Consider the following 57,671-nt stretch of genomic DNA (forward strand, 5'->3'; position numbering starts at 1 on the left):
AACCCTACATAATTTAATCGAAAGCTATGTTTTACGTGAAGGTACTGATTACGGCGAACAAGAGTTTAGTATTGAAAGCAAGGTCGCGCAGGTTCACCAACAACTTAAAAGTGGTGAAGCTATGGTGTTTTTTTCTGAGTTACATGAGTCAGTTACGATTATCTCTAAAGCTGAATTCATCGCTTTGCAAGCCGATCCAGAGTACCAAGCGTCGTTTAACGACTAAACTTGTAAGTTATACAGTAACCCTTCACAATGACTTTTTAACTTAAAGAGCCATTAAAAATGAAAAAACTAAGCTCACTGGTTGCTGCGGTTTCTTTGGCCCTGATTGGTCAAGCAAACGCAGCTCAGGTTACTGCATCAGATAAAGCCATTAAGCTGGCAAAAGAAACTATTTTAATCGATACCCATATCGATGTGCCTTACCGTATTCATAACAAATGGGCAGATGTAACAAAAGCCACAAGCGACGGAGACTTTGATTATCCACGTGCAGTGCAAGGTGGTTTGAATGCCCCTTTCATGTCAATTTACATTCCTGCAAACCTAGAGTTTGAAGGCAAAGGTAAGAGCTATCAATTAGCAAATCAGCTGATCGATTCTATGGAAGCCATTGTGCAACGCGCGCCAAATAAGTTCGCTATTGCAGACTCTACTGCCGATATTAAAGAGCAATTTAAACAAGGCAAAATGTCGATTGCTATGGGTATGGAAAACGGCTCGCCTATCGAAGGCGACATTAAAAACCTTAAGCATTTTTATGAGCGTGGCGTACGTTACATCACTCTAGCTCACTCACAAAGCAACCATATTTCTGATTCATCTTATGATATTCGTCGTAAGTGGAAAGGCCTGAGCCCATTTGGTAAAGAACTAGTAAAAGAAATGAACAACATTGGTATGCTAGTTGATGTTTCGCATATTTCTGATGATGCGTTTTACCAAGTAATGGAAATTTCAAAAGTACCAGTGATTGCTTCACACTCGTCACTTCGTAAGTATACGCCTGGTTTTGAGCGTAATATGAATGATGACATGCTATTGGCGCTGAAAAAGAATGGTGGGGTTATTCAAATTAACTTCGGCTCAAGCTTTGTTACAGCAAAAGCTGGCTCTTGGTACGATCAACTAAAATCTGCAAAAGCCGATAAGAAAAAAGACGGTACTAAACTAAGCAAAGATTTTGACGCAGCTTATCGTGCTAAAAACCCATTCCCATTTGCAAGCTTAGAGCAAGTACTTGATCACATTGACCATGTAGTTGAACTAATTGGCATCGATTATGTGGGTATTGGCTCAGATTACGATGGTGTAGGCGACTCTCTACCTACTGGCTTAAAAGATGTGTCTAGCTATCCGAACCTAGTGCAAGGTCTAATGGACCGTGGTTATAGCGATAAAGACATCAAAAAGATTTTAAGTGGCAATATGCTACGCGTATGGCAACAAGCCGAAGCATACGCAAAAGCCCATTAATCAGCTTTAACTCTATTTAAAAGCGCAGCTAACTAGCTGCGCTTTTTTATCAATATAAGTAATTGATAATACAAATAGCCTGTTTTAATCTGCTAGTATTACAAAGCAATTTGGGTGATGTGATATGTCGACTTGGCAAGGGAATATTGCGTTGGTTTTTGCAAGCATTGCACTGGGCTTATCAATTTATAGCCAAACAAAATCAACTCCTACTGACAAACCTTTTCTAATTCAACCAGCAAAATCTAGCTTAAAAGAGTTAGCTATTCCTGAGCAAGACCGAGAAAATCTCATTGCTTTACATGGCTATATTTTAGACCTAGAAACACGCATTCACGAGCTTGAGCATCAAACTCCAACCATTGCTCCTGAGCTACTTGCCTCATTGGTAAAGCAAGCAATCGAACAACAAGAAAGTGAGCGACGCGCCGAGATTGAAAAGAGAAACCCTGCTCTTGGTTGGCTAAGTAATTTACCTGACGACTACCGCGAACGCATTAAAGCAGACCCACAATATGCTGACTCTTCGATAAATGAAGCACTCGCAACATTGCTTAATTTAAGCAAATCAGAAAATGAGCGTTTAGCAGCATACGGCCAACTAAAAATGACCTTAAGCATGCTCAGGCGCGACCTAGATGAAAGCCAAGCAAATGCAGTAATCGATGCCATGATAAGCATCAGTGAATACACTAATGATGCCAAGATCCGAGTTAGTGCCCTAGAGAGTTTATCTCGGCAAACAAACGTTTCGCCAAAACTCGCTGAGCATTTTCAGAAGTTACTACAAACGGACGATAATAATTATGTTCGCAATATTTCTGCCACTGCACTGATTGGACAATTTTTCCGTGCAATGCGAGACGGAAATAATAGTTTCGCCACCGATTTAGCAGAACGAATAACTACTCTTGAAAATAGCAGTAATGCAAAAGTTGCCGAAATTATGGCTGAAAATCTAAAAAGCCCACGCTTAAGAGAAGAGCTAGACAAAGCGTTAGGGAAATGAAAAAGCGGCTTAAAGCATACAGCTGATAGCTTTTTCACCCATAAAAAAACCCGAGACTAAGCTCGGGTTTTTCTTAATGCTTGATGCATTACTATAGTTGATTACTCAACGATAGTTGCAACAACACCAGCACCAACTGTACGGCCACCTTCACGGATAGCGAAGCGTAAACCTTCGTCCATCGCGATTGGGCAGATTAGTTCTACAGTCATCTTGATGTTATCACCAGGCATTACCATTTCAACGCCGTCTGGTAACTGTACGTCACCTGTTACGTCAGTTGTACGGAAGTAGAACTGTGGACGGTAACCTTTGAAGAATGGAGTGTGACGACCACCTTCATCTTTAGAAAGTACGTATACTTCTGAAGTGAACTTCGTGTGTGGAGTGATTGAACCAGGCTTAGCTAGTACTTGACCACGTTCAACGTCTTCACGCTTAGTACCACGTAGAAGTGCACCGATGTTCTCACCCGCACGACCTTCGTCTAGAAGCTTACGGAACATCTCAACACCTGTACAAGTTGTCTTCGTAGTTTCTTTGATACCTACGATTTCAACTTCGTCATTCACGTTGATGATACCAGCTTCAACACGGCCAGTTACAACAGTACCACGACCTTGGATTGAGAATACGTCTTCGATAGGCATGATGAATGGCTTATCGATGTCACGCTCTGGCTCTGGGATGTAAGAATCTAGTGCTTCTGCAAGCTCAACGATTTTGTCTTCCCACTCTTTCTCGCCTTCTAACGCTTTAAGCGCTGAACCTTGGATTAGTGGTAAGTCATCACCTGGGAAGTCGTACTCTGAAAGAAGTTCACGAACTTCCATCTCAACTAGCTCAAGTAGCTCTTCGTCGTCAACCATGTCACATTTGTTCATGAATACGATGATGTAAGGTACACCAACCTGACGAGAAAGTAGGATGTGCTCACGAGTTTGTGGCATAGGACCGTCAGTCGCAGCAACTACTAGGATTGCGCCGTCCATTTGAGCAGCACCAGTGATCATGTTTTTAACATAATCGGCGTGTCCTGGACAGTCTACGTGTGCGTAGTGACGAGTAGGAGTATCGTACTCAACGTGTGAAGTTGAGATTGTGATACCACGCTCACGCTCTTCTGGAGCGTTATCGATTGATGCGAAGTCTTTAGCTACACCACCGTATACTTTTGCAAGTACGTTTGTGATTGCTGCTGTTAGAGTTGTTTTACCGTGGTCAACGTGGCCGATTGTACCAACGTTTACGTGCGGTTTTACGCGTTCAAACTTTTCTTTTGCCATGACGGAACCTATCAGTTTTGTGTATCTAGATTACATATGAAAATAATCCACCGAGGGTAGATTAATTTAATTTTTTCAAATTTCAAATAGTTTTTTCTGACAGATAAAGGAAGATATTAAGATGAGTTCTCGATACTGGTGCTGATAGGCAGATTTGAACTGCCGACCTCACCCTTACCAAGGGTGCGCTCTACCAACTGAGCTATATCAGCAACACCAGAAGTCTGGAGCGGGCAGCGGGAATCGAACCCGCATCATCAGCTTGGAAGGCTGAGGTAATAGCCATTATACGATGCCCGCATAGGAACCTGTTCTTAAACTACCTCTAACCGTCAAGAATAAAGTGGTGGAGGGAGCTGGATTCGAACCAGCGAAGGCTGAGCCGTCAGATTTACAGTCTGATCCCTTTGGCCGCTCGGGAACCCCTCCACGAAAATTCTTTACTAAGTCACTTCCGGTAAAAGGAAAGTGGTGCCGACTATCCGAGTTGAACGGATGACCTACTGATTACAAGTCAGTTGCTCTACCAACTGAGCTAAGTCGGCACTGCTTTAGTACGGGGCGAGATTCTAAGGTAAGGTTTATTGTGATGCAACCATAAAATTAAAAAAAATGTGATTTTATGTGTTAAACGCTCACTATTCAGACAAATACCCATACTTTTACTATTTTGTGGCTATTTCATGCCAATAATTCAGCCCTTTAAAAACCAGTAAGCTGTCAAATTTAGCATCTATAAATGAATCTGCTAACAGTTTGCCATAGCCACCAGCAAATAATAGCTGACAATCTTGTTGGTTAAGATGTTGTTTTGCTAGCTCGATTGCACCTAGGGTAGCAACCATGGCACCATTTTTTAGACCATTTGGAGTATTACGCCCTAAATCTGTAGTAAAGGGTATTTGTTTATCATCAAATACCCGCTGCGTGTTTTGGGTAAGTGAAGACGTCATTAAATCAAGACCGGGTAAAATCCAGCCCCCTAAATGCGCCCCTTCTTTGTTGAGCACATCGATTGTCGTTGCGGTACCGGCATCGATAATGATGCAGTTTTGCTGAGGATATTCTACATACGCAGCTATCACCGCGAGCCAGCGATCAATTCCTAAGTTTTGAAACTGCTGATAGGCGCAGGTTAACATAGCGAGTTTAGCTGTCACCTCTGCTTCAAAGTAAGGAACAGCATGTTGCTGCGCCTGTGCCAATAAAGGTTTAAGTAGCTCAGCGCTACCCACGCAGGCATATACCAGCTCTTTTATTTGTAACCAAGGTAAATTGCTGAGCTCACATGCTTGATAACCCTTACCATCAAATAAAACGGCTTTAATTGCGGTATTGCCAACATCCACTAATAGTTTCATAGCTCAGCCTTACGTAATGAAATTTCACCACCATAATAACTTTTTACTTCGCCATCTTGACGAATGCGCACGCCACCTTGGTTATCAATCCCTTCGCAAATGCCACGCCAGCTTCGATGACCAGTATTTAGCTCAACGCACTCGCCTGCAAATGCATTTAACTGATTCCACTGTAGATACATACCGTTTAAACCTGATTGCTGATACTGGGTTAAGCGTTTTTCTAAATAAAAGCACAAATAAGCCACCAGCTTGTTTTTATCTAACCCCTTTACATGCTGGCTTAAGTCAGTCCATGCTTGATCTATGTGTTGGCTAACACTTTCAGGCATATGTAAGTTGATACCTATACCTATTACAAGCTGGCAAGGTCCTTGTGGTTGACCATCAAGTTCAACTAATACACCTGCTAATTTTTCACGGTTTAAGTAGATATCATTTGGCCATTTAAGCTCTACATCCAATTGGTACAAGGCTTTAAGTGTATCGTAAACAGCCAGCCCAACAGCAATAGATACCCCCATAGCAGCTTGCAAACCATCATCCAAACGCCAAAAATAACTAAAGTATAAGTTTGCACCAAACGGAGATTGCCAAACGCGCCCACGGCGTCCTCTTCCAGCTTGCTGCATTTCTGCAACTAACACGCTACCAGATGGCAGTGGTACCTCTGTTTGCAAACGGCGCATAAGCTCACTGTTAGTTGAATCAATAATTGGCTGCACTTCGACCTCAGCGGTGCTGCCACCCAATACAGTATAATACTGGCCGATTTTATCTTTGTTCAGTAAGCCTGCACTATTGTTAAGGCAATACCCTTTACCAGTGACCTTGAAAATATCGAGCCCCATTTCCTGTAACGAGTGAATATGTTTACCCACTGCTGCGCGGCTAATACCAAGTTGCTCACCCAATTGCTGACCAGAAATAAAACCACCAGTATTCAGAGCATGTAAAATAGCGAGCTTATTACCGTCTGGTGCTTTCATAATGAAGCTCCTAATTCAATGTGACACTCATGAACGGCATTAATCAGTCGTACTTCGTGTTGTAGAGCAATCTGATATTTTTGCCAAACTTGTTGTTGAACATGTTTTACCATGGCAATTAAATCATCGCCTGTACTATTACCATGATTGACTAGCACTAACGCTTGCTGTTGATGAACCTCAATACCTGCGATTTTACAACCTTTTAATCCTGCTTGTTCAATCAACCATCCTGCCGCAACCTTATGGTGCTCAGCATCAACAAAGTAATGAGGTAACTCAGGATACTGTTTTAAAAGTAACGCAAGTTGCTCATTACTGATCACTGGGTTTTTAAAAAAGCTGCCAGCATTCGCAAGTTTGTTTGGATTTGGTAATTTACTGCTTCTAGTTGCGATGATTTGCTCAAACACCTGCTGAGGAGAGGGAGCTGAAAGCTGTTGCAATGGTCCATAACTAAGCACTGGCTGCCATTTTTTAGGTAACAGCAACCCTACTTGGGTGATCACAGCTTTATTTTTCAAGGCATGTTTGAAGATAGAATCACGATAGCCAAATTGGCATTCATTCTTAGCTAAGCGGTTTATCGTTTTGGTTGCAATATCAAAGTACTCAACATAACTAACAAACTTTTCAAGCTCCACACCATAAGCACCAATATTTTGCACTGGCGCAGCCCCAACAGTACCTGGAATTAAAGCAAGGTTTTCAAGCCCAGGCATTTCATTGGCAACGGTCATAGAGACTAATTGGTGCCAGTTTTCTCCGGCTGCGATGTGCAATAAAAAGCCATCACGTTGCTGCTCTATATCTATGCCCTTCGTGTTCATGTGGATCACAGAACCTTGGTAGTCAGATAAAAACACCGTATTACTACCTTCACCTAAAATACAAAATGGCTTAGAAAAGTCTGTGCTTAAAAGCTGATCCACTTCATCAATTTGATAAAAATGCTGGCATTGGCTAGGCAAAGAAAAGGTATGAAAAGATTGCAGGGACTGAGCCACAAAACGCCTCAAAGGTTACCGGTAACTAATCGCATTAGTGTAACCTATCGTCGCAAAATACGCATTAGATTGTAAAAATCACTCAACCCACTGCACTAATCATGTTATAAAACGAGCTCTTTTTCATTTCCGTTCCAGGGTTATTATGAAGTTTAAACCATTACTTTTAAGTCTTGCTATGGCCGGTGCTTGCTCTCAAGCAACTGCAGATGCAATCAGCCAGCACACTTACGCAAACTTAGATGACGTAACAACCACTCACCTACTACTAGATTTAGATGTTGATTTTGATGACAAACAACTAGAAGGTTTTGTTGAGCACACGCTAGATTGGCACAATGCAACAAGCAAAACGCTAGTACTTGATACACGCGATTTAGATATCGACAAAGTAATGTATCAAGATCAAAAAGGCAGCTGGCACAAGGCTGACTTCACCCTTGCTGCACGTGATGACGTGAAGGGCTCAAAATTAACAATTAAATTTAAAAGCCAAGCGGTTAAAGCTCGTATTTACTACAACAGCCGCCCAGAAGCTTCAGGTTTACAGTGGTTAACGCCAGAGCAAACAGCCAGTAAATCACACCCATTTATGTACAGCCAATCACAAGCAATTCATGCTCGTAGCTGGATCCCAGTACAAGATACGCCAGCAATGCGCGTAACATACTCGGCACGTATTCACACCCCTAAAGACATTCGTGCGGTAATGAGTGCTGATAATAAAGATGCTCTTTATAAAGACGGCGATTACTTATTTAATATGCCACAACCAATTTCGCCATACTTAATCGCAATTGGTGCTGGTAATTTAGAATTTAAAGCCATGTCTAAGCAAACAGGTATCTTTGCTGAGCCAACAATTTTAGATGCATCTGTTGCTGAGTTTAACGACACACAAGCGATGATCGATAAAACTAACGCTATGTATGGTGAATACGCATGGGGTCGCTATGACTTATTAATGCTACCACCAAGCTTCCCATTTGGTGGCATGGAAAACCCACGCTTATCTTTCATCACCCCAACAGTTGTTGCTGGTGATAAAAGCTTAGTAAACCTAATTGCTCACGAGCTTGCTCACTCTTGGTCTGGTAACTTAGTGACTAATGCGACGTGGGAAGACTTATGGCTAAATGAAGGTTTCACGTCTTACGTTGAAAACCGCATTATGGAAGAAGTGTTTGGCCGTGACCGTGCAGTTATGGAACAAGCGCTTGATGCAGCCGGCTTACGTGCATTACTTAAAACTCTGCCAGCACCAGATACGCGCCTTAACTTAAAACTTAATGGCCGCGATCCTGATGATGCATTTAGCTCAGTGCCTTACACTAAAGGTCAGCTTTTCTTAATTTATCTTGAAAACAAATTTGGCCGTGACAAGTTCGACCCATTCGTAAAAGGTTACTTTGACCAGTTTGCGTTTAAGTCTCTTACAACAGCTCAATTTGTTACTTACTTAAAAGCCAACCTTATCGACAAATATCCTGGCGTAGTGAGCATGGATAAAGTCAATGAATGGATCTTTGAGCCTGGTTTACCAAGCGATGCACCGAATCCAACCTCTGATGCCTTCGATAAAGTTGATGCAGTAACCAAAACATGGTTAAACGGTGAGATCAGTGCAGCCCAATTACCAACAGCAGATTGGTCAGTTCATGAGTGGCTACACTTTTTAAATAATCTTCCTCGCGATTTAAGCATTACAAAAATGACTGAGCTGGATAATCAATTCAACCTAACACAGTCAACTAATGCAGAGCGCGCTTTCGCATGGTTTATGCTAGCGGTAGGTAATGGTTATCAACCTATCTACCCTGCTTTAGATAAACATCTATCAGGCATCGGTCGCCGTAAGTTAATTGTGCCACTCTATAAAGCACTTATTAAAAACGGTAGAAAAGACTGGGCACATGATGTGTACTTAAAAGCACGTCCGGGTTACCACCCACTTGCACAAGGTACTGTTGACGACTTATTTGCAAAGTAAGTCATCAAACACAAAAAAGGCGCTGAAAATCAGCGCCTTTTTTAATTCTTTTATTAGTTACTTACTTTTTGTAAGAAGGCACGGCGCTCTTCAGGGCTTGCTTGTTGCCACCAAAATTCAAGCATAGCAGCCGCATTTGGCATATTTTTAAGTCCTGCTTGTCCGCCGGGTACTTTTGCAGGCAATGTAACAGGTTTTGCAGTCGCAGGCTTGTTGCTTGTAGCAGCAACTGGGGCGCTTGCCACAGCTTGTACTGGCGTGCTTGCTACACGATAGCTAACTATAGATAAAGGCACAGCAAGTTCACTACCCTTGGCTTTTAAGCTTACTTGCGGTGATTCAGCAAATACTTCTGCGGCAACAGCATTATTGGCACGATTGAACACTAAATCATAGTCTTTGCCACTTTCCACCGTGAGCTCAACCCAAAACGGCTCAGACTCAACAACTTGATGGTCATCATATCCTTGTTCATATAGATCTGTGTATTTCATCTTCACTTGGTATGTACCAGGAGCAAGCTCAACATCGTCAACACGACTGAAAAACGACTGCTCAATAAGGCGCTCTCCAACTTGTAAAGGTACAAACTCTTCTGGAAAGTGAATAGTCTCAGCTACACTGCTAAAACTGTTAAATAGCATTAACGCACTACTCAGTAATACTAACTTACGCATGTTCACTCCTTGGTTGTTCAACTTGCGGCAGTTTCAGTTTGACACTGCAAATAAAGTTTGTCATTAGTGGGTGGTCATTTAACCACATTTATAAGAGAGCTAAGTATGAGCCAAGAGACTATTTTTACAAAGATTATTAACCGAGAGATCCCAGCTGATATTATTTATGAAGATGAGCTATCACTGGCTTTTAAAGATATCAACCCGCAAGCCCCTTTTCATGTACTGATCATCCCAAAAACTCCAATAGCGACAATTAACGATGTTACAGAAGAAAATGCAGCTTTAGTCGGTCACTTATATGTGGTTGCAGCAAAGCTCGCCAAGCAATTTGGCTTTAGTGAAGACGGTTTTCGCGTCGTAATGAACTGTAATGACCATGGTGGACAAACTGTGTACCATATACATCTACACATGCTAGCAGGTAAAGAAATGGGCTGGCCTCCATATCAAGATAAGAAAAAACAACCGATCTAATACTTTGATATGTAAACAATTGTAAAAACTAGCACAAACATATTATTTTCGGCTATAATAATTATATATCAGTTAGTTAACATACTGCACTTTGTTAACTAACTGTAATTTTTGACAGAAAACAGACACAAACTGTACTTTTCCTGCACAACTCTCAGAAATTTCTAATACGAAAGGGGTGGATTGCGTGATAGGATTTAACTGTCAACTTTATTCAAGAGTGTATATATATGAGTAGTTCAGCCTTTTTATTATTAGATCCAGAGCCAATTAACACTATTGGCATAAACGTATTAGAGCCATTGTTAAAAACACAAGGACTTGCAGTGACATCTGGTACTGATATCTCTGAAGTACCAGAAGGAACACGCTTGTTATTTATTGAAACTTCAAGCACTGATCCGTGGGGTAAGTTAAAAGAACAACTAGTTAATCTTCGAATGAAATGCGATATCGTACTGTTTAACTTAGATGAAAACCCTGAACTTGCTAACCGTGCTCTATTAAGTGGTATTCGTGGTGTATTTTACACAACAGATAATGCAGATGTGTTAATGAAAGGCATTCGTTTATTACTTGAAGATCAACTATGGTACCGCCGCGATATCATGTGTAACGCACTAAATCGTATGTTGCAGTTCAATAAAGATGCACTCCACAAATTGACAGATGGTGATATCGAACCGGTTAAACTTACTAAACGTGAAAAAGCAATTATCTCACTAATGAGTAAAGGTTCGAAGAATAAAGAAATTGCTGAAGACTTAAGCATCAGCCCACATACAGTTAAAACTCATTTATATAGTGCATTTAGAAAAACTAAATGTCGTAACCGTATCGAGCTATTGTCTTGGGCACAGCAAAATATTCCAGACGAAATTCGTTAAACCAAACATCCTACTAGTTAAAACAGACGCAGCCGCGTCTGTTTTTGTTTCTGGTTGCTAAACACTGCAATTGACTTTATGCTCAAACTGATTGCAAAACACCGGAAATACAATGCTCGATTCTGTTACTTTATATTACGCCAGTGCAGCCATGATGGCAGTGATGACCCTTCTTAACTATCTTACATGGCGAACCAATAAAAAAACTCCGGGTACTTTACTTTATATTTTCTATCCTTTAGTGATGTTTGCATCAGTAATGAGTTTTGCATTACATGGCCACATCAATAATATTGCCAGTGTTGGCATTGCAAATACGTTGCTCTTTAGTGCCTCCATTATTCATGTACTCGCTATTTGCCAGTTTTTAAATGCCAAATGCGTTGGCTTTAAAACCTTTATTGCTATTACCGTCGTACTAGCTATCAGTATAATTTACCTTGCCTCCGACAGCGCAGAATTACGTAGTCGAATTCTGGTTTCAGACCTTCAACATATCGTTGAGGTATTATTTTTACTGGCTTTATTCATTCGTAATGGTCGTAAAAGTTACCCAAATGGCAGTATTGTTTATATTTTAATTCTCAGCATTCTTCTAGCGGTTTTCACAGGCCGTACTGTAATGATGGAAAATGTCACTGCAGCTAATCTACTATCTACAAATTGGTTTAGTATCCCTTTGTTGATAAATGGCGTCATCGCGCCGATCTTTTACGCAACAGGTATGGCACTTTTATGTAATGAACGTCGCGAACAAAACTTAAACCAATTAGCCGAAAAAGCGCATAAAGATCTAGAAATACGTGGCTTATTCTTATCAACTATCAGCCATGAGATACGCACACCATTAAATGGAATTTTAGGAAGTGCACAGTTAATAATGAATCAGTCGAGTGACCCACGAGATAAGCCTTACTGTGAGGCGATAATTAACTCAGCTGAATCACTAAACCTATTGGTAGATAAAGTACTCGACTATGCAAGCCTCGACCAACGTGATGAAGCGCTTTACGAAGAAGACGTAGAGTTTAAAACCTGGCTCAATAACCTCTGCCTTTTACTAAGCCCTTTAGCAGAGCAAAAACACTTAAAATTTGAACTTATTTACAACCTACCCGAACAAGCATGTTATTACTGCGACCAACAAAAACTCAGGCAAGTAATTATTAATCTTGTTGGAAATGCGATTAAATTTACCGACCACGGTGCCGTGAAAATCCATGTTAAACTGCTAAATGAAGGTCAATTAGATCACCTTGTGCGTGTTAGTGTAATAGACTCAGGTCCAGGTATTGAAGATGAAGAGATTGCATACCTAACAGAACCTTATGTACAAAGCAGCGCAGGTAAAGAAAAAGGCGGAACGGGCCTTGGCTTAGCGATCACCAGTCGTTTACTCGAAAAATTAGGCAGTAAACTGATTATTGAAAGTGAACTAGATAAAGGCAGTACTTTCAGCTTTGATATTCCTCTTGCTATTGGTGAACTCAGCTTAGTTGAACAACGCCATCAATCAAAAGATTACGTAACCGGTCTTGATGTTTTATTAGTTGAAGATCTCGATTTAAACCAGAAAATTGCCATTGAATTTATGGCCGATGATGAACACAAAATTAAGCTTGCTAAAGATGGTACCAGCGCAATTGAACTGATGCAGAAACATCACTTTGATGTAGTACTATTGGATATGAATTTACCAGATCTAACTGGCCAAGAAGTGCTGAAAAAGCTAAAAAATATTGACCATTTAAACCAACGAACCCCTGTATTAGCGTTTACCGCAAGCCTTAGTCCGGATGAAATTAAAGAGTACTTAGCACTCGGTATTAAAGACATTGTAGGCAAGCCAATAAAGCAGCAAAAACTACGCCAAGCGCTCAGTGATTCACAAACGAATCAAGCAGCAAGTATTGCCGTAGAACTGCGTGATACACTTTATGATGAAACAGCCGCAGCCACTCTTGTAAGTTCATTCAATGAAGATGAGATGTCATCAATTTACAACGAGTTTGTACTCTCAGCTAGAAACAAACTGATCCGCTGCCAGCAGCTCGTCGAAGACGATAAAGATCAGTGTATCAAGCTACTCCACCGCCAAGCTAGCACAGCTTTGCAACTAGGCTTTAACCGCTATGGTTTAGAACTTAAGAAAATTGAGCGTAGGCTACTCGATAACAAACCTTTGAAGGATTCATTAACTGATGCCATGGTACTTTGGCAAGAAAGCCTACAAGCCTATTTAAAGCATGTGAGAAATGAATTGGCATAGCGGTAACAAACTTGAGTTAATGAACTCAAGTTAAAAAGCCACTCTCTCGATCAGCATATTGCTGTATTTTAAAAACAAAAAGCCCCAGCAGATGCCGGGGCTTTTTAGTAAGGAAACTTAATTAAAAATTAAGCTTTCTTTGGACGCTCAACAACGTCTACTAAAGTCCAAGACTTAGTCTTAGAAATAGGAGCGCACTCAGAAATAGTAACTACGTCACCAGTTTGAGCTGTGTTGTTTTCGTCATGTACGTGTAGTTTAGTCGTACGTTTGATGAATTTACCATATACTGGATGCTTCACGTAACGTGCGATAGCAACAGTGAAAGATTTGTCCATCTTGTCGCTGATTACACGGCCTTGAAGAGTACGGATTTTATCGCTCATTATTGACCTGCCTTCTGGTTAATAACTGTTTTTACACGCGCGATATCGCGACGTACTGTTCTTAGCGTGTGTGTCTGAGCTAACTGACCAGTGCTTGCTTGCATGCGCAGGTTGAACTGCTCACGAAGAAGTCCTAGAAGTTCAGCATTTAGCTCTTCTACGCTTTTGTCTTTTAGTTCGCTAGCTTTCATTACATCACCGTCCGAGTTACGAAAGTTGTTGTGAATGGTAATTTACGCGCTGCAAGGTTGAATGCTTCACGAGCAAGCTCTTCAGAAACACCTTCCATTTCGTAAAGTACTTTACCAGGTTGAATTTCAGCAACCCAATATTCAACAGAACCTTTACCTTTACCCATACGAACTTCTAATGGTTTGTTCGTAATTGGCTTATCTGGGAATACACGAATCCAGATTTTACCTTGACGCTTTACGTGACGTGTCATAGCACGACGAGCTGCTTCGATTTGACGAGCAGTCATACGGCCACGGCCAGTAGCTTTCAAACCGAAAGTACCGAAGCTTACTTTGTTACCGTTTTGCGCTAAACCGCGGTTGCGGCCTTTGTGCATTTTACGGAATTTTGTACGTTTTGGCTGTAACATTACTCGCTACCTCTACTTAGCACTTTTTTTGGCTTTCTTTGGCGCGCGTTTAGCTGGCTTCTCTTGCTCTTGTACTAGTGGTAAACCACCAATAACTTCGCCTTTGAAGATCCAAACTTTAACACCAATGATACCATAAGTGGTTAAGGCTTCAGAAGTTGCGTAGTCGATATCAGCACGAAGAGTATGTAGAGGTACACGACCTTCACGATACCATTCTGAACGTGCGATCTCAGCACCGCCAAGACGACCGCTAACTTCAACTTTGATACCCTTTGCACCAATGCGCATTGCATTTTGTACCGAACGCTTCATAGCGCGACGGAACATAACACGACGCTCTAGCTGTGACGCAATACCGTCAGCTACTAGTTGTGCATCAAGTTCAGGCTTACGAACTTCAGCGATATTAATCTGAGCCGGAACACCTGCAATCTTAGTTACTGCTTGACGTAGTTTTTCAACGTCTTCGCCTTTTTTACCGATAACAACACCAGGACGAGCTGTGTGAATTGTTACACGGATAGATTTAGCTGGACGCTCAATAACGATTTTAGACACAGAAGCCGCTTTTAATTCCTTAGTAAGGAATGTACGTACTTTGTGATCGCCAAAAAGCTGATCAGAGAAATCTTTTGAATTCGCGTACCAGGTAGAAACCCAAGGTTTAGAGATACCTAGGCGAATACCAGTAGGATGAACTTTTTGTCCCATTACTTATACTCCTAGCTATCTGAAACCACAACAGTGATGTGGCTTGTACGCTTAAGGATGCGGTCTGCGCGTCCTTTAGCACGTGGCATAATACGCTTCATTGTTGGACCATCGTCCACAAAGATCGTAGTTACACGAAGCTCATCAATGTCAGCACCTTCGTTATGCTCTGCGTTAGCAATAGCAGACTCAAGTACTTTCTTAACTAATACAGCCGCTTTTTTAGGGCTGTACGCCAGGATTTCTAGAGCGCGATCAACCGGAAGTCCGCGGATCTGATCTGCAACTAGACGTGCTTTTTGCGCCGAACCAGAGGCGAATTTATGTTTAGCTAATGCTTGCATTTATCATTCCCCTCTTAACGTTTCTTCGCTTTCTTATCCGCAGCGTGACCGCGGTAAGTGCGAGTTGGTGCAAATTCACCTAGTTTGTGACCGATCATTTCGTCTGTGATGAACACAGGAACGTGCTGACGACCATTATGGACAGCGATGGTCAATCCGATCATGTTAGGTATGATCATTGAACGACGGCTCCAAGTTTTAATTGGCTTCTTGTCACCGCTTTCCAACGCTTTCTCTACCTTCTTCAGCAAGTGTAGGTCAATAAAAGGACCTTTCTTGAGAGAACGTGGCATGGCTATTCCTCAACTATTATTTAGTACGACGACGTACGATAAATTTATCAGTACGCTTGTTCTTACGTGTCTTAGCACCTTTAGTCGGTTTACCCCATGGAGACACAGGATGACGACCACCAGATGTACGACCTTCACCACCACCGTGCGGGTGATCTACCGGGTTCATGGCAACACCACGAACTGTCGGACGGATACCACGCCAGCGATTTGCACCAGCTTTACCTAGTGAACGAAGCATATGCTCAGCATTACCTACTTCACCAAGTGTTGCGCGACAGTCAGATAGAACTTTACGAACTTCGCCAGAACGAAGACGTAGAGTTACGTATTGACCTTCACGAGCAAGGATTTGAACGTATGCACCAGCAGAACGTGCGATTTGCGCACCTTTACCTGGTTTTAATTCTACGTTGTGAACAGTCGAACCTACAGGCATGTTACGCATTGGTAACGTGTTACCAGCTTTGATTGGTGCATCAATACCAGATTGGATTGAATCACCAGCTTTTAAGCCTTTAGGTGCAATAATGTAACGACGCTCACCGTCTGCATATAATACAAGAGCGATGTTTGCGCTACGGTTTGGATCATACTCTAGACGCTCAACAACAGCTGGAATGCCATCTTTAGTGCGTTTAAAGTCGATTACACGGTAATGATGCTTATGACCACCACCGATGTGACGAACCGTGATACGACCTTTGTTATTACGACCACCAGACTTAGAGTTTTTCTCTAGTAGTGGTGCGTAAGGTTTACCCTTATGTAGATCTGGGTTAACCACTTTAACCAGGTGACGACGACCCGCAGAAGTTGGTTTACACTTTTGAAGTGCCATAATTCTAACTCCCCTTATTACTCGGCGCCGCCGACAAAGTCTAGCTCGCTACCTTCTTTAAGAGTAACGTAAGCTTTCTTCCAGTCTGAACGACGACCGAAACGCATGCCAGTACGTTTTGTTTTACCCTTAACGTTTAGTGTGCGAACACCAGTTACTTCTACTTCAAAAAGCTTTTCTGCTGCAGCTTTGATTTCAGCTTTAGTTGCATCAGAAGCTACTTTGAAAACAATCGTGTTGTTTTCTTCAGCAGCGATAGTGCTTTTTTCAGAGATGTGTGGAGCAAGGATCACTTTTAAAAGACGTTCTTCACGGATCATGCTAGCGCCTCCTCAAGTTGCTTAACAGCAGCAGCTGTAATAAGTACCTTATCGAAAGCGATTAGGCTTACAGGATCGATACCAGCTACATCACGCGTGTCAACCTTGTATAGGTTACGTGCCGATAAGAAAAGATTCTCATCTACTTCTTCAGTCACGATTAGAACATCTTTAAGCTCAAGTTCTTTAAGCTTAGCAACTAGTTCTTTAGTTTTTGGTGCTTCAAGACCAAACTGTTCAACAACGATTAAACGCTCTTGACGAACTAATTCAGATAAGATGCTTTTGATCGCACCGCGGTACATTTTACGGTTTACTTTTTGGCTGTGATCTTGTGGTTTAGCTGCGAAGCTAACGCCACCTGAACGCCAAATTGGGCTACGAATTGTACCAGCACGTGCACGGCCAGTACCTTTTTGAGACCATGGTTTTTTACCACCACCGCTTACTTCAGAACGTGTCTTCTGAGCACGAGTACCTTGACGAGCACCTGCTGCGTAAGCAACAACTACTTGGTGTACTAATGCTTCGTTAAACTCACGTCCAAAAGTAGCTTCAGAAACTTCAAGAGCGCCAGAAGCGTCTTTAATTGCTAATTCCATCACTAAATCTCCAGGACTTATGCTTTAACAGCTGGTTTAACGATAACGTCACCGCCGATAGCGCCAGGTACTGCACCTTTAACTAAAAGCAAGTTACGCTCAGCGTCAACGCGAACTAGTTCTAAGTTTTGAGTCGTTACACGCTCAGCACCCATGTGACCGGCCATTTTCTTACCTTTAAACACCTTACCAGGTGATTGGTTTTGACCGATTGAACCAGGAGCACGGTGAGATAGAGAGTTACCGTGAGTAGCGTCTTGCATGCTGAAGTTCCAGCGCTTAACACCACCTTGGAAACCTTTACCTTTAGAAGTACCGGTTACGTCAACTTTGTTGATTTCGTTGAATAATTCAACAGTAAGCTCAGCGCCTACTTCAAAATCGCCTTCACCACCATTTAGGCGGAATTCCCACAGACCGCGACCCGCTTCAACACCAGCTTTAGCGAAGTGACCCGCTGCTGCTTTGTTTACACGGCTTGCTTTTTTAGTGCCTGCGGTTACTTGAAGCGCGTTATAACCGTCAGTTGCTTCAGATTTGATCTGAGCAATACGGTTAGGAGTCGCTTCGATAACTGTCACAGGGATAGATACACCATCTTCAGTGAAGATACGTGTCATACCCACTTTACGACCGACTAGACCTAATGCCATTTTCCTAAAACCTCTCTAATCTTCCGATTAACCCAGGCTGATTTGAACATCAACACCAGCAGCAAGATCTAAACGCATAAGAGCGTCAACAGTCTTGTCAGTTGGTTCTACGATGTCGATCAGACGTTTATGGGTGCGGATTTCGTACTGATCACGCGCGTCTTTGTTAACGTGCGGTGAAGTTAGTACAGTAAAACGTTCAAAGCGTGTAGGTAGTGGGATTGGACCACGTACTTGTGCGCCAGTGCGTTTCGCAGTTTCCACGATTTCCGCCGTTGATTGGTCAATCAAACGGTGGTCAAAAGCTTTTAGGCGAATACGAATGCGTTGATTTGACATTCTTAAACCTCAATATAAAGAGCATTTAAAAAGAGCATAAAAAAACGACCGAAACATACTTATTAATTAAGACGTCGGCTGTTCTCTTATATCTACGTTGAATTCCAAATCGGAATTCCTGTTTATTAGCTTGAAATCCAAGCTTAATTTTTCCTTCCAAGTTCCCGAGGGAATTTTGAAAGCCTGCGTATTATAGATAGATTGGTGATAAATGCAACAACTATTTTTAAAATCCCAAAGGTCTAAATTAAACTTTGTTTATTTTTCGAACTTTATCAATAACATTAGCGTCTTTAAATTATACTTGGTTCGGTAAAGGAGCTAGAAAATCGCTTTTAAATGGTCAGTCCAGTTAATAATTGTTATTCTATGCTGCTTATTTTTGACCACACTCGGTCTATTTAATATCTACTAATAACTTTGGTGAGTTGATGCGTATCATTAATCGTTGTTTAAATTTCATTTCTGCCGGTATGAACCGCTTGTTTGTAAAAAGTAAGGTGCTACCAGAAAACCCGATTGAACAATACAATCTAAACCCAGCCAACCCGACCTTCTATATTGTTAGGCTTAATGCGCGTTCTGATTTAGCCGCACTCGCACGGGTATGTAAGAAATACGGTTTACCAGACCCAACCGAAGAACAGTTATTAGGTAATGCTGAACTTGATCGCTTTATTGGTATTCAAAACCCGCCACCGCTAATTGGTAACAAAAGCAAACCAAGCAATGCCCTGCAACAAGGCAAACAGATTATTGACCATCTGATGCAATCAGGTGAGAAAAACGTTCAAGTGATCCCAGTGACGATTTTATGGGGCAGAAACCCAGGAAAAGAAAAGCCAGGTTTGGGAACTTTGGTATCTCACTCATTAACACCTAGCTGGTTTCGTAAGTTCTTTGTGCTGCTATTCTCTGGGCGCGATAACTTTATTCGTTTTAGTCAGCCGCTCGACTTATCTTTATTAGTAAATGAAAAAGCCGATGTTGATGAGCTTCCGCATAAATTATTACGTGTAGCCCGTGTACACTTTCGCCGTCAAAAACTAGCAGCGACAGGCCCGAAGATGCCATCGCGTGAGCAGCTTTTTAATTCGCTACTTGCATCACCAACAATTAAAAAAGCAATTCAAATAGAAGCGAAAGAAAAGAACATCAGCCAAGAGCAAGCTCGCCAAAATGCCCTTAAATTACTTGATGAGATTGCCGCCAATTACAGCGATGCAACTATTCGTGTTGCAGACCGTATTTTAACTTGGCTTTGGAATAAACTTTATAACGGTATTGATATTAAGTTTTCTGAACAAGTGCATGAGCTTACAGATAAAGGTCACGAGATTATTTATATGCCATGTCACCGCTCGCATATGGATTACTTATTGCTGACCTACTCTATTTACCATTTAGGCTTGGTTCCGCCGCATATCGCCGCAGGTATCAACTTAAACTTCTTCCCGGCAGGTGGTATTTTCCGTCGTAGTGGTGCTTTCTTTATTCGCCGCTCATTCGCGGGCAATAAATTGTATTCATCTGTATTTAAAGAGTATCTGAGCCAGTTATTTATCAAAGGCTATTCAGTAAAGTTTTACACTGAGGGTGGCCGTAGCCGCACTGGTCGCTTGTTACCCCCAAAAACAGGCATGCTCGCCATGACGTTGCAAGCCATGCTACGTGGCATTGATCGCCCTATTTCGATTGTTCCTGTATACATTGGTTATGAGCACGTAATGGAAATTAATACCTACTTAAAAGAGCTTGCTGGTAACGATAAGAAAGGTGAGTCGGTATTAGGTATCTTTAAAGCGATAAAAAACCTAAAAAACTATGGCCGTGGTTACCTAAACTTTGGCGACCCTATTTCGATTAATCAATACCTAAATGATCAACAACCTGATTGGCGTGAATCTATTCACCCAACTGATGTTCAGAAACCACAATGGCTTGGACCGCAGGTCGCCGAACTTGCTGATAAGGTAATGGTTAATATTAATAGTGCTGCTGCACTAAATGCAGTGAATCTACTTGCCATGATTTTATTAGTTAATGATAAACATGCATTGAGTAGACCTAAGCTGATTGCTCAACTTGAGTTTTATCTTCATTTACAACGTAGCGCCAGTTACAGTGAAAAGGTGACCACACCAGACGAAAGCGCAGAACAGCTACTAGAGCATGCACTCAAACTTAATAAGTTTGATGTTATCAGTGATGAATTTGGCGAAATTATCGCTATCAACGATAAAGAAAAAACACTGTTTAACTACTACCGAAATAACGTATTGCACTTATTTGCAGTTCCAAGCTTATTGGCGCTGCATTTATTCAAGGCACACAAAACGACCTTAGCAGAGTGCCAAGCCTTAATTGCGCGTTTTTACCCGCTGTTTGCCAAAGAGTGGTTCCTACATGAGTTAGATGAAAACTACATTACTCGGGTTCTAGCAAGCTTCGTTGATCAAGATCTCATTGAAATTGATGGCGATAACATCAAGATCACCAACAGCAACGACTGTTTAGCAAAACTCGAAATGCTAGGTCGTGCCTTAAACCTAACGCTACAGCGTTACGCTATCGTGGTTGGCTTTATTCAAACTAGCAGTGGTATTGAGCGTGAAGAACTTGAACACGAAAGCCAAGTGTTAGCAGAGCGCTTAGGCACCTTGCATGGCATTAAAACCCCAGAGTTCTTTGATAAAAAAGTGCTTATTGGTTTTATTTCAAGCTTACGTGAGCAAAAGCTAATTACCGAAACAGAGCAAGGCTTAACGGGCAGCAATGAGCTGTGTGAAGTGTATTTATATCTTAAAGCATTGCTGCCAGCACGGGTCTGGCAGTCAATTGATGATATAGTGCAAAGCCAAGCTCAGCATTCAGAAAATTAACGCTGGCGCATGACCCCTTCTTGGATCGTTGAGGCAACCAAATTGCCTTGACGGTCAAAGAACTGACCTCGTACCAAACCACGACCAGAACTCGCACTTGGGCTATCAACCGAATATAAAATCCAATCATCCAGTCTAAAAGGACGGTGGAACCACATTGCATGGTCAATCGTCGCAACCTGCATATTCGGCTGCATAAACGATACACCGTGTGGCTGTAATGCGGTTGGTAAAAATTCAAAATCAGACGCGTACGCAAGTAAGTAATTATGAATACGCTGGTCATCAGGCATCTCACCATTTGCTTTAAACCAAATATGCTTAACTGGCTCCATAACTTGTGGTTTGAACGGGTTATGGAAAGTCACAGGACGCATTTCAATCGGTACTTCACGGATGAACTTATTACGAATTGGTTCAGGAATAAGCTCTGCATTTGCTTGGTAAAATTCAAGAGATGATTTTAATTCTTCAGGCTGAGGTACATCAGGCATCTGCGCTTGATGTGATAAGCCCTCTTCTTCACCTTGAAATGAGGCGGTCATGTAAAAAATCGGCTTACCGTATTGAATTGCTTTTACACGGCGAGTACTAAAGCTTTTACCATCACGAATATTCTCGACATCATAGACAATCGGCTTTGCAGCATCACCTGGGCGCAAAAAGTAAGAGTGTAAAGAGTGAACAATACGCCCTTGTGGTAATGTTTCTTTTGCAGCAGATAGGGCTTGCCCCATTACTTGACCACCGAATACAGCTCTAAATCCTAAATCTTGGCTTTGCCCGCGATACAAGCCTTGCTCAATCTCTTCTAACGACATTAATGACAGTAGGTCATCTAATACTTGGCTCATTTATTTATCCTCAATCCCGACAAGCGTTTAATGATACTATAGACTAATTGGAAGTAAATCTTTGTAAGAGCACCTAATTATGGCTTATTGGCTTTTTAAAACCGAACCCGATGCATTTTCAATTGATGATCTAAAAAACGCACCTGAGCAAACCTCTATGTGGGATGGCGTGCGTAATTATCAAGCCCGCAACTTTCTTCGCGATGGTATCAAGCAAGGTGACTTGGTAATGATTTATCATTCAAGTTGTAAACAGGTGGGTGTTGCAGGTATCGCTACGGTGACTCGCGAAGCTTATGCCGACCCAACACAGTTTGATTTAAATAGCGATTACTACGATGCCAAAGCAACCGCTGATAACCCGCGCTGGTTTGTGGTCGATGTGAAATATCAATCACACCTTAAAAAGCTAGTTAGCCTGCAAGCAATTAAAGCCAATGAGTCAATTACCGAAATAGCCCTTAAAAAAGGCGGACGACTGTCAGTAATGCCGGTAACCGAACATGATTGGCAACAGATCATAGCAATGAGCTATTAAAGTAGCGACCATTTTTAATGAGCTGCTATTTTTGCTATAATTTCGCCCCTTTATTTTAGAGGTACTAAGGGGGATGTATGAAATTACTGTATTGGTTAGAGGAATGGACCAGTCTCCCCCGCGATGAGCAACAAAGCCTTATGCCTATGACTGGCGGTGACTTGCTCGGCGATGTTTATGTAAAATACCATATCATTGATGCCAATAAGCCCCTGCTAATTACCTTCTCTCCTGCTGGAACAAATTATCAAGAACATGATATCACTGATGATTTTTCGCCTTGGGCTTATAAGCTCGCGAAAAAGCAAGATGTGAATATTATCGCCTTTCAACATTTAGGCATTAGTAACTGGTTTAGACACCGTAATCTGTTGTTTTTCATTGAGCAGCTAGCACCACTGATTAGTGGGTTTAAAGAACGGTTAGGTTATGGCTTGAGTCGAGGAGGCTTTGCCGTTGGTGCATTTGCCAATCTATTAAAGCTTGATAAAGTTTTACTCTTTCACCCTGTTAGCACAAAAAACAAAGAAAAAGCGCCATGGGATGATCGTTCAAGCACCGAAATCGCGCAAAAATTCGATTGGAACGGTGACTACCACGATTTAGATTTAGGCCATGCAAAGGGTTATATTATTTACGATCCAACGAATCGCATCGACCGCGCTCATGCTAAACGTTACCCACAACTAACCCACTTACGCGTGTTTGGTATGGGCCATAGTGTTCATGCAACATATTTAAATAAGTTTGGCTTTTATAAAGATGTTGCTGTTGATTTTATTAGCCACCAGCAAGTTGATATAGCCCAGTTCCGCCAACAAACAAAAACCCTGCGCTTTAAAGAAGACTATTATCGTCGTCTAAATAAAGCAAACAAGAGTTCGCCACATCGTTTAGCCTTACTAAGCACCGCGCATACAATTTTAGCAGAAGAAAAAGCTGAGCATATGCAAGAACAAAAGGATGCGATTGATGTGCAACCGCTGATTGATGTTGCAATCAAACATCAAGATGAACACCCAAACGATGCTATTAAGGTATTAGAAGTAGCGCAGCAACTCTCACCGGATGACCCTGTGATAGATCATAAACTAAAACAGTTGAAGTGATACAGCAGCTTGAAGCCTTAAGGCGTAAGTTAACCCTTGGGTTTTACTTTGCGGTGTTTTTTGACCCGTCCGTGTTTGGGGATAATTGTTAAGTACATCACTAAAGCTAACCACGAAAAGAAGATGATACCTATTAACCAAGCATTCTTTTCGTGGCCCTGAGTGCGTTTACTATTGAGCACAATGACCACAGGTAAGATGTAGGCACTCAATACAATAATTAAAAACGCAACTTCACTCATAAATACCAATTCGCTTAATTAAGTGGTCCATTTTGAGGCAATAAAACCTTGTTGATAGCAAGGCAAAAATTTTGTTATTTAGTTGTTCTAAATGAGGAATTTTTAACGCAGTTAGCAACAGGTTTAATCCCTCAAAATGATTAAGTATTATTGCGGATTGGTACTATACCAACGCTGACCAATCAACTTCGTCGCTCAAAACACGCTCCGCAGCAATATAATGCAAAATATCTCCCTCACTTACTACATAATCAAGTGGCGGGTTTAAGTCCATATTTTTTGCACTCAAGTTATGTGCGACACCCAGTAGTATAGCATCGTGACTATATTTAAAGTGATGAAACAGCTTGCCAAATTCCATTGCTTGCACGCCTTTTGGAATTGGTAAACTAAATTGAGTATCCCCGTGTAGTGTCGATAACAACTCTTCTTGCACGCGGCTTGAACCTGGGTCTTGCATTGAACGCACTAATATCTCTGCTGATTTAGCACTGCTACATTCTACATTGTGGCAATGCTCATGTAGCATTTCGATTTTAGTTTCATCAGTAAAGTGCGCACTGATGTGGCACTGTTCATTGACCAACTTGCTAATACGCAGGGCTGTTGTAAACGTTTGGTCATCATCTTGGCCATCAATTATAATTTTGTCGGCGCGATCAATGGCGATTCTTTTCAACTCATCTAAGTCAGTAAAGCTACTTAGCCGAGCAAAATCAACCATCGGATTTGCTAAAAATGGATGTTCCATTTGCTCTGTGACCGCCAATAGAATACGACGATCTAAACGTTTATGATCGGCCAAGATATAGTCAACCATCTTCTTAGTCCGTGTATCGTGCCAACCAAAGATAATTATGTGATTGTTTATATGTGCGAAGCTTTTATCACCCGTCATAGCGCGCCTAATTAAATAAGTTACTGTTTGCCCTGTTTTTCCTAACAGAACGCCAAATAATGCTAAACCAAAAGGTATTTGTAGTAATGCGACAATCCAACGGCCAAGCTCTGTGCTAGCGCTAAAGTCGCCATAGCCAACTGTTGATGTTGTTACTACATAATAATAAAAATAAGTACTGAGTGGTGTGAGCGCTTGCTCTCCTGCAAGCATAAGTAGCCACCAAATAAGTAGCATATGCAAAAGCGTAGTAAATACCACAGCCTGCCAACTTACTTGATCTATATGACTGCGAATAAGTACCACTAAACGATTAAATATATGATGCATAATCCTTGCGATTTATAGTGGAGGAAATTATCGATACGGTACTGTAATGCTTGCTCTTTGGCAACTGATGGAAAATTCCTAATGCATGTCGATGAAAAATAATAGTAGACTATACTATCTCTGTATTAGGTATTTAGGGTGAAATATGTCAGGTGTTCTTGCTTCTGTTGATAAGCGTACGCAACTGGTCGGTGAAAACCGCTTAGAGCTTTTGCTATTTTACCTACACAGTCGCCACTTATTCGCACTCAATGTGTTCAAAGTGAAAGAAGTGGTCAAGTTACCGCAAATTAGTAAAATTCCCCATGCGCATCCTAAAGTGTCTGGGGTCGTAAATATTCGCGGCGAATCCATTCCGGTGATTGATTTACGCAAAGCGATAAACATGCCAGAAGCTAAACACATCGAAGATACAAACCTCGTTATCACTGAGTACAATCGCACCGTGCAAGGCTTTTTAATTGGTAAAGTTGATCAAATTGTCAATATGACATGGTCAGATATCATGCCGCCGCCAACTGCTATTGGTAAAAATCACTACCTAACTGCCTTAACGAAATTGAAACGTGATGACCAAGAGCAGTTGGTTGAAATTATTGATGTAGAAAAAGTGCTCGCCGAAATCGTTGAGTACGAAGTCCAAATATCTGAAGATATTCTTGATAAAAGCATCGTGAACGAATTTGCAGGCCGCAAAATTCTTCATGCCGATGATTCACCTACAGCACGTAAGCAAGTAAGCGATACATTATCGCAACTTGGTATCGAAATCATACCTGCTCGTAACGGACTTGAAGCTCTTGAGATGTTAAAAGGCTGGGCTGATCAAGGCAAAGATGTTGAGAAAGAATTACTTATGGTGATCACCGATGCTGAAATGCCAGCAATGGATGGCTATCGTTTAACACACGAAATTCGTAACGACAGCCGAATGAAGAACTTACATATCGTTCTTAATACATCCCTAAGCGGAAGCTTTAACCAAGCTTTAGTTGAGAAGGTTGGCTGTAATGCCTTTTTATCCAAGTTCCAGCCAATACTATTAGTAGAAGAAGTTCAAGCTCGCTTAAAAGCCGTGCTAGAGCAAGACTCACAGTAATCGCTATAGCATCTGTTTTTAAACGCATCAGCTAAAGCAACGGCGTCGCAATTTGCCAATTATCGTTATTCATGATTTATTGGCATTATCGATTCGACGACAACAATAAAAACTATGCTAAATCGCGTTGCTAAACCATTCACTAAACTAGTTGAGCGTTATCTACCCGACCCGTTCGTATTTGTTATTTTACTCACCTTACTGAGCTTCATCGTTGCAAGTCTCTTTACTCCGTCAACGCCCACGCAGGTACTCGCGGCTTGGGGAGGTGGGTTTTGGAACCTATTACAATTTGCCATGCAAATGCTGCTGGTGCTGCTAACGGGCTACATGCTAGCGAGTACCCCTGTTATGCGCAGCATACTCAACAAACTTGCAACTCTCGCCAACAGCCCTGCCAAAGCGATCATACTCGTTACGCTCGTGTCTTTATTGGCTAGCTGGCTAAATTGGGGCTTTGGTTTAGTGATTGGCGCTTTGTTCGCCAAAGCAATTGCGAAACAAACCCGCGTTGATTACCGTTTACTAGTTGCCAGTGCTTATTCTGGTTTTATTGTTTGGCATGGCGGCTTAGCCGGCTCAGTACCGCTGACTATCGCAACCGATGGTCACTTTTCACAGCAAAGCATTGGCATAATAGGCACCGAGAACACGATCTTTTCAGCATTCAATATCGCCATCGTTGTGGGCTTATTTATTATTATGCCGCTGGTAAATCGCTATATGTTGCCAAGCGAAAAAGACAGCGTTTATGTTGACCTAGCAAAGCTTGAAGATGAATCACAACAAATAGCGACGCCTACCCGCCCTGCCGAAGTCATCGAGCACAGTCGCTTGCTTGGTATGGGGGTAGGTGCCGTTGGTCTTGCCTATTTATTCTATTATTTTGTGCTAAACGGTGGCGGCTTAAACTTAAATAGCGTGATCGCTATTTTCTTATTCAGTGCAATTTTACTGCATCAAACACCACATAATTTACTAAGCAGCTTACAACAAGCAATCCCCAGCGGCGCTGGTATTGTCATTCAATTTCCATTTTATGCTGGGATCATGGCGATTATGGTAAAAACGGGACTCGCTCAACAAATCTCTGAAGGGTTTATTGCCATTGCAACCGCCGAGACGCTGCCATTTTGGAGCTTTGTAAGTGCAGGGTTTGTGAATATATTTGTGCCATCAGGCGGCGGCCAGTGGGCAGTGCAAGCGCCGATTGTCATTCCAGCCGCACAAACACTTGGCGCTGATATGCCACGAGTTGCTATGGCGGTTGCATGGGGCGATGCCTGGACCAACCTAATTCAACCGTTCTGGGCACTCCCTGTGCTTGCTATTGCCGGCTTAAAAGCAAAAGACATCATGGGCTTTTGCCTTGTACAGCTGATCATCACCGGCGTGTTTATATCTTTGATGCTGAGCTTTTATCCTTAACTCAAAATTAGGAAGTGAAAAAACACTTCCTAATATTTAATATTGCAATGCTTATTAACTTGCTAAAATCTTCATTGGTAAGCTTAGGATTGCGCTTTCTGAATCGGCAAAGTGCATCATCACTGCCACATGACCTGCAACAACCAGTGCGTACATTACCGCTGAGAAGCCTTGCCCATAAGTATCAAGAGGGATGAGGTGTGAGTAGTGACGTCCGCGCCACTCAAAGATAATCTCAAGTGCCCCTACAAATAAGAAGAACACAAGTAGCATCAAACCAAAGGTGTAGCTTAGCCATAAGCCAAATAACACACCTAATAAACACACACTTAGACCTATCCATGAACGCATCGAAAAACTAATACTTTTAAGTACATGGCCGCCATCTAAGGGCAGAATAGGTAACAAGTTGAATAGGTTTAACAGTGCACTGAGTACCGCCACACCAGCGAATATTTCCATTTCAGTGGCGTAGTAAAGCACGACTCCCAGTACTGAGGTAATTAAGCCAAAAGCGGGCCCCATGAGTGAGATCACCACATCTTGCCATCGCGTGGTAATTTTATCATCGGAAACAGCCAAACCACCAACAAAGGGAATAAGGTAAATACCTTTAGTTTTAATGCCAAAATATTTCATAGCACGCACATGACCATATTCATGTACAACCAAGCAAGCAATTAACATTAAGGCAAATTCAATGGAAAATAACCAAGCGTAGCCTGCCACCGAAGCACCCGCTAAAGCTGCTTTCACTACTTTTGCACTTTTGAATAATTTAAAACCCAGTGCCAGCAAACCTATAATGCCGCGTTTTGGTTCAGCTTCTTGTAACTCAGGTAAAGCAAGTTGGCTCACCTGCTGCTGGTTAACAAAAATTGCTAAGCTTTTTTCGTGCACTTTACTGGTATCAAGACCAATACGCTGCCCCTGAAAATCAAACTCATAAAGTTCGAGCTCTGGGTTATCGAAGGCAATTGCTTGTTGTTGATGAAAAAGCTGAATTAACTGTGAGCCATTTAAATGCAAAATAAAGGTTTCGTCTGCGAGACTCAGCTGAAGTCTGACCATAGTTCTTATATATACGAATAAAAAGTGCGGCCATTATACTTAGGCCTTGCAAAATTACTAATTTCCTTTAGGGACAAGGTTGTGTATTTTTTACGCTATAAAACAGGTAAAAAACATGACTAAATACCTTTTATCTACTACTTTTAACTTTAGCGTTCTTGTTCATGGAGTGAATATGGTGAAGTCAAATAGACACATTCTCGTAGTAGATGACTCTAAAGCCATCTTGATTGTTATGCATGCCATTTTAAATGAGCTTGAGGTTCCGCATATAACAACTTGTCTAAGTGCCGAAGAAGCATTAGAAAAGGTGAAAAAAGCCCCTCACTTTTTTGATGCTATTTTTACTGATCTCAACATGCCAGACATGGATGGTATGGAGCTTATTCGTCATTTAGGCTCTATGAAGTACCATGGAGCAATTGCTATTATTTCGGAAATGGATCCTAAAGTTATTGACCTTGCTGCTGATCTGGCACGTAAGCATAACGCCCACTTAATTGGTAATGTCACTAAACCGGTACAGCTAAATCAGGTTTATTTACTACTGCAAAAACTTGAGCACTTTGCTATTCATGTTGAGCGCACCAAAACCCCTATTTCTGAGTCACTGTTACTACACGCTATCAGCCATAATGAAATTATTCCGTTTTATCAGCCTAAGATTAATCGCCATGATAATCGGGTCGAAAGTATTGAGGTACTTGCCCGTATAAATACTAGCCAAGAAGAGGAAATAATCTTACCGGATCGTTTCATTTGCATAGCTGAAGACCTAGATTTAATAAACCTCATCACATTTCAATTATTTGAAAAGGCGACTAACGACTTTGCAGAAATCAAAGAGCAGTTTGATCCTAACTTAAAATTGGCGTTTAACTTATCACCCTCACAGCTCGAGGACTTAAGTTGCCCAGATAAACTCGCTTTAATACTTCACCTTAACAATTTAACACCAAGTGAAGTAATTTTAGAAATTACCGAACAGTATGCGCTCCGTAGTACTGCTCAACTTGAAACACTCAACCGCCTGAGAATGCGCGGTTTTGGTATTTCACTTGATGACTTTGGCACAGGATTTACTAATGTTCAGCAGCTAAAAACGCTGCCATTTACCGAAATAAAGATCGATCGCACCCTGATTAGCAATATTGAAACCGACCAGTTTTCACAAGTGATTGTTAGTAGTTTGGTGAATATAGCAATTCAAGAAGACCTTGCCATTGTTGCTGAAGGCATTGAGCGTGTGGAAGAGCTTGAGTACCTTGACCGCTACAAAGAGTTTATTTTAATGCAGGGCTTTTTACTGTGCCGCCCGAAGGCCAAAGAAGATTTTTTAAATTGGTCACTCTCATGGCGGCAAATGGTAAAGACGGCAGCAGGACACCGCCGTTAAGGATTACGCTTATCGTCACTAACGATGGTATTACTCGATGCTAAACGTTGTCGCCAGCGCTGTTTGGCGACTTTTTGCATATTAGCTGATTGATCATGCTCATCAACAATTTCAAGTCCCATTAATGCTTCAATTAAATCTTCAAGAGTAACAATGCCTTGTACATCACCGTACTCATCTACCACTAAACAAATGTGAGTACGCTCTGACAGTAAAGTCTCGAGTAATGTAGGCACATGCAAGGTTTCTGGTACCGTGTAAATAGGCTTAACGAGCTTACTAATTTTATAGTCTTCACCTAAGCGATGATAAGCCAGCATGATGTCATTTTTATGCACGAAGCCAATAATATCGTCACCATTTTTGTCATACACCAATACCCTTGAAAACGAAGACGAACCATGTTCCGACAAGTATTGGTTTACAGTTAAATCTTTATGCACTTTAAAAAGCACCGTACGTGGCGTCATTAAGGTATCGAGTTTGGCATGACGAAAATGCAGCAGGCTGCGAATGATTTCAGATTCATCTTGCCCAAGCGCTCCTGACTCAGAGCCAATATCAGCCATTGCTTCAATCTCTTGGCGGATGTAATAAGCTTCATCGTAATTACGCCCCAAAAAGCGCGTTAAGATATCTGCAAACCACACAAAAGGTTTTAAAATAAATACCAACCAAATGAGGCTCACACTAACAATGGGGGTTAATCCTCGCCAATAATTAGCGCCTAATGTTTTAGGAATAATTTCAGAAAGCACCAGTACTAATAACGTCATAATTGCGGAGGCAACGCCAACTGCTGCATCTGAAAACACCACTGCAGCTTGTGCGCCAACGCCAGCGGCGCCTGCCGTGTGCGCTATGGTATTTAACGTCAGTATTGCTGCTAAAGGTTGGTCTATATTATCTTTAAGCTTACCAACACGTTTTGCCAGTTGCGGTTGTTGCTTTCTGAGCATGGCAACATAACTTGGTGTAATACTTAACAGTACCGCCTCCATCACTGAGCACAAAAACGAAACCGCAATGGCAACAAACATATAAACAAGTAACAATGTCACTGTAAGCCCTCTTAAAAAGTTAACCTGCTCACCATAGCAATTGAAAACCACAAGCTCAAACCCGACTGCAATCTAACGCAGAGCACTTTTTGGGTAATTTGCAGCGTGCTATATTGGTTTAAATTACCTTCAACAGGCGAAACTATGACACTTTCAACTACTTGGCTAAGCCAATCAGCCAAGCTAAAAACAACATTTAGTGCATTAGCGCTATGTGCATTAAGCAATACTGCAATGGCCGCTGCCATTGATAAATCAGCGGTGCAATTTATTGGTCCTCTTGGCGAAGATATGCAACTTAAGCCATATCAAACGGACCATCGTGATGCCATTATTGCCAACCTATTACCTAGCTTACAGAAAAGCAGCAATAGCATTCGTGTATTTGGTAATGAGCTTGACTGGCAATCATTCGACAAAATTAGTGCGCTAACACTTGGTGGTTTACAAGCCCTTAAATTTACCGCCTCAACTGAGCGCTTTAGCCAAGGCTCATTAACGCTTAAAGGCATTGAAAACGCACAGCTATTTATTGATGGTGAAAAGCAAACAGAAAAGAATAAAAGCTATGAGCTAGCTTTAAGCCAAGGCGATCATCAGTTTGTTATCATTACTGAACAAGTTGCCAACTGGAATGAGGTTGAGCTTGATTTTACAGCTAAGTCTGAACTAGATGCTGTGCAATTTAGCGCTAAACAACAACACGGTTTGTCTGCTAAGCAATTATTCGATGCGCCAACGGTAAGTTATATTTCAATGGCGCCAAATGGCGATTACTTCATTACTAGCCAACGTCATTACGAAGATGCAACCGCTAATCAAGCGCAATATGTTACTGAGCTTAAAGACGCCAAAAACAACACCCTTTATCGTTTTGAGTCAGACCAACCGAGTAACATTACTTGGAGCCCAGATAGTAAAACTTTAGTGTATCTATTAAATGGCGAGCTTAAACGTTTAAACCTAAAAACCATGCAACTTAACGTGATTGCTAAAAACCTTGCTGGTGCAAATGGTTTTCAGTTTTTTGATAACAACAGCTTAATTTTTAGTTGGTCAAAATCTCCAACAGATAATGGTAAGCTCACTAAACATTATCAAGGCCTGCAAGACCGTTGGTCTTATGCTCGTACTACATCGCAAGTATATTTACTCGATATCGCTACAGGTCTAAGCAAAATCTTAAGCCAAGGCCCGCTTAGCCATTCACTTGAAGATTTTGATGCTAAAAACGGCCACGTTTTAATGAGCCGCTCAGCACAAGCAATGCAGCTATCACCACAACCCGCAACTGAACTTGTTGAGTTAGACCTAACTACATCGGCCCTCACAGTACTTGGTCAATACAATACCTTTAATCAGGCTAAATATACTGATGACGGTATTTATGTCACTGCCGGCCCTGATTTTAATAATGGCTTAGGTCGTAATCTTCCTGAAGGAATGCTTGCTAATAACTATGACGGTCAACTTTATCTACTGAGCCGTGACGGTAAAAAAGCCAGCGCTCTAAGTAAAGAGTTTAACCCAGCTATCGGCCAGTTAAATGTGCTTGATAATGGTGATGCACTAATTAAAGTTACCGAGCGAGACACTGCGCAGCTTTATCAATTCGACTTGAGTAAAAAACGTTTTAATAAAGTGAATACGGGCTTTGATGTTGTTGAGCAAGTTAGCTACTCACACGAACGCACCCCGCGCATCTTGGTTACCGGCACCACAGCGTCAACACCTCAGCAGTTAAAACAACTACACTTAGGTAAGAATCGCGCTAAAGTATTGTGGGACTCTAAGCCAATTGGCTATGAAGATACTCAAGTAGCCTCACTGGAAGAGTTTAACTTTACTAATAAAGATGGCATTGAAATTAAAGGCCGTGTTTATCTGCCCCATGATTTAGATAGCAATAAACAATACCCTGCACTGGTTTATTACTATGGCGGTACATCGCCTGTAACACGTGGTTTTACGGGTCGTTACCCATTTAACTTATGGGCTGAGCATGGCTATGTTGTTTACGTTGTACAACCTACTGGCGCAACAGGTTTTGGCCAAGAGTTTTCAGCTAAACACGTAAACGCATGGGGTGAGTACACAGCCAACGACATCATTGACGGCACAAAAGCCTTTTTAGATAAATATAGCTTCGTAGATAGTAAACGTGTGGGTAATCTAGGTGCATCTTACGGTGGCTTTATGACCATGTTATTAGCAACCAAAACGGATATGTTCAGTGCATCGATTGCCCATGCGGGGATTTCAAATATCACCTCGTATTGGGGCCAAGGTTGGTGGGGTTACTTATACTCAGCTGAGGCATCTAAAAATAGCTACCCTTGGAACAATCCTACACTTTATAGCCAACATAGCCCTGTGTTTCATGCTGATAAAGTAACAACGCCGTTATTACTACTTCACGGTGACTCAGATACCAATGTACCTGTTGGTGAAAGTCACAATATGTACACGGCATTAAAATTATTGGGTAAGGATGTTGAGCTGATTGAGTACAAGGGTGCTGATCACCAAATATTTGCTCGCGATAAGCGCTTTGATTGGTGGAATACGATGTTGGCTTATTTTGATAAAAACTTAAAAGATCAGCCACAATGGTGGCAATATCTTTATCCTGAAAAGTAGTTTAGTTATTTAACTGGGCACTCGTTGAGTGCTCAGCTTTCCCTCTATTTAAAAAACGCTAAGCCATTAAATTGTAAGAAATAGTTACAAACTTCGCCATGACACTTCTCAGCCTTTGCCATACAGTGCTAACATAACAACAAATCAAGTGTGAAATTAAAGCGAATGACTATTCAAGTTTTATTGGTTGAAGACGACGAATTACTCGTTAAACGCATTCTTAATCATTTTAAAGAAACTGAGTTTAATATTGAGGTAGATTCAACGGGTGCAGATGCACTAAGCATTGTGCAATCACGAGCTTCGTCTAAAGAAGCAATTTCTTTAGCCGTTATCGACATTGTGTTACCAAAACGCGATGGGCTTTTGCTTGCCAAAGAGCTTAATGCACTCACGGATATTGGTGTTATTGTGCTGTCTAGTCGTGACTCGCAAGCTGACCGTATTGCCGGACTTGCACAAGGTGCCGATGACTACATTTGCAAGCCAGTTGACTTACTAGAACTTGAACTAAGAATGCGCGCCCTTTTTAAACGTATAAAAGGCTCACATCATGATGATGAAAGTGAAGAATTTATAGAATATTCCGACTTTAAACTGCACCCAGATAACCGCACATTGATCACTCCTAATGGTGAAGAGTCTCGTCTTACAGAGGCAGAGCACAAGGTACTTATTTGTCTTATCGCAAATGCTGGTAAGGCCACATCACGTGAAAAAATTTCCGAAGAAATTGGTCAACCTGACTGGAGCCCAAGCGATCGTACCGTTGATGTACTTATTGGCCGCTTACGTAAAAAGTTAAGCGATGAAAAAGACCAAAAACGTATCGTTACCGTTCGCGGCAAAGGCTACATGCTGTCTATTTAACAAGCTTGCTAATACTGCGTTAGTTGGCTAATTAACCGTTCAAAGGCGCGATAATTCAGCGCCTCTTTTAATTCGTTTAAGGTAATTGAAGGCTGCGCTTTTAAGTCGCTAATGGTACGCGCAACTTTAATAACACGATGATATGAGCGCGGTGAAAGTGCCAGTTTTTCACTGGCTTTTGCTAAAAACTGCAGCTCAGCAGCTGCCAACTCACAATGAATGCTCATTTCTTTATTATTCAAGCGCACATTCACTTTACCTTGTCGGTTAAGTTGAATTGCATAAGCTCTTTCGACTCTGGCTCTTACTTGTTCACTGCTTTGTTCTACTTGCGTGCTCTGTAATTGGCTACTGGTAAGTCGCGGCAGCTCAATTTGTAAATCAATCCTATCGATAAATGGCCCAGACACCCGAGATAAGTACCGCAGAACTTGATCTGGTGTTGCACGTTTATCGGTATGACTTCCTGTTGGGCTAGGATTTAATGCTGCGATTAGCTGGAATTGCGATGGAAACTCCATTTGCCGTGCTGCTCGCGATATAGTCACCACGCCTGTTTCCATTGGTTCGCGCAATGAGTCGAGCACTTTTCTTTCGAATTCGGGCAGTTCATCTAAAAACAGTACGCCATTATGAGCAAGGGAGATTTCACCCGGCTTAGGGTTCGAAGAACCACCGACTAGGGCAACTGCAGAGCAAGTATGATGAGGGTTTCTGAAGGGGCGTTCACGCCAATTAGATAAATCAACCGATTGACCAATAATAGAATATAACGCGGCAGTACTAATTGCTTCATCATCGGACATAGTTGGCATAATCGTTGGCATGCGCTGGGCAAGCATTGATTTACCAGTACCTGGAGGACCAAGAAACAGCAAATTATGGCCACCAGCGGCAGCAATTTCGAGCACTCTTTTTGCGCCAGGCTGGCCTTTCACATCGCTTAAATCGAGTAGTGAATCACGCTGCGACTGCTGTTCTGGATAGCTAATATTAAGTGGTAAAGGTTGCTGATTTAATAAGTCATTCCAGACATCTTGTAAGGAGTAAACGGCTTTTCGAGAAACGCCCGACACTAGGCTTGCGAGGTTATCGTTTTCCGCGGGTAAGAAACAACAGCGGCCCAGCTCTTTTGCTCCCAATACCGATGGCAAAATAGCATTAACCCCTCTTACTTCACCATTTAAAGCCAACTCTCCGTAAAACTCATATCGATGTATATCAGGGCAGTTTATTTGCCCAGAGGCGACTAAAATACCCACAGCAATAGCCAGATCAAAACGACCACCCTCTTTAGGTAAATCGGCAGGCGCAAGGTTGACGGTTATACGTTGGTCAGGAAAACCAAACTGTGAGTTTTCGAGAGCGCTACGCACTCTGTCTTTCGACTCTTTGACTGATGCCTCTGGTAAGCCAACGATATGAAAAGCTGGCAAGCCATTTCCTAGGTGTACTTCAACAATAACTTCAGGGGCTTGCACACCTACTTGTGCACGTGAAAATATTCTAGCTAAAGACACAATCCATGATGTCCCTATCATTAATCCTTAATACTAAGCTTAGTCGGGATATTTAAAAACGTGAAGTGTAAGTTGCCACTTCATTGCCGCTAAACGAAGCGATAAGGTCATTAGCATTGCTAAAATCATGGCTACTTCGGTTACTAAACCAAGCGAGATACTTAATGTATAAACGATGCCACCAGCAATACAAGCAATAGCATAGAGCTCACCTTTTAACAGCATCGGCATATTTCCAGCAAGCACATCACGGATAACGCCACCAAAACAGGCTGTTATTACACCCATAATAATCGCCGTAGTGTCTGGCATACCTGCAAGCATGGCTTTTTGTGTGCCCATCACCGCAAAAAATGCCAAACCAAATGCATCTGCAACTTGCAGCGCATTAAGTGAAATCGAGCGCTGCTTATTGATTAAACGAGTGGTGACAAATACAGACAATAAAATAGCCCAAAAGTAGCTTTGATCATGCAGCCAAAATACAGGAACATCTAAAATAACGTCGCGTACTGTACCACCGCCAATAGCAGTGACTGTGGCTAACACAACAACCCCAAAGCCATCCATTTTTTTGTTGTACGCCAGTAGCGTTCCTGAGACAGCAAACACGGCTACGCCGAATAAATCAAACCAATGGTAAAGTTCAGTCATGTTTGTAACTAAAGAGTATTGTTAGTGTCGTTGTAACATAAACTTTTCAACCTTTTAAGCAAAGTTGTAATAAAAATAGGCTCTGAAAATTGATCATTATGTAATGCTAGCAGCTTAACGCCAGTATTTAAGTACCAATAAATAACTGCGATTCGTTATCGAGTGCCGAAGAATAGATACTGTGGATACAGTAAACTCATAACCATCAAACGGTTTAAACCTGCCTGTGATTAAAACCACATGAGGCCTTGAAGAACTTGCAGAATATCAAAAATGACACTTTGCGATAGACCATCATCAATATTGAAAATTTGAGATGCAGGCCAAGCTGAAGGTAAAAACATATGCGGTAAAAAGATATACTCCAATTCACGATAGCCACGCTACCTCTATCAAAAAGCAACTCTCTCGATCTGCTTAAAACTTATAGCTTTCAGCTAGCCTCTCCCATACCTATCATCAAATCGCTCGATATCGCATTCATCAAGTATTGCACCAGTTTGCACTTCAATAACGATCAGTGGCGTGCTTTGTTGATTAGCAAGACTATGCAATTGCTTAGCCGCAATATAACAAGATTGATCGGCTGTTAATTCAAATTCTTCATCGCCAACTCGTACACTTGCGACACCAGATACTACAACCCAATGCTCTGCACGATGCTGATGGCGTTGAGTTGAGAGCTTTGCGCCACTGTTGACGATTATTTTCTTTACCTTAAAACCAGTACTTTCAATTAAAGTTCGATAGTTTCCCCAAGGTCTAAATACGGCTTGATGGTGAGTCAATTTATCACTATCAACTACAGCAAGCTGTTTAAGTAAATCAGGAAGCTTATCGAGCGAGCTTTTGTCTGCCACTAAGGTGGCATCATGAGTATGTATAATTGCTTTATTACTGACGCCGAGCGCCGCAATGGTGTGCTCTGCTTCACTTATAAGTAGATTATTTTCACTATCTAAACTCACCCCTTGCGAGCCCAGATAGTTACCATGATGGTCTTTTTCAGCGATTCTCGATAATGCTGAAAAGCCGCCAACATCACTCCAAGTTAAATCAACAGGAATAACTGCAACGTTAGCACTACGCTCCAAAATAGCATAATCAATAGAATCACTTGGACATGCTGTGAGTGCATCCGCAACAGGCCTTTGAAACCCTAAGTCTTCAGTAAAGCTAGCCGCTTTTGCGACACTTTGTGCAATCTTTGGCGCAAAGCGATTAAGCTCGTTTAAATACACTTCTGGCAGAAATAAGAACATGCCGCTATTCCAGCCATACTCACCACTGGCAAGGTATTTTTTAGCTAATTGCAGGGCTGGTTTTTCTTTGAATTCAGCCACCTTAAAGCAGCCCTCCAGGGCTAACTGCTCACCTTGGCGAATATAACCATAGCCGGTATGTGGCTCAGTAGGTGTAATTGCAAAAGTCACTAATTGTTGTTGCTGACAAAGCGCTATAGCCTTATTTAAGCATGCAATAAGCTTATCAAAATCACTTATGTGGTGATCAGCTGGCATCACCAATAAGGGATCGGTTAGGCCATTTTGCAATGCAAATTCAGCTGCTAACGCAATCGCTGGCGCGGTATTTTTACCTTCAGGCTCGAGCAGTAACGTATAGCTATCTGTGATTTCTGCAATTTGCGCTTTAGCGATAAAACGATGCTCTTCATTGCATACTAAAATTGGGGCATTAAATCGTGAGTCAGCCACTCGTAAAAGCGTGCTCTGTAATAGTGACTTTTCGCTAAGTAAAGATAAAAACTGCTTAGGCATCGCTTTACGCGACAAAGGCCATAAACGAGAACCTATGCCACCAGCAAGAATAACGGGGGTGATTTTGCGACTCATGATTGCTTATAGTAAATAATCCAACCATGAGTTTAACAAATTTTTCAGTATGCGGCTTCGAGCAATTACAGTAACTGAAATTGATCAGCATCTAAGTGAGCAGGAAACGCTCTTCGAAAATCATCAAGCGGTGATTTTTCTAAGCGCTGAATAATGATACCCGATTGGTTATCCTCCAGCTCAGCCAAGGTATCACCTTTATAGTCATATACAGCAGTGCCTCCGCTGTGGGCAACATCATTACCATCAGCCCCAATGCGATTCACACCTACGACAAAGCAAAGATTTTCCATCGCTCGTGCTTTTAGAAGGGTATCCCATACATGGCGACGAGCTGCTGGCCAATTGGCTACGTTGATCATCACATCGTAATCGTTGCAGTTTCGCTGAAATACAGGAAAGCGTAAGTCGTAACAAACTTGCGGTAAAATGCGAAAATCATTGATAGCGAATATCTCTCGCTGCTCGCCTGCTGCGACGAAATTGCCTTCGTTACCTAAACAGAATAAATGGCGTTTGTCGTAATACTTCACTTCGCCATTAGGCCAAACCCAATAAAAGCGATTAGCCTTTTTCTCGTCTTTTGCGACTAACACAGAGCCAGCAACTACAGCATTCTTTTGCTTAGCTGTGGCTTGTAACCAGCTAAGTACCTCGCCTTGTTCTGGTTCGCTGCAATCTAGATTAATCGCAAAACCCGTGGCAAATGTTTCTGGCAAGACAATTAAATCAACCTGCTCGCTAAAACTGTTAAGCTGCTCTGTAAAGTGCTCAAGGTTAGCGCTTTTATCAAGCCAATGTAGTGAAGACTGCACTAAAGCTAAGGTTAAAGTTGACATAAAATCTCCGCGGCACGTTTTAATGTGTCATCATTTTTAGCAAAACATAAACGAATCACTTTATCGCTGCTAGCACTGTTATAAAACACACTGAGTGGTACAGCTGCAACACCCGCTTGCTCAACCAGCCATTGGCAAAACTCAACATCATCAAGATCAGACACCTCACTATAATCAAGTAGTAAAAAGTAGGTACCTTCACTTGGTAAAATTTTAAAGCGGCTTTGCGCTAACGCTTCACTGAGCAAGTCGCGTTTTTGTTGGTAAAAATAACTTAGTTCATCAACATGTTCTGGCTCTAACTCGAGCATATCGGCTAGTGCATGCTGGGCAGGCGTAAAGCTTGAAAAGGTCACATATTGGTGAATTTTACGAAACTCTACCATTAACTGGGCAGGTGCAACACAATAACCCATCTTCCAACCAGTGCTATGAAAAGTTTTACCAAAGCTTGAGATCACAAAACTGCGTGCAAATAACTGAGGGTCGGTCAGCGCGCTTAAATGCAAAGCGCCATCAAAGGTAATGTGCTCATACACTTCATCGCTAATTACATATAAATCATGCTTAATAACAAGCGCTTTAAGGGCATTAATATCTTCTGTTTTAAAGATTTTACCGCTTGGGTTATGTGGCGTGTTGATGATGATGACACGTGTTTTGTCTGTAATGACATCGGCTACGGCTTGCCAATCGATTTTGTAGTCTGGCGCACGCAAGGCAACGTGAACTGAGCGACCGCCAGCAAGTTCAATTGCTGGTTGGTACGAGTCATAAGCGGGGTCAAACACCACAACTTCATCACCCTCTTTAACAAGCGCTTGAATTGCTACAAATAATGCTTCTGTTGCCCCTGAAGTGACAGTGACTTGTTGCTCGTAGTTTATGTTGTTATGGTATTTTCTAGCAATCAGAGCAGCTATTTGCTGTTGTAGCTTTGTAACCCCACTTGAAGGCGCATATTGATTTACCCCTTCAAGTACATAGTGATTGAGTTGTTTTTTTAACAAATCAGGTGCATCAAACTCAGGAAAACCCTGAGATAGATTAATAGCTTGGTACTGATTTGCCAGAGCTGTCATTTGACTAAAAATACTAGTGCCTAAATTCGGCAATTTACTTTCAAACACAGAGGTTCCTTAAAGATGGTTTTGCGCCCAAAGCGATGCTATCATTGCTTAAAACAGATGTATAGCCGTCTAAATAAGTTTTAGAATGTCGAGGAATATATGCACAACAATACCGCTATTTCAGAACTAATTGAAGCTGGTAAATGGGTAAGCCAACGTGGCTGGGTCCCTGCTACTGGTGGTAACTTTTCAGCCCGCACAGCAAGTGGCTATGTTGTCACAGCAAGTGGCTTCGATAAAGGCCAACTCGGCACTCATGCGTTTATTGAATTTGATCATGAAGGTAATCGCACTAAGGGCTCAGGTAATCCATCAGCAGAAACTGAGCTACATCTAAATATGTATAAGCTAATCCCATCTGCTAAATTTGTTTTGCACACTCATTCGGTAGCGGCAACCGTGTTATCGCGTGTTATTAAAGGCCATACTATCAACTTACACGGCTACGAAATGCAAAAGTCTTTAAGTGGTGTTAAATCGCATTTAGATACGCTAAGTATTCCTATTTTTGATAACGACCAAGACATCGACCGTTTAAGTTTACTTGTCAGTGATCATCACCTTCATACCCCTATTGAGCATGCCGTATTAATCCGCGGCCACGGTTTATACGTGGTTGGTCGAAATATCAAAGAAGTACTGCGTCATTTAGAAGGCTTAGAGTTTTTGTTTAGCTGTGAACTTGAGCGCTTAAAACTAGAAGGCATTCAAGCTGGAGTTCAGCCATGATCAAAGCGATTTTAACCGATATTGAAGGCACAATTACCCGAATCTCATTTGTTAAGGACGTATTATTTCCATACGCGGCTGGGCAGTTACCTGAGTTTGTAAAGTCACATCAAACAGACCCAGAAGTAGCAGCCCAAATTGAGGCTGTTAAAGCACATATAGAACAACCTGATGCCGATATCGAGACGGTAATTAAGCATTTAATTCATTGGATTGAAACAGATCAAAAAATTACCCCACTCAAGCAATTACAAGGCTTAATTTGGCAAACGGGCTACGAAAATGGCGATTTTACTGGCCACCTTTACCCAGATGCTTATGACTTTTTACAAGCCCAAAAACAGGCTGGCAAAAGTTTATATGTCTACTCATCGGGCTCAGTAAAAGCCCAGCACCTGATTTTTGAGTTCTCTGATTATGGTGATGTGAGACCTTTGTTCAGTGATTACTTCGACACTAAAGTCGGTGCAAAACAACAACAAAGCTCTTATGAGAATATTATTGCACAGTTGCCATTTGATGCTGCAGAAGTATTGTTTTTAAGCGATGTGGTAGCAGAGCTTGATGCTGCAAAAGCGGCAGGTCTGCGAACGCTTCACCTTATTCGAGATGGCCAAGAAGCAAGTGATATCCACCCATATATTAACGATTTCACAGCATTCAGCGCGGAGCTTTTAGTATGAGTCAATTAACTATTTTTAATGATACAAACGCAGATAACATACTGTTTCATAGTGAAGATTTAAGCGCTATTGCTAGAGAGCTTAATGCAGTTGGCGTTCGCTTTGAGCAATGGCAAGCAACGGCAAAGATTGATCAGGATACCAGTCATGACGCTATTTTAAGTGCCTATGCTAACGATATAGAGCGTCTTAAAGCAGAGGGTGGTTATCAAACAGTCGATGTTATTTCACTTGCCAAAGGTAACCCCAATGCCAGCGAGTTACGCAGCAAATTTTTGTTTGAACATACTCATAGCGAAGATGAAGTACGTTTCTTTGTAAAAGGCCAAGGTTTATTTTGCTTACACTTAGGCGATAAGGTGTATCAAGTGCTTTGCCAACAAGGCGACTTAATTTCAGTACCAGAACTCACACCACATTGGTTTGATATGGGCAGCGACCCTGAATTCACAGCAATTCGCTTATTCAATAATACCGAAGGTTGGGTCGCTAAAAGCACTGAGTCAACCATTGCGACCAACTTCCCACTGCTGGATTAACATGGAAAAGCTATTTTCGTACGGTACCTTGCAGTACCGACAAGTTCAATTGGATACCTTCGGGCGCTTGCTCGAAGGTATTCCTGCGACATTATCAGGGTATATCATTGGCGAGGTCGAGATCACCGACGAAGCAGTTCTTAAAAGTAGTGGTCAGCGTTTTCACCCCGCTTTAATCAAAACGGGCAAACAAAGTGATACGGTTAATGGCACAATTTACTTAATCACCGAACAAGAGCTTGCTCAGGCAGATGCTTACGAAGTTGACGATTATCAGCGCATTGAAGAAACATTTCAGTGTAGCAACCAAGCTTGGTTATATGTTGCCAAAAAGAGCCTTTAATTTACAAAATTAAAACAAAAAAACCCAAATAAAGAACAAAAGCTGTTATTATTCTCCCTCATCAAGATCATTACTAATTATTAGTTAAAGGACTAAACATGGGGTCGGCATTTTCACCCTTACGCGATACTGTTATTTATGTGGGTGAGTGGCAATTTAACACGCAGCAGCAAACCATCAGCGATGGCACTCATACGCGCGAACTAGAACCTTTACTTTATAAACTATTATGCTTTTTCATTACCCATAATGATCGCATTATTACTCGCCAAGAATTAGTTGAGAACATTTGGCAACAAAGCTTTGTTGATGACAATGCCATCAACCGTGCAATCTCAGAGCTAAGAAAAGTACTCAAGTCAGAAAAGCAACCTGGGCAAACCATTAAAACCCATTACCGCAAAGGTTACAGTTTATTTATTGAAGTTAAGTCTCTTGATCACGCTGTGAGTACAGAACAGCTAAAAACAGAAAATGTAATAACAGTAGATAAAGACGCTGAGACTCAAGTTAATACAGCCAACATTAGTCCACAAAAAGATCATACTTCACGCTGGCCGTGGCCTTTTGCAGCCTTAGTATTGAGTTTATTGCTTGCTGCTATTTGGTTGTTCTTACAACAGCCTAAAGCCACTACTGAAGAGCAAAGTGAAGTACCTCATTTAGACCTGCAAGCAGAAACTATTTCATGGCATAAAGGCACACACTATCAGTTATTACTAAACCAAAGCAAAACGAAACTTGCCTATGTGCTGCAAAATGATAATAAGCATCTTTTTGTTGTCGACTTAGCGACTAAAAAAGAGTATCAAATCGCATCAGGGGAGCTATTTTTACAGGGGTGGTCTGAAGATGGGGAACGTCTATTTTATGGTTCATGTGAAGGTGGTGATTACAACAATTGTATCACTTGGCAAGCAAGTAACCTGTTATCTAATGAAGCCGTAATAAAGCCACGAACTAATCAACCTTTACTAAACCAAACCCCAAGCGAGTACATTGAAGTCGGCAATGTGGCAATAACAAGGCGTAATAATTACCGCGGCTTAACTCACCTGTATGCCCTTTATGCACAAGACTTAAAAACGGGTGAAGAAATTCGTATTACCTCACCAAATATTACTGGGACCGGCGACTTTCTATTAACAACCCTTCAAAACCCTAGTCGTATCATTTTCGAGCGCCACAATGTGGGTCAAGCAGAAATCTACATGGCTAATTTAGACGGCAGTTCACTTAAACTTTTAACGACGAACGATTACCGAGCTTGGGCTGCAACTTATGATCAGCAAACTAACTCTCTTGTTTGGTATAACCGCGGCAAATTGACGATTGAATCATTTTCATTTGATACTATGAGTCGTGGAGAGCCGATTAAGGCTCCAGTAAAGCGAGCTAATTACGCTTACCCTCTCAATAAACACAGTGTGTTAATAAGTACCGATATACACGACAGTGATGCCGCTATTTTTGACTTAAAATCAAAACAAATGAGCTATATAGCGACGGTCAATAAGCATGAGGATGACTTGGTCGCATTGACTAATAATGATGTCTACTTCGCTGATTTTGAGTACTATAAACGCCAACACTGGCTGAGAAAAGACAACCAATATATCAATATAACCGACAAACTTGGCGAAGCTACTACCGTTATTACTGCAAATAGCGATAGCAGTAAGCTTGTTAGTTTTAATAAAGCCAATCAGCAACTCAGCTTACTAAATGCCCATGACTTTTCAGAAATTAAGCACTGGACATTACCTGGGAACAGCAAACTGGCAGCGGTCAGAGGTAATAAAATTGCAGTAATTTATACTGAGCTTAGCAGTCAGCAAAACCAAATAATGATTTTACACACCAACAGCGATCAAATTGTCAAAAGCACCATAGACACCCCATTGGCAATTGCTTGGTATGACGATACTCAACTAATCGTACATTCTAAGTACGGTAAATATCTGCTTTTAGATAGTGACAGCAATACCTATAGTGAACTGACGACCCCAGATAAACTAATCGAGCTGAAGCCTTCAATTATCTCTATGGCAAGCAACCAACACAGCTTGTATATCGCCACGGAAACTGAAGTGTATAGTATTAATTTAGCGAACATGCAAAATGTAGAACTCGCACTTCAAATGCAGCGTTTGCACTTTATTTCCCATATCAATGCAAATAATGACAAGCTCGCAATTTCATTCATAACTGCAAATAGTCAAAATAGTATTGAGCTCTATACAGAAAAAAGTGCAGAATAATTTACTCTTTTAACTGCTTTAGAATACCTTGCTCAATATCGGTCTGATCATAAACACCGCTATCGAGCACCCAGCCCGTGACCAAACTAGCAGGGGTAACATCAAATGCTGGGTTATAAACCTGTGCATTAGTCGGTGCCCACATAGCTTCGCCAAAGCTGCCACTAACACCACGGACTTCGTTGGGGCTGCGCTGTTCAATTTCGATATCCGCACCACATATCGTTTGCGTATCAAGTGTCGTGAGTGGCGCTACAACATAAAATGGAATGTTATGGAAATGCGCTAACACAGCGAGGTTATAAGTGCCTACCTTATTGGCAAAATCTCCGTTTGCAGCAATACGATCTGCGCCCACAAATATCTTATCGACTTTGCCCGCAGCCATTAAACTGGCCGCCATGTTATCGCAAATCAAAGTGTAAGGAATTTGCCAACGCTCGAGCTCAAAAGCAGTTAAACGACCGCCTTGCAGTAACGGTCGTGTTTCATCAACCCAAACATGAATATCACCATGACGTTGCTGCGCTTTATAAATCACCCCTAATGCAGTGCCAACACCCGCAGTCGCTAACGCACCTGTATTACAATGGGTTAAAATGTTGTCGCCTTTATCAACCAAGGCAGCACCACGTTCAGCCATACTATCGCAAAGGGCAATATCTTCTTTAAATAACTGCTCAGCAGTGGAGACAACAGCAGCAACAAAATCAGTCTCTGTTAGCGCTTCACGTAACTTGGCCATACAGTGCATAAGGTTTACTGCTGTGGGGCGTGTTGCTTCAAGTTCATCAATGGTAGTAGAAAGTGCTGATTGACTCATGCCCTGCTCAGCTAAATGTGCAACCAATAAGCTAGCACCTAAGCCGATTAAAGGTGCGCCCCGGATTTTCAAAGTCAGAATCAAATCTTTCATCGTTTCAACATCGTTACATACATGCCAATGCTGTTGATGTGGCAACAAATACTGATCAAGCACGGTTAGCGTACCTTGCTGATATTTAATACTGCTCGCGATGAGATCTTGCATACAAAATCCAGATAACTAATTTAGATGAGTCGTTATTTTACATCAGTTTTGAGAACTAACAAGTTAGATGTATGGACATCTAAACGGTTACAGATATAGAATGCTTAAAGTTAATTGTATTACGAGATTAAGCCATGGCTAAATATACTGCCTTCACTGCAGAGCATGCTGTTGATTACATTAAAGAACTTATTGAAAGTAAGCGAATTTCAGTATTCACTAATGATGCAAAGCTTAGTGCATACGAATTTGGCGACGGAAACTTAAACTTAGTTTTTCGTGTTGCTGATCAGCACAACAATAGTGTAATTTTAAAACAAGCACTTCCTTACGCCCGTTGTGTAGGTGAGTCATGGCCGTTATCTTTGGACCGCGCACGCATTGAAGCCGAAGTATTGATTAATCATGGTCAGTTATGTCCAGAGCATACCGTGGCGATATTGCATCATAATGTAGAACTGGCTTTAACTGTATTAGAAGATTTAGGTGAGTTACAAATTTTACGTGGCGCACAAATCAACGCAGAGCAATTTCCATTATTGGCAAGTCATGTTGCGCTCTATTTAAGCCGAACAGGCTTTTATAACTCAGACTTTTACTTATCTGCTGAAGATAAAAAAGCCAAAGTCAGTCAATTTATTAATCCTGATTTATGTAAGATCACAGAAGACTTATTCTTTACTGATCCGTACATTGAGCATGAGCGCAATAATTTCCCAGCTGAGCTTAATGAGCACGTCGAAAGTATTCGTAATAATGATGCTTTAAAACTAGCAGCAGCAAAATTAAAAGCTAAATTCTTATCTTGCCCACAAACTTTATTACATGGTGATATGCATAGCGGCAGTATTTTTGTTGATAGCAATACCACCAAAATGATCGATCCAGAGTTCGGCTTTTTTGGTCCTGTTGGTTTTGATATCGGCTCATTTATGGGTAATTTGTTACTAAATTACTGCGCCCAAAACGCGCGTATCGCTGAGCAAGCAAAGCGCCGCCAATACCAAACCCATTTATTAACCTGCTTACAAGACTGTTATAGCCAATTTGAACAACATTGGCTAAACCTGGCAAGTAACGAAGCAACTGATATTAGCTTTGCAAATCGCGCTTTTAGCGAAGATTACTTACAACAAGTACTGCGAGATGCGATTGGCTACTGTGGCGCTGAACTTATTCGCCGTACTATTGGTTTAGCCCATGTTGCTGATATCGATGGAATTGAAGATGAACAAGCGCGTTTAGCAGTACAACAACAAACACTTGTACTCGGCGAGCAACTGATGCTCAATGCCACAAGCTGTAATAATAAAGACGAGTTCTTTTCTTTGTTAATCAGTTTATTAAACTAATAGTCAAAAATTTAAAAAGGCGCTCAATGCGCCTTTTAATTATTCAACCCAACTAGATTATTTATTGTAGTGCTCATACATTTTATCGAGCGGTTCTGATAAGCCATTTTCTTGTACCACCCGCACATGCTGACGAGCCAGCTCTCTGGCACTTGATACGCCACACGAATGGGCTATAAGCCCTGCGCCGTAATGAATGTACTTATTATAGTTAGCAACACGCTGGGCTTTGTCTGTTACATCCAAGCCTCGTTGTAAGCGTTCATTATGCGTAGTAATGCCGGTTGGGCAGGTATCTTTATTACATTGCAATGCTTGAATACAACCAAGCGAAAACATGTGACCACGAGCTGAAACAATAAAGTCAGCGCCCAATGCCAATGCCCAAGCAACTTTAGATGGTACAATCAACTTACCCGAGGCAATCACTTTCACTCGCTCTCTAAGCCCATGTTTCTTCAATAAATCAACAACCAAAGGTAAGCTTTCTCGCAGGGGCAACCCCACAGAATCCATCAAAGGCTGAGGGGCAGCGCCCGTACCACCATCGGCACTATCTATTGTGATAAAATCTGGGGCTGATTCAATGCCACGGTTATTAATTTCACTGAATAAGGTTTCGAGCCAAGTGTATTCACCAATCACCGCTTTGAAACCTGTGGGTTTGCCCGTGGTATTGCGCACCATGGCGACCATATCAAGTAGGTCAGCTGGTGATTTAATCTCAGGATGACCATTTGGACTAATTGAGTCTTGCCCTTCAGGAATCCCCCGAATTTTTGCGATTTCTGCAGTCACTTTACGTCCCGGCAACATACCTCCCTTACCGGGTTTTGCGCCTTGGCTCATTTTAATTTCGAACATTTTAACTTGTTCGTGATCAGCAATTGCTTTGAGTTTTTCGGTGCTTAATTTACCGTGCTCATCTCGTACACCATATTTTGCCGTGCCGATCTGAAACACGATATCAGCACCACCTTCAAGATGATAAGAGCTTAGCCCGCCTTCACCTGTGTTCATCCAACAGCCAGCTAATTTAGCACCTCGAGATAGTGCTCGAACAGCCGGCTTAGATAGTGCACCAAAGCTCATGCCTGAAATATTAAATAATGCATTTGTGGTATAGGGTTTAGGACAATAAGGTCCTAAAGTGACTTCACTAGGATCGAGCGCCTCTTCATCTAAGGTAGGAAACGCGCAATTCATAAACATTACGGTTCCTGTCGCTTCAAGACTCTGAGTTGAACCAAAGGCCGTCGTACGGTCAACATTCTTCGCAGCACGATACACCCAACTCCGCTCTGCACGGTTAAAGGGTAATTCTTCTCTATCCATAGCAAAGAAGTACTGACGGAAAAATTCCCCCTGGCGTTCAAAAAAGTAACGAAAGCGGCCAATCACTGGGTAGTTACGGCGAATAGCATGTTTAGATTGCGTTACATCACTAATGTAAAAACACACAATCACTAGCAAAACGATGCCTAATGCAAAAATAAATAAACTGGCAAATACATCGATACTAAAAATTATAAAATCACTCATCCAAGGCCCCTTTGTGAAATGACATCTATCAAATCATATAAGTTGTTTATATTAGGTGCAATAAACAAAAAAGGCGTGATTTAAATCACGCCTTTTCGTTTCTTTTATGCCGCTATGCTGCTCGTTTGGCTAACTCAGCTTTAATATAAAGTTGAATTTGCTCTTCAAGTACTGACATTGGCACTGAGCCATGACGTAATATTTGATGATGAAATTCGCGAATATCAAAATCTTGACCAAGCGCTTGCTCAGCTTCGTGGCGTAAACGTTTAATTGTTAACTCACCAATTTTGTATGACAAAGCTTGTGCAGGCCATGAAATATAACGGTCGGTTTCGGTCTTCACATTATGCAATGAAAGCGCGGTATTTTCGCTCATAAACTTCATCGCACGCTCGCGGCTCCAGCCATACATATGCATACCTGTATCAACCACTAAACGAGCTGCACGCCACATTTCATAGGTCAAACGACCAAAGTCACTGTATGGGTCTTGATAAAAACCCGCTTCGATACCTAAAAACTCTGAATATAAGCCCCAACCCTCACCAAATGCCGATAAATAAGCATTACGGCGATAACTTGGCAGTGACTCAAGTTCCGCATTAAGTGAGATTTGCAAGTGGTGCCCCGGAACAGCTTCGTGCAAAGTTAATGCTTCAAGAACATACAATGGACGCTTGTCTAACGCATAGGTATTAACCCAATAATAACCCGCTTGGTCATCGCGACGAGAACCTGAGTAACGGCCAGTTGTATATTTAGGTGCAATACTCGCTGGCACTGGCGCAACACCATAAGGCATTCTTGGTAAGGTGTGGAATAACTTAGGTAATTGAGCATCCATTTTCTTAGCGATGTAAGAGGCTTCTTTTAGCAGTTCTTTTGGTGTTTTTGCGTAAAATTGCGGATCAGTACGTAAAAAGTGGACAAAATCAGCAAATGAGCCTTCAAAACCTACTTTCTTAATAATTTTTTCCATTTCGGCACGAATGCGTGCCACTTCTTGTAAACCCAGCTCGTGGATTTCTTTTGGCGTCATATCTGTGGTGGTATAGTATTTAGCACGGTTTTCGTAAAACGCTTTACCGTTTGGCGTACTAGAAATACCAATGTCTGTTCGTGCACCTGGCTGATATTCATTATTAAAGAAAGTTAAGTAACCTTGATAAGCCGGAATAACCTGCTCTTTAATGATAGTTTGCGCTTGCTTTTGCAATGCTGCAAATTCGCTGTCACTAATACCTGCGGTATTTTTTAAAAATGGTTTGTAGAATTCTGACTCTGTTGCATCATCAACAATATACGCAGTAATTGAGTCTTGATACCCTTCTAAAACAGCCTTAGGTTGAGTCAGCCCCACCTCAAGACCCTTGCGCATCCAACCAATATTTTGCGAAAAATAGCGAGGAATTTGCTGTAATTTAGCAAGATATAGTTGGTAATCTTGTTCTTTTGTGTAGTCAGAGCTTGAAATCATAAATGATAAGCTAGAATGAAACCCATACTCAGACGTTAGTGGCATATAATGCGTGTTAAACACATATTCATCGACACTATTTTGCACTTGACCACGTAAAATAGTTAGGTTGATGCGGTTTTCTTCAGATAATTTATCACGGTCTATAGCATCTAAATCGGCGAGTAACGCTGTATTTTTCTTATATTTTTGCTCTAGAAACTCTGCTGATAGGTTTTCTAATAAATAACCATCTACGCCATTTTCTTTACCATATGGACTGATACTTTGACGGTAATTAACAATATTTTCGGCTACTTGAGTAAATTGCTGATCAGCATCAATATTTGTTACCTGGCAAGCGCTTAAAGTACAAGCTAAAGCAACCGCAATAACAGAACGGTTTAAAGTTCGCGACAGTGTTTGTTTCATAGCATTCTTTTTAGTTTTAATCAGTATTGCTAAAGTAGCGCAGCACTGACTAAAACCCAAGCAAATGCGACCAAGCTCAGTTTAAATGCGCTCAAATTAGCATCACTGGGGAAGCATCAATGTGCAAGCTTTAAGCAATTTTTAATTACACTTGTTAAAGTTGTTGAGAAAATCAGCTAATAGACACAAACAGAACAAATTTAAGTTCCAAAATTAGCGATTTTGCTTTTAAATAGGCTGATTACAGATTACTGTAGACTCAGTATTTATGCTTGGAAGCAAATACACTTTACGGAAGAGATGATTAATTGGTTGATATGCGTATTTAGTGGTATTGAAAAATGATGTTCCATGATCCCATGGCTATTGCTCAAGAAAAAATGACAAAGGTATGTATCTTTTTAGAACACCATGCATTACCGCCGTCACCACTTAATTACCAAGTTGTTTACACCTACGTCAGCCAATCTAACCCCAAACTTAATGCCACAATTGACCGCGCCATTGCACAAAGAAAAGCCATTGATTGTGTCTATGTAGAACAGCTGTATTTCGATTTTATAGAACAAGGCCATAAAATGAAAACCGCCATTGTTCGCAACGTTGACTCAGTCATTAATACCCTTTCACGTAATGCTAGCAATAACGAGCAAAATATTGTGCGCTTTGCTGATCAAGTTAGTGACTGTGTGCATTCAATCGATGAAAACAATATTGAACAAACGCGTCACGCATTAAAAATGCTCAGTAAGCAATCTGAAGTACTGCTCAACCAGCATCGTCAATTTAAGCAAGAAATAGCAAAAGCCAAATCAATACAAGAAAAAACCCAAAAGCAGCTCACTCAATTACGCAAACAACACATTACCGACCAACAAACAGGCCTATACAAGCGCCATTACTTAAATCAACAAACCCAACTCTGGATCGGCCAAAATAAAGCAGTTTGTGCTATCTCTATCCACATTGAGAACCTGAACCATTTTATTGAAAACTATGGTGATGTAATTGGTGAAGTCATTTTAAGTAAAGTCGCGAAGCAAGTGCAAAAATACGTACAAGAAAGTGGTTTGCCAGGGCGCACAAGTAAGGATGAATTTACCATCTTACTTGCTGACATAGAGCCTGAAACTGCCAACTTAATAGCTGAAAAAGTACGAAATGGTGTCGAAAAGCTACGCTTTGTAAGCTCAAGAAATGGCACCAAACTACCTGCTATCACCCTAGCCCTTGGTATCGCGAAACATGAAGGCGATGGTGACTTTAATAGTTTAGCCCGTAAAGCTTCTTTAGCAGCTGCTAAAGCCAAGTCGCTTGGACAAAGTAGTTTTATTGCCGGTCAATAAAGTTTAACACTGCGCTAAGTCATGAAAAGCCACGCTAATCTGATGATTTAGTTATAATCAAATTGCACCCCACAGCCACAATCAAGTACACTAGTCTTTATTGCCACGATAGAGATTAATCATGAACGAGAATCAAGAAAAGACCACGCATTTTGGCTATAAAACCGTTGCTGAAAACGACAAAGCATCAATGGTTGCAGATGTATTCCACTCAGTCGCTGCAAAGTATGACGTAATGAATGATCTTATGTCGTTCGGTATTCATCGTTTATGGAAACGCCAAACTATTGCAAGTTCAGGTGTTCGTAAAGGTCACTATGTATTAGACCTTGCGGGCGGTACTGGTGATTTAACCGCTAAATTTAGTCAATTAGTTGGTGAAACGGGTCAGGTTATCTTAGGCGATATTAACTCTTCAATGCTGAAAGTTGGCCGCGAGAAACTTCGTAACCTTGGTCGTGTTGGCAATATTGAATATGTACAAATGAATGCAGAAGCATTGCCATTTCCTGATAACAGCTTTGACTTGATCACTATCGCATTTGGTCTTCGTAACGTTACCGATAAAGATAAAGCACTACGCTCAATGTATCGTATTCTGAAGCCTGGCGGTCGCTTATTAGTACTTGAATTCTCTAAACCAGAACAAGAAATACTGAGCAAAGCCTATGACTTCTATTCATTTAATATCTTACCTAAAATGGGTGAGCTAGTAGCGAATGATGGCGAGTCTTATCAATACCTTGCGGAATCTATCCGAATGCATCCAGATCAAGAAACGTTAAAAAGCATGATGGAAGATGCAGGTTTTGAACAAACTAGTTATCAAAATCTTACTGGCGGTATTGTTGCCCTCCATCGTGGTTTTAAATACTAAAAACTCTATTAATTAAGTAGGTAACGCGATGTTAGCAAACGCTCTGTTATCACTCGTCGAACGAATCATTAATCAACTGCTGCAGTTAGACCCTCAGTTAAAAGGCAAACTTGCAGCAATTGCTGATAAACAGCTGTTGGTTGAGATACGTGATTGGCAACAGTCAATTTTGTGCGTATACAGCGACGAGCAAATTCATTTATACAGTACGCAAGAGCGCAATTTTGACTGCATGATCAGCGCTGATATCAATACCTTGTTGGCGCTTAAAGATCCGTCAATGCTAACGCAACTCATTCGCCAAGATAAGCTCGACTTGCAAGGCGATTTAAATCTTGCACAAGGCTTTAGCAATGCTTTTGCAGAGCTTGATATTGACTGGCCAGAGCACTTTTCTCGATACATTGGCGATGCCCCAGCACAACAGTTGTGGCTCTCTTTACAAACCTTAAAACGTCGTGGTTCACAAACAAAGAGTAAGTTAGAAAATACCTTAACAACACTTTGCCAAGATGAGTTAGCAGTGACCATACACCCTCTTGAGCTTGCTGAGTTTAAACAGCAAAATCGCCAATTAAAAAGCCAAGTATCTCAATTAGAGATGCGAATTAACGCGCTGTTACAGTCACGCTAATGCGCTAAGGAACTTGTGTGTCGTCTGCTCGTCTTTATTACATCACTAAAACCCTTCTGAGCTACGGCTTAGACGAATTAATTCCGCGTAAAAGAGTGCCTTGGTTTGCAAAGCTCGGACGCGGAAGCTTATTTTGGTTACGCAACCAACATAAAGATAAACCTGCAGGTATGCGCTTGCGACTTGCTCTACAAGAACTTGGCCCGGTATGGATCAAGTTTGGCCAAATGCTTTCAACACGCCGTGACTTACTCCCTCATGATGTCGCATTAGAGCTTGCACTACTACAAGATCAGGTTGAACCTTTTGAAGGTGAACTTGCCCAGCAGCTTATCGAAAAAGCGCTGGGAATTAATGATATTAGTGAATTGTTCAGTGACTTTTCGCAAACACCTTTAGCATCAGCATCGATCGCACAAGTCCATACTGCTACCTTAATTGATGAGCATGGCGCAGCTCAAGATGTGGTAATTAAAGTCATACGCCCCAATATAAAAGAGCAAATTGATGCTGACTTAATGCTGATGCAAAAAGTCGCTCGATTAGTTGCAAAGTTATTAAAAGAGGCTAAACGTTTACGTCCTATTGAAGTCGTAAACGAGTACAAAAAAACCTTGTTGGATGAACTCGACTTAATGCGAGAAGGGGCGAATGCAATACAGCTACGCCGTAACTTTGAAGACTCAGATTCACTTTACATCCCTTTTGTATACAGTGATTACAGTCGTAGTAATGTATTGGTAATGGAGCGTATTTACGGAATTCCTGTATCAGATACTGAAGCATTGCTTGCGCAAAATACCAATATGCAGCTACTAGCCGAACGCGGAGTAGAAGTCTTTTTCACGCAAGTATTCCGTGACAGTTTCTTCCATGCAGATATGCACCCGGGTAATATTTTCGTTTCTCGCGAAAACCCTCATAACCCACAATATATCGGTATTGATTGCGGTATTGTAGGCACCCTTAATCGTGAAGATAAGCGCTATTTAGCAGAAAACTTTATTGCCTTTTTTAACCGTGATTATCGCCAAGTAGCGCAACTACACGTTGATTCTGGCTGGGTACCCGCCGATACCAGCATCGAAGAGTTTGAGTTTGCTATTCGTACTGTGTGTGAGCCCATTTTTAATAAACCATTAGCTGAAATCTCGTTTGGCCATGTGTTAGTCAACCTGTTTAATACGGCTCGTCGCTTTAATATGCAAGTTCAACCGCAATTAGTGTTACTGCAAAAGACGCTGTTGTATGTTGAAGGCCTTGGCAGACAACTGTATCCGCAGCTTGATCTATGGAAAACTGCTAAACCTTTTCTAGAAGATTGGGTCAAAGAACAAGTTGGTCCGCTTGCAGTAATGAAAAAAATGTATGCGAACTTGCCATTTTGGGCAGAAAAAATGCCTGAATTACCTGATTTAATTTATCAAAACTTAAAGCGTCAACAACAACCTGTACAATTGCCAGCGCCGCAATCTGCTAAACCTTTGTTACTTAGCATCTTTGCTGGTAGCTGCTTGATTGTTTCAGGCTTATGTTATTTACAGCATGATTTAGTTGCGAGCGCAATTACCGCTGGCTTTGCTGTAGCGGGCTTTATTGCTGCATGGCGAAGCACATAAACTAAGTGCTATTTATGTTTTGGTGAGTATAATCGAGACAAGTCTATTCTAAAAATTTGATAAAAACGGAGTAACCCATGGGTTTTGGTGGTATCAGTATTTGGCAATTAATCATTATTTTAGCAATCATCGTTTTGTTATTTGGCACAAAGAAACTTCGTGGCATTGGCGGTGATTTAGGCAGTGCTGTAAAAGGCTTTAAAAAAGCAGTGTCTGATGAAGACCAAACTAACGCAAAAAGCGAGCAGATAGAAAAATCTTCTAACACGCAAAGCAAAGAAACCGTAGAGAAAAGCAAAGACGACCATAAGGCTTAATCAACATGGGGATGTGGGAACTTGTTGTCGTACTGATCGTAGGTCTGATTGTATTAGGTCCAGAGCGCTTGCCTGTGGCAATTCGCACTGTGAGCCGCTGGGTAAAAACATTAAAATCAGTCGCCAACTCAGTGAAAGCTGAAGTGAACGAAGAACTCCGTATCCATGAGCTTCACGAAAACTTAAAAAAAGCAGAGCAACAAAATTTGCAAGAACTCTCTCCAGATCTGCAAGACTCTGTAAACGAACTACAAAAGGCTGCCCAGTCAGTCACCCACAGTTACAAGAAAGACACGCCTGAAAAAGCAGAAATTAAAAATAATGATGAAAAAAAGTGAATTTAATCTCTGCTTTTGTGGTCAATAACAACGATGATGAATAGTAAATTATGACCGAGCAAGCTCACACAGGCTTTGTTGGCCACTTAATTGAGTTGCGAAATCGACTCATGAAAGCTTTGTTAAGCATTTTGCTAATATTTATCAGCTTGGTTTATTTTGCCAACGATATTTATAGCTTTGTTGCAGCACCTCTTATTGCAAATTTGCCAAGCACTGCCACCATGATCGCAACGGATGTAACAGCACCCTTTTTTGCACCGTTTAAACTCACCCTATTTGTGGCTTTATTTGCTGCTATTCCAATGATACTGCACCAAGTTTGGAGCTTTATAGCACCCGGCTTGTATCAACATGAAAAGCGTATGCTAATGCCGATTTTGGCCTCGAGTATTTTGCTATTTTATAGTGGTATCGCATTTTGCTACTTTGTAGTGCTGCCAATCATTTTAGGGTTTTTTACTAACGCTGGCCCTGATATGATGACATTAGCGCCTGATATTAGTAGCTATTTAAGTTTTGCTTTAAAACTGTTTTTTGCTTTTGGTATTGCGTTTGAAATACCCGTCGCCATCATGCTGTTATGCTGGAGTGGTGCTACAACAACAAAAAGTTTAAAAGAAAAACGACCTTATATTGTGGTAGGTGTATTTGTGGTTGCCATGTTTTTAACACCTCCTGATGTACTGTCACAGACATTACTAGCATTACCCATGCTGTTATTATTTGAATTAGGTTTAATTTTGGCTGCATTTTATACCGCCAAGCCTCAACAGGAATCCGAGGAATAAAATGAAAAAACAACTCATTCCCTTCGTTGCTCTTTTAACAATTGCTGGTACTACTCAAGCAAACGAAGTTAACTTACAAGCACTACAAGCGTGTACTTTTGTTGAAAATGATTTTAATCGCTTACTTTGTTACGACAACGTAATGGCTGGTAAATCGCTGTCTAAACCAGCAACAAAACAACAAATTAAACAACCTGCAGCAAGCTCTACAGCAGCTGTTGTCGCGGCGCCTGTTGCAGCTGCAACAAGCGAACAAATTGTAAAAACAAAAAATGAAGACTTTGGTTTAGAGCATAAAGAAGTTGCAAAAGTTAACGATGACCAAATAAGTTCCTTAGTAAAAAGCGTAAAAAAAGCACCTTATGGTGAACTGATCATCGAGCTTGATAATGGTCAGCAATGGCGTCAAGTTGGCTCTGATAGCTTACGTTTAAAAGC

At 41.4% G+C, this 57,671-nt stretch carries 58 protein-coding genes and 4 tRNA genes (2 of these 62 only partly in view); 29 read left to right on the top strand and 33 right to left on the bottom strand.

Translation table 11 applies throughout. The features are described from left to right. The 3 genes from QUE86_RS06715 to QUE86_RS06725 all read left to right on the top strand — a co-directional run. Positions 1-226, top strand: the 3' portion of a protein-coding gene (locus QUE86_RS06715) for a YheU family protein (protein WP_167658447.1). 32 nt of this gene lie to the left of the window's left edge; 226 of the gene's 258 nt are visible here — the last part of the coding sequence; its start codon lies beyond the left edge, outside the window; it ends in the stop codon at positions 224-226. 59 nt (positions 227-285) lie between these two features. Continuing rightward, positions 286-1,479 (top strand): dipeptidase, encoded by a 1,194-nt coding sequence (locus QUE86_RS06720; protein ID WP_167658448.1) that lies wholly within the window; start codon positions 286-288, stop codon positions 1,477-1,479. A 124-nt stretch (positions 1,480-1,603) separates the two neighbouring features. Continuing rightward, the gene (locus tag QUE86_RS06725; RefSeq protein WP_167658449.1) at positions 1,604-2,488 is read left to right on the top strand and encodes a hypothetical protein; all 885 of its coding nucleotides are present in this window, start codon (positions 1,604-1,606) and stop codon (positions 2,486-2,488) included. Positions 2,489-2,589: 101 nt separating this feature from the next. Here QUE86_RS06725 and tuf read toward each other — a convergent pair whose 3' ends face one another. The 8 genes from tuf to murB all read right to left on the bottom strand — a co-directional run bounded on the left by tuf (position 2,590) and on the right by murB (position 7,131). Next, positions 2,590-3,774, bottom strand: coding sequence for an elongation factor Tu (gene tuf / locus QUE86_RS06730; RefSeq protein WP_054564107.1), 1,185 nt, complete (start codon positions 3,772-3,774; stop codon positions 2,590-2,592). Positions 3,775-3,910: 136 nt separating this feature from the next. Further along, positions 3,911-3,986: transfer RNA gene (locus QUE86_RS06735), tRNA-Thr, on the bottom strand. A 13-nt stretch (positions 3,987-3,999) separates the two neighbouring features. Beyond that, positions 4,000-4,074, bottom strand: a tRNA-Gly gene (locus tag QUE86_RS06740). Between the two features lie 44 nt (positions 4,075-4,118). Beyond that, positions 4,119-4,203 (bottom strand) — tRNA-Tyr (locus QUE86_RS06745). 40 nt (positions 4,204-4,243) lie between these two features. Beyond that, positions 4,244-4,319 (bottom strand) — tRNA-Thr (locus tag QUE86_RS06750). Between the two features lie 120 nt (positions 4,320-4,439). Beyond that, entirely contained in the window at positions 4,440-5,135 is a 696-nt protein-coding gene (locus QUE86_RS06755; RefSeq protein ID WP_167658231.1) for a type III pantothenate kinase, read from the bottom strand. Then, positions 5,132-6,124, bottom strand: a complete 993-nt coding sequence (birA, locus tag QUE86_RS06760; RefSeq protein WP_130050283.1) for a bifunctional biotin--[acetyl-CoA-carboxylase] ligase/biotin operon repressor BirA — start codon at positions 6,122-6,124, stop codon at positions 5,132-5,134. The genes QUE86_RS06755 and birA overlap by 4 nt, the downstream gene beginning before the upstream one ends. Continuing rightward, the gene (gene murB / locus QUE86_RS06765; RefSeq protein WP_286260062.1) at positions 6,121-7,131 is read right to left on the bottom strand and encodes a UDP-N-acetylmuramate dehydrogenase; all 1,011 of its coding nucleotides are present in this window, start codon (positions 7,129-7,131) and stop codon (positions 6,121-6,123) included. The genes birA and murB overlap by 4 nt, the downstream gene beginning before the upstream one ends. A gap of 145 nt (positions 7,132-7,276) precedes the next feature. Between murB and QUE86_RS06770 the strand changes: the two genes are divergently transcribed. Beyond that, the gene (locus tag QUE86_RS06770; RefSeq protein WP_286260063.1) at positions 7,277-9,121 is read left to right on the top strand and encodes a M1 family metallopeptidase; all 1,845 of its coding nucleotides are present in this window, start codon (positions 7,277-7,279) and stop codon (positions 9,119-9,121) included. Positions 9,122-9,174: 53 nt separating this feature from the next. On the opposite strand, the gene QUE86_RS06775 is transcribed toward QUE86_RS06770, so the two are convergent. Beyond that, positions 9,175-9,798, bottom strand: coding sequence for a DUF2057 domain-containing protein (locus QUE86_RS06775; protein ID WP_167658232.1), 624 nt, complete (start codon positions 9,796-9,798; stop codon positions 9,175-9,177). Between the two features lie 105 nt (positions 9,799-9,903). Between QUE86_RS06775 and QUE86_RS06780 the strand changes: the two genes are divergently transcribed. The 3 genes from QUE86_RS06780 to QUE86_RS06790 all read left to right on the top strand — a co-directional run bounded on the left by QUE86_RS06780 (position 9,904) and on the right by QUE86_RS06790 (position 13,431). Then, positions 9,904-10,275, top strand: coding sequence for a histidine triad nucleotide-binding protein (locus QUE86_RS06780; RefSeq protein WP_130050279.1), 372 nt, complete (start codon positions 9,904-9,906; stop codon positions 10,273-10,275). Positions 10,276-10,505: 230 nt separating this feature from the next. Next, entirely contained in the window at positions 10,506-11,162 is a 657-nt protein-coding gene (locus QUE86_RS06785) for a helix-turn-helix transcriptional regulator (RefSeq protein ID WP_063701100.1), read from the top strand. Positions 11,163-11,274: 112 nt separating this feature from the next. Next, the gene (locus tag QUE86_RS06790; protein WP_239977047.1) at positions 11,275-13,431 is read left to right on the top strand and encodes an ATP-binding protein; all 2,157 of its coding nucleotides are present in this window, start codon (positions 11,275-11,277) and stop codon (positions 13,429-13,431) included. 128 nt (positions 13,432-13,559) lie between these two features. Here QUE86_RS06790 and rpsQ read toward each other — a convergent pair whose 3' ends face one another. Genes rpsQ through rpsJ form a run of 11 tightly spaced genes read right to left on the bottom strand, consistent with a single transcriptional unit; the run spans position 13,560 to position 18,527 of the window. Next, positions 13,560-13,817, bottom strand: coding sequence for a 30S ribosomal protein S17 (gene rpsQ / locus QUE86_RS06795; RefSeq protein WP_054552372.1), 258 nt, complete (start codon positions 13,815-13,817; stop codon positions 13,560-13,562). Next, complete coding sequence (gene rpmC, locus QUE86_RS06800) at positions 13,817-14,008, bottom strand: 50S ribosomal protein L29 (RefSeq protein WP_054552371.1); 192 nt, start codon at positions 14,006-14,008, stop codon at positions 13,817-13,819. Before rpmC ends, rpsQ begins: the two co-directional genes overlap by 1 nt. Next, positions 14,008-14,421, bottom strand: coding sequence for a 50S ribosomal protein L16 (gene rplP / locus QUE86_RS06805; RefSeq protein ID WP_036974208.1), 414 nt, complete (start codon positions 14,419-14,421; stop codon positions 14,008-14,010). Before rplP ends, rpmC begins: the two co-directional genes overlap by 1 nt. Positions 14,422-14,433: 12 nt before the next feature. Further along, on the bottom strand, positions 14,434-15,135 hold the full coding sequence (gene rpsC, locus QUE86_RS06810) for a 30S ribosomal protein S3 (protein ID WP_054552370.1): 702 nt from the start codon (positions 15,133-15,135) through the stop codon (positions 14,434-14,436). 11 nt (positions 15,136-15,146) lie between these two features. Further along, complete coding sequence (rplV, locus tag QUE86_RS06815; RefSeq protein ID WP_004588690.1) at positions 15,147-15,479, bottom strand: 50S ribosomal protein L22; 333 nt, start codon at positions 15,477-15,479, stop codon at positions 15,147-15,149. 14 nt (positions 15,480-15,493) lie between these two features. Next, positions 15,494-15,772, bottom strand: coding sequence for a 30S ribosomal protein S19 (rpsS, locus tag QUE86_RS06820; RefSeq protein WP_010376377.1), 279 nt, complete (start codon positions 15,770-15,772; stop codon positions 15,494-15,496). A 16-nt stretch (positions 15,773-15,788) separates the two neighbouring features. After that, on the bottom strand, positions 15,789-16,613 hold the full coding sequence (gene rplB, locus QUE86_RS06825) for a 50S ribosomal protein L2 (protein WP_130050277.1): 825 nt from the start codon (positions 16,611-16,613) through the stop codon (positions 15,789-15,791). A 17-nt stretch (positions 16,614-16,630) separates the two neighbouring features. After that, positions 16,631-16,933 carry a 50S ribosomal protein L23 gene (gene rplW / locus QUE86_RS06830; RefSeq protein WP_054552368.1) on the bottom strand — a complete coding sequence of 101 codons (303 nt, stop codon included), beginning with the start codon at positions 16,931-16,933 and terminating at the stop codon, positions 16,631-16,633. Continuing rightward, complete coding sequence (gene rplD, locus QUE86_RS06835; protein WP_062568199.1) at positions 16,930-17,535, bottom strand: 50S ribosomal protein L4; 606 nt, start codon at positions 17,533-17,535, stop codon at positions 16,930-16,932. Before rplD ends, rplW begins: the two co-directional genes overlap by 4 nt. 17 nt (positions 17,536-17,552) lie before the next feature. Then, positions 17,553-18,188: a 50S ribosomal protein L3 gene (gene rplC / locus QUE86_RS06840; protein WP_036974218.1), complete on the bottom strand. Its 636-nt coding sequence runs from the start codon at positions 18,186-18,188 to the stop codon at positions 17,553-17,555. A 27-nt stretch (positions 18,189-18,215) separates the two neighbouring features. Next, positions 18,216-18,527, bottom strand: a complete 312-nt coding sequence (rpsJ, locus tag QUE86_RS06845; protein WP_002957900.1) for a 30S ribosomal protein S10 — start codon at positions 18,525-18,527, stop codon at positions 18,216-18,218. 431 nt (positions 18,528-18,958) lie between these two features. Here rpsJ and plsB point away from each other — a divergent pair, with 431 nt between their 5' ends. Beyond that, a complete protein-coding gene (gene plsB, locus QUE86_RS06850; RefSeq protein ID WP_167658234.1) occupies positions 18,959-21,409 on the top strand; it encodes a glycerol-3-phosphate 1-O-acyltransferase PlsB in 2,451 nt (816 codons plus the stop codon). Here plsB and tesB read toward each other — a convergent pair. Then, entirely contained in the window at positions 21,406-22,263 is an 858-nt protein-coding gene (tesB, locus tag QUE86_RS06855) for an acyl-CoA thioesterase II (RefSeq protein ID WP_130050275.1), read from the bottom strand. The two genes, plsB and tesB, sit on opposite strands and share 4 nt — an antisense overlap. A 79-nt stretch (positions 22,264-22,342) precedes the next feature. Between tesB and QUE86_RS06860 the strand changes: the two genes are divergently transcribed. Both QUE86_RS06860 and QUE86_RS06865 read left to right on the top strand, forming a co-directional pair. Further along, on the top strand, positions 22,343-22,801 hold the full coding sequence (locus QUE86_RS06860; RefSeq protein ID WP_130050274.1) for an EVE domain-containing protein: 459 nt from the start codon (positions 22,343-22,345) through the stop codon (positions 22,799-22,801). Positions 22,802-22,878: 77 nt separating this feature from the next. Beyond that, positions 22,879-23,910 (top strand): cytosolic protein, encoded by a 1,032-nt coding sequence (locus tag QUE86_RS06865; RefSeq protein WP_239977045.1) that lies wholly within the window; start codon positions 22,879-22,881, stop codon positions 23,908-23,910. A gap of 29 nt (positions 23,911-23,939) precedes the next feature. Here the strand turns inward: QUE86_RS06865 and QUE86_RS06870 are convergent, their stop codons facing one another. Both QUE86_RS06870 and QUE86_RS06875 read right to left on the bottom strand, forming a co-directional pair. Next, the gene (locus QUE86_RS06870) at positions 23,940-24,152 is read right to left on the bottom strand and encodes a hypothetical protein (protein WP_130050272.1); all 213 of its coding nucleotides are present in this window, start codon (positions 24,150-24,152) and stop codon (positions 23,940-23,942) included. Positions 24,153-24,315: 163 nt separating this feature from the next. Then, positions 24,316-25,380: a potassium channel family protein gene (locus tag QUE86_RS06875; protein ID WP_054563927.1), complete on the bottom strand. Its 1,065-nt coding sequence runs from the start codon at positions 25,378-25,380 to the stop codon at positions 24,316-24,318. A gap of 145 nt (positions 25,381-25,525) precedes the next feature. On the opposite strand from QUE86_RS06875, the gene QUE86_RS06880 reads away from it, so the two are divergent. Continuing rightward, on the top strand, positions 25,526-26,479 hold the full coding sequence (locus tag QUE86_RS06880) for a chemotaxis protein CheV (protein ID WP_130050271.1): 954 nt from the start codon (positions 25,526-25,528) through the stop codon (positions 26,477-26,479). A gap of 114 nt (positions 26,480-26,593) precedes the next feature. After that, positions 26,594-27,907, top strand: a complete 1,314-nt coding sequence (locus QUE86_RS06885; protein ID WP_130050270.1) for a short-chain fatty acid transporter — start codon at positions 26,594-26,596, stop codon at positions 27,905-27,907. Positions 27,908-27,961: 54 nt separating this feature from the next. Here the strand turns inward: QUE86_RS06885 and QUE86_RS06890 are convergent, their stop codons facing one another. Continuing rightward, entirely contained in the window at positions 27,962-28,978 is a 1,017-nt protein-coding gene (locus QUE86_RS06890) for a metalloprotease (RefSeq protein WP_130050269.1), read from the bottom strand. 175 nt (positions 28,979-29,153) lie between these two features. Here QUE86_RS06890 and QUE86_RS06895 point away from each other — a divergent pair, with 175 nt between their 5' ends. Beyond that, positions 29,154-30,374: an EAL domain-containing response regulator gene (locus QUE86_RS06895; protein WP_130050268.1), complete on the top strand. Its 1,221-nt coding sequence runs from the start codon at positions 29,154-29,156 to the stop codon at positions 30,372-30,374. On the opposite strand, the gene QUE86_RS06900 is transcribed toward QUE86_RS06895, so the two are convergent. Beyond that, positions 30,371-31,435 (bottom strand): hemolysin family protein, encoded by a 1,065-nt coding sequence (locus QUE86_RS06900; protein WP_130050267.1) that lies wholly within the window; start codon positions 31,433-31,435, stop codon positions 30,371-30,373. The two genes, QUE86_RS06895 and QUE86_RS06900, sit on opposite strands and share 4 nt — an antisense overlap. Before the next feature lie 144 nt (positions 31,436-31,579). Here QUE86_RS06900 and QUE86_RS06905 point away from each other — a divergent pair, with 144 nt between their 5' ends. Together QUE86_RS06905 and QUE86_RS06910 are read left to right on the top strand one after the other, a co-directional pair. Further along, complete coding sequence (locus tag QUE86_RS06905) at positions 31,580-34,075, top strand: alpha/beta hydrolase family protein (protein WP_286260082.1); 2,496 nt, start codon at positions 31,580-31,582, stop codon at positions 34,073-34,075. Positions 34,076-34,240: 165 nt separating this feature from the next. Next, positions 34,241-34,945, top strand: a complete 705-nt coding sequence (locus QUE86_RS06910) for a response regulator transcription factor (RefSeq protein WP_167658309.1) — start codon at positions 34,241-34,243, stop codon at positions 34,943-34,945. A gap of 8 nt (positions 34,946-34,953) precedes the next feature. On the opposite strand, the gene QUE86_RS06915 is transcribed toward QUE86_RS06910, so the two are convergent. The 5 genes from QUE86_RS06915 to QUE86_RS06935 all read right to left on the bottom strand — a co-directional run bounded on the left by QUE86_RS06915 (position 34,954) and on the right by QUE86_RS06935 (position 40,941). Further along, positions 34,954-36,465, bottom strand: a complete 1,512-nt coding sequence (locus QUE86_RS06915; RefSeq protein WP_286260346.1) for a YifB family Mg chelatase-like AAA ATPase — start codon at positions 36,463-36,465, stop codon at positions 34,954-34,956. Between the two features lie 39 nt (positions 36,466-36,504). Then, complete coding sequence (locus QUE86_RS06920) at positions 36,505-37,119, bottom strand: trimeric intracellular cation channel family protein (protein WP_054563935.1); 615 nt, start codon at positions 37,117-37,119, stop codon at positions 36,505-36,507. A gap of 437 nt (positions 37,120-37,556) precedes the next feature. Beyond that, positions 37,557-38,972 (bottom strand): mannose-1-phosphate guanylyltransferase/mannose-6-phosphate isomerase, encoded by a 1,416-nt coding sequence (locus QUE86_RS06925; protein ID WP_286260086.1) that lies wholly within the window; start codon positions 38,970-38,972, stop codon positions 37,557-37,559. A gap of 65 nt (positions 38,973-39,037) precedes the next feature. Then, positions 39,038-39,811 (bottom strand): amidohydrolase, encoded by a 774-nt coding sequence (locus QUE86_RS06930; RefSeq protein WP_286260088.1) that lies wholly within the window; start codon positions 39,809-39,811, stop codon positions 39,038-39,040. Next, positions 39,799-40,941: a methionine aminotransferase gene (locus QUE86_RS06935; protein ID WP_286260090.1), complete on the bottom strand. Its 1,143-nt coding sequence runs from the start codon at positions 40,939-40,941 to the stop codon at positions 39,799-39,801. The genes QUE86_RS06930 and QUE86_RS06935 overlap by 13 nt, the downstream gene beginning before the upstream one ends. 99 nt (positions 40,942-41,040) lie before the next feature. Here QUE86_RS06935 and QUE86_RS06940 point away from each other — a divergent pair, with 99 nt between their 5' ends. The 5 genes from QUE86_RS06940 to QUE86_RS06960 all read left to right on the top strand — a co-directional run bounded on the left by QUE86_RS06940 (position 41,041) and on the right by QUE86_RS06960 (position 45,496). Then, a complete protein-coding gene (locus QUE86_RS06940) occupies positions 41,041-41,670 on the top strand; it encodes a methylthioribulose 1-phosphate dehydratase (RefSeq protein WP_286260092.1) in 630 nt (209 codons plus the stop codon). Next, positions 41,667-42,353: an acireductone synthase gene (gene mtnC / locus QUE86_RS06945; RefSeq protein ID WP_286260094.1), complete on the top strand. Its 687-nt coding sequence runs from the start codon at positions 41,667-41,669 to the stop codon at positions 42,351-42,353. Before QUE86_RS06940 ends, mtnC begins: the two co-directional genes overlap by 4 nt. After that, the gene (locus tag QUE86_RS06950) at positions 42,350-42,892 is read left to right on the top strand and encodes a 1,2-dihydroxy-3-keto-5-methylthiopentene dioxygenase (RefSeq protein WP_286260096.1); all 543 of its coding nucleotides are present in this window, start codon (positions 42,350-42,352) and stop codon (positions 42,890-42,892) included. The genes mtnC and QUE86_RS06950 overlap by 4 nt, the downstream gene beginning before the upstream one ends. 1 nt (position 42,893) lies before the next feature. After that, positions 42,894-43,235, top strand: coding sequence for a gamma-glutamylcyclotransferase family protein (locus tag QUE86_RS06955; RefSeq protein WP_130050258.1), 342 nt, complete (start codon positions 42,894-42,896; stop codon positions 43,233-43,235). Between the two features lie 98 nt (positions 43,236-43,333). Further along, complete coding sequence (locus tag QUE86_RS06960; protein ID WP_286260099.1) at positions 43,334-45,496, top strand: winged helix-turn-helix domain-containing protein; 2,163 nt, start codon at positions 43,334-43,336, stop codon at positions 45,494-45,496. A 1-nt stretch (position 45,497) separates the two neighbouring features. Here QUE86_RS06960 and mtnA read toward each other — a convergent pair whose 3' ends face one another. Further along, on the bottom strand, positions 45,498-46,526 hold the full coding sequence (gene mtnA / locus QUE86_RS06965; protein ID WP_286260101.1) for an S-methyl-5-thioribose-1-phosphate isomerase: 1,029 nt from the start codon (positions 46,524-46,526) through the stop codon (positions 45,498-45,500). Between the two features lie 134 nt (positions 46,527-46,660). Between mtnA and mtnK the strand changes: the two genes are divergently transcribed. Beyond that, positions 46,661-47,878, top strand: coding sequence for an S-methyl-5-thioribose kinase (gene mtnK, locus QUE86_RS06970; RefSeq protein ID WP_178926376.1), 1,218 nt, complete (start codon positions 46,661-46,663; stop codon positions 47,876-47,878). A 57-nt stretch (positions 47,879-47,935) separates the two neighbouring features. Here the strand turns inward: mtnK and QUE86_RS06975 are convergent, their stop codons facing one another. Both QUE86_RS06975 and QUE86_RS06980 read right to left on the bottom strand, forming a co-directional pair. After that, positions 47,936-49,420, bottom strand: coding sequence for an FMN-binding glutamate synthase family protein (locus QUE86_RS06975; RefSeq protein WP_130050254.1), 1,485 nt, complete (start codon positions 49,418-49,420; stop codon positions 47,936-47,938). Positions 49,421-49,532: 112 nt separating this feature from the next. Beyond that, complete coding sequence (locus tag QUE86_RS06980; RefSeq protein ID WP_130050253.1) at positions 49,533-51,311, bottom strand: DUF885 domain-containing protein; 1,779 nt, start codon at positions 51,309-51,311, stop codon at positions 49,533-49,535. A 359-nt stretch (positions 51,312-51,670) separates the two neighbouring features. On the opposite strand from QUE86_RS06980, the gene QUE86_RS06985 reads away from it, so the two are divergent. From QUE86_RS06985 to QUE86_RS07020, 8 genes are all read left to right on the top strand, one after another. Continuing rightward, complete coding sequence (locus tag QUE86_RS06985) at positions 51,671-52,657, top strand: GGDEF domain-containing protein (protein WP_286260348.1); 987 nt, start codon at positions 51,671-51,673, stop codon at positions 52,655-52,657. Positions 52,658-52,778: 121 nt separating this feature from the next. Beyond that, on the top strand, positions 52,779-53,534 hold the full coding sequence (ubiE, locus tag QUE86_RS06990) for a bifunctional demethylmenaquinone methyltransferase/2-methoxy-6-polyprenyl-1,4-benzoquinol methylase UbiE (protein ID WP_256855041.1): 756 nt from the start codon (positions 52,779-52,781) through the stop codon (positions 53,532-53,534). Between the two features lie 28 nt (positions 53,535-53,562). Continuing rightward, positions 53,563-54,168, top strand: a complete 606-nt coding sequence (locus QUE86_RS06995) for a ubiquinone biosynthesis accessory factor UbiJ (protein ID WP_130050251.1) — start codon at positions 53,563-53,565, stop codon at positions 54,166-54,168. A gap of 17 nt (positions 54,169-54,185) precedes the next feature. Then, positions 54,186-55,787: a ubiquinone biosynthesis regulatory protein kinase UbiB gene (ubiB, locus tag QUE86_RS07000; RefSeq protein ID WP_286260109.1), complete on the top strand. Its 1,602-nt coding sequence runs from the start codon at positions 54,186-54,188 to the stop codon at positions 55,785-55,787. Positions 55,788-55,864: 77 nt separating this feature from the next. After that, complete coding sequence (gene tatA / locus QUE86_RS07005) at positions 55,865-56,104, top strand: Sec-independent protein translocase subunit TatA (protein WP_130050249.1); 240 nt, start codon at positions 55,865-55,867, stop codon at positions 56,102-56,104. A gap of 5 nt (positions 56,105-56,109) precedes the next feature. Then, positions 56,110-56,442: a Sec-independent protein translocase protein TatB gene (tatB, locus tag QUE86_RS07010; RefSeq protein ID WP_286260111.1), complete on the top strand. Its 333-nt coding sequence runs from the start codon at positions 56,110-56,112 to the stop codon at positions 56,440-56,442. A gap of 50 nt (positions 56,443-56,492) precedes the next feature. Beyond that, positions 56,493-57,233: a twin-arginine translocase subunit TatC gene (gene tatC / locus QUE86_RS07015; protein WP_286260113.1), complete on the top strand. Its 741-nt coding sequence runs from the start codon at positions 56,493-56,495 to the stop codon at positions 57,231-57,233. 1 nt (position 57,234) lies between these two features. Beyond that, a protein-coding gene (locus tag QUE86_RS07020) for a hypothetical protein (protein WP_130050246.1) crosses the window boundary here: on the top strand, positions 57,235-57,671 show its 5' portion. Its footprint extends 97 nt past the window's final position; 437 of the gene's 534 nt are visible here — the first part of the coding sequence; it begins with the start codon at positions 57,235-57,237; its stop codon lies off the right edge, out of view.

The sequence above is a fragment of the Pseudoalteromonas apostichopi genome, from assembly GCF_030297135.1.
Taxonomy (GTDB): Bacteria; Pseudomonadota; Gammaproteobacteria; order Enterobacterales; family Alteromonadaceae; genus Pseudoalteromonas; species Pseudoalteromonas apostichopi.

Excerpts from the sequence above, each read along its gene's own strand:
- QUE86_RS06780 (WP_130050279.1), top strand. The coding sequence starts at position 9,904 with ATGAGCCAAGAGACTATTTTTACAAAGATTATTAACCGAGAGATCCCA.
- QUE86_RS06975 (WP_130050254.1), bottom strand. The coding sequence starts at position 49,420 with ATGAGTGATTTTATAATTTTTAGTATCGATGTATTTGCCAGTTTATTT.
- QUE86_RS06960 (WP_286260099.1), top strand. The coding sequence starts at position 43,334 with ATGGGGTCGGCATTTTCACCCTTACGCGATACTGTTATTTATGTGGGT.
- QUE86_RS06955 (WP_130050258.1), top strand. The coding sequence starts at position 42,894 with ATGGAAAAGCTATTTTCGTACGGTACCTTGCAGTACCGACAAGTTCAA.
- QUE86_RS06870 (WP_130050272.1), bottom strand. The coding sequence starts at position 24,152 with ATGAGTGAAGTTGCGTTTTTAATTATTGTATTGAGTGCCTACATCTTA.
- QUE86_RS06920 (WP_054563935.1), bottom strand. The coding sequence starts at position 37,119 with ATGACTGAACTTTACCATTGGTTTGATTTATTCGGCGTAGCCGTGTTT.
- mtnK (WP_178926376.1), top strand. The coding sequence starts at position 46,661 with ATGGCTAAATATACTGCCTTCACTGCAGAGCATGCTGTTGATTACATT.
- QUE86_RS06910 (WP_167658309.1), top strand. The coding sequence starts at position 34,241 with ATGACTATTCAAGTTTTATTGGTTGAAGACGACGAATTACTCGTTAAA.
- QUE86_RS06775 (WP_167658232.1), bottom strand. The coding sequence starts at position 9,798 with ATGCGTAAGTTAGTATTACTGAGTAGTGCGTTAATGCTATTTAACAGT.
- QUE86_RS06880 (WP_130050271.1), top strand. The coding sequence starts at position 25,526 with ATGTCAGGTGTTCTTGCTTCTGTTGATAAGCGTACGCAACTGGTCGGT.
- plsB (WP_167658234.1), top strand. The coding sequence starts at position 18,959 with ATGCGTATCATTAATCGTTGTTTAAATTTCATTTCTGCCGGTATGAAC.
- rpsS (WP_010376377.1), bottom strand. The coding sequence starts at position 15,772 with ATGCCACGTTCTCTCAAGAAAGGTCCTTTTATTGACCTACACTTGCTG.
- rplV (WP_004588690.1), bottom strand. The coding sequence starts at position 15,479 with ATGCAAGCATTAGCTAAACATAAATTCGCCTCTGGTTCGGCGCAAAAA.
- QUE86_RS06785 (WP_063701100.1), top strand. The coding sequence starts at position 10,506 with ATGAGTAGTTCAGCCTTTTTATTATTAGATCCAGAGCCAATTAACACT.
- tatB (WP_286260111.1), top strand. The coding sequence starts at position 56,110 with ATGGGGATGTGGGAACTTGTTGTCGTACTGATCGTAGGTCTGATTGTA.
- rpsQ (WP_054552372.1), bottom strand. The coding sequence starts at position 13,817 with ATGAGCGATAAAATCCGTACTCTTCAAGGCCGTGTAATCAGCGACAAG.
- QUE86_RS06950 (WP_286260096.1), top strand. The coding sequence starts at position 42,350 with ATGAGTCAATTAACTATTTTTAATGATACAAACGCAGATAACATACTG.
- QUE86_RS06885 (WP_130050270.1), top strand. The coding sequence starts at position 26,594 with ATGCTAAATCGCGTTGCTAAACCATTCACTAAACTAGTTGAGCGTTAT.
- QUE86_RS06995 (WP_130050251.1), top strand. The coding sequence starts at position 53,563 with ATGTTAGCAAACGCTCTGTTATCACTCGTCGAACGAATCATTAATCAA.
- ubiE (WP_256855041.1), top strand. The coding sequence starts at position 52,779 with ATGAACGAGAATCAAGAAAAGACCACGCATTTTGGCTATAAAACCGTT.
- QUE86_RS06790 (WP_239977047.1), top strand. The coding sequence starts at position 11,275 with ATGCTCGATTCTGTTACTTTATATTACGCCAGTGCAGCCATGATGGCA.
- QUE86_RS06890 (WP_130050269.1), bottom strand. The coding sequence starts at position 28,978 with ATGGTCAGACTTCAGCTGAGTCTCGCAGACGAAACCTTTATTTTGCAT.
- rplC (WP_036974218.1), bottom strand. The coding sequence starts at position 18,188 with ATGGCATTAGGTCTAGTCGGTCGTAAAGTGGGTATGACACGTATCTTC.
- QUE86_RS06865 (WP_239977045.1), top strand. The coding sequence starts at position 22,879 with ATGAAATTACTGTATTGGTTAGAGGAATGGACCAGTCTCCCCCGCGAT.
- QUE86_RS06985 (WP_286260348.1), top strand. The coding sequence starts at position 51,671 with ATGGCTATTGCTCAAGAAAAAATGACAAAGGTATGTATCTTTTTAGAA.
- QUE86_RS06930 (WP_286260088.1), bottom strand. The coding sequence starts at position 39,811 with ATGTCAACTTTAACCTTAGCTTTAGTGCAGTCTTCACTACATTGGCTT.
- QUE86_RS06925 (WP_286260086.1), bottom strand. The coding sequence starts at position 38,972 with ATGAGTCGCAAAATCACCCCCGTTATTCTTGCTGGTGGCATAGGTTCT.
- rplD (WP_062568199.1), bottom strand. The coding sequence starts at position 17,535 with ATGGAATTAGCAATTAAAGACGCTTCTGGCGCTCTTGAAGTTTCTGAA.
- QUE86_RS06725 (WP_167658449.1), top strand. The coding sequence starts at position 1,604 with ATGTCGACTTGGCAAGGGAATATTGCGTTGGTTTTTGCAAGCATTGCA.
- tatA (WP_130050249.1), top strand. The coding sequence starts at position 55,865 with ATGGGTTTTGGTGGTATCAGTATTTGGCAATTAATCATTATTTTAGCA.
- QUE86_RS06940 (WP_286260092.1), top strand. The coding sequence starts at position 41,041 with ATGCACAACAATACCGCTATTTCAGAACTAATTGAAGCTGGTAAATGG.
- rpmC (WP_054552371.1), bottom strand. The coding sequence starts at position 14,008 with ATGAAAGCTAGCGAACTAAAAGACAAAAGCGTAGAAGAGCTAAATGCT.
- birA (WP_130050283.1), bottom strand. The coding sequence starts at position 6,124 with ATGAAAGCACCAGACGGTAATAAGCTCGCTATTTTACATGCTCTGAAT.
- QUE86_RS06980 (WP_130050253.1), bottom strand. The coding sequence starts at position 51,311 with ATGAAACAAACACTGTCGCGAACTTTAAACCGTTCTGTTATTGCGGTT.
- QUE86_RS06720 (WP_167658448.1), top strand. The coding sequence starts at position 286 with ATGAAAAAACTAAGCTCACTGGTTGCTGCGGTTTCTTTGGCCCTGATT.
- rplP (WP_036974208.1), bottom strand. The coding sequence starts at position 14,421 with ATGTTACAGCCAAAACGTACAAAATTCCGTAAAATGCACAAAGGCCGC.
- QUE86_RS06770 (WP_286260063.1), top strand. The coding sequence starts at position 7,277 with ATGAAGTTTAAACCATTACTTTTAAGTCTTGCTATGGCCGGTGCTTGC.
- QUE86_RS06905 (WP_286260082.1), top strand. The coding sequence starts at position 31,580 with ATGACACTTTCAACTACTTGGCTAAGCCAATCAGCCAAGCTAAAAACA.
- rplB (WP_130050277.1), bottom strand. The coding sequence starts at position 16,613 with ATGGCACTTCAAAAGTGTAAACCAACTTCTGCGGGTCGTCGTCACCTG.
- rpsC (WP_054552370.1), bottom strand. The coding sequence starts at position 15,135 with ATGGGACAAAAAGTTCATCCTACTGGTATTCGCCTAGGTATCTCTAAA.
- mtnC (WP_286260094.1), top strand. The coding sequence starts at position 41,667 with ATGATCAAAGCGATTTTAACCGATATTGAAGGCACAATTACCCGAATC.
- tesB (WP_130050275.1), bottom strand. The coding sequence starts at position 22,263 with ATGAGCCAAGTATTAGATGACCTACTGTCATTAATGTCGTTAGAAGAG.
- rplW (WP_054552368.1), bottom strand. The coding sequence starts at position 16,933 with ATGATCCGTGAAGAACGTCTTTTAAAAGTGATCCTTGCTCCACACATC.
- QUE86_RS06875 (WP_054563927.1), bottom strand. The coding sequence starts at position 25,380 with ATGCATCATATATTTAATCGTTTAGTGGTACTTATTCGCAGTCATATA.
- QUE86_RS06860 (WP_130050274.1), top strand. The coding sequence starts at position 22,343 with ATGGCTTATTGGCTTTTTAAAACCGAACCCGATGCATTTTCAATTGAT.
- mtnA (WP_286260101.1), bottom strand. The coding sequence starts at position 46,526 with ATGCAAGATCTCATCGCGAGCAGTATTAAATATCAGCAAGGTACGCTA.
- tuf (WP_054564107.1), bottom strand. The coding sequence starts at position 3,774 with ATGGCAAAAGAAAAGTTTGAACGCGTAAAACCGCACGTAAACGTTGGT.
- QUE86_RS06755 (WP_167658231.1), bottom strand. The coding sequence starts at position 5,135 with ATGAAACTATTAGTGGATGTTGGCAATACCGCAATTAAAGCCGTTTTA.
- rpsJ (WP_002957900.1), bottom strand. The coding sequence starts at position 18,527 with ATGTCAAATCAACGCATTCGTATTCGCCTAAAAGCTTTTGACCACCGT.
- QUE86_RS06895 (WP_130050268.1), top strand. The coding sequence starts at position 29,154 with ATGGTGAAGTCAAATAGACACATTCTCGTAGTAGATGACTCTAAAGCC.
- tatC (WP_286260113.1), top strand. The coding sequence starts at position 56,493 with ATGACCGAGCAAGCTCACACAGGCTTTGTTGGCCACTTAATTGAGTTG.